General features: G+C 32.3%; 51 protein-coding genes, 1 tRNA gene and 1 riboswitch (2 of these 53 cut by a window edge). Of the genes, 30 read left to right on the top strand and 22 right to left on the bottom strand.

The features are described from left to right. The 5 genes from FJOH_RS07575 to rodA all read left to right on the top strand — a co-directional run. A protein-coding gene (locus tag FJOH_RS07575) for a rod shape-determining protein (protein ID WP_008466528.1) crosses the window boundary here: on the top strand, window positions 1–452 show its final stretch. Its footprint begins 577 nt before the window's first position; 452 of the gene's 1,029 nt are visible here — the last part of the coding sequence; its start codon lies beyond the left edge, outside the window; it ends in the stop codon at window positions 450–452. 111 nt (window positions 453–563) lie between these two features. Then, window positions 564–1,394: a rod shape-determining protein MreC gene (gene mreC / locus FJOH_RS07570; protein WP_012023536.1), complete on the top strand. Its 831-nt coding sequence runs from the start codon at window positions 564–566 to the stop codon at window positions 1,392–1,394. After that, on the top strand, window positions 1,387–1,893 hold the full coding sequence (locus tag FJOH_RS07565) for a hypothetical protein (RefSeq protein ID WP_012023535.1): 507 nt from the start codon (window positions 1,387–1,389) through the stop codon (window positions 1,891–1,893). The genes mreC and FJOH_RS07565 overlap by 8 nt, the downstream gene beginning before the upstream one ends. Then, a complete protein-coding gene (gene mrdA / locus FJOH_RS07560) occupies window positions 1,890–3,863 on the top strand; it encodes a penicillin-binding protein 2 (protein WP_012023534.1) in 1,974 nt (657 codons plus the stop codon). The genes FJOH_RS07565 and mrdA overlap by 4 nt, the downstream gene beginning before the upstream one ends. 15 nt (window positions 3,864–3,878) lie before the next feature. Then, a complete protein-coding gene (gene rodA, locus FJOH_RS07555) occupies window positions 3,879–5,114 on the top strand; it encodes a rod shape-determining protein RodA (RefSeq protein WP_012023533.1) in 1,236 nt (411 codons plus the stop codon). Between the two features lie 246 nt (window positions 5,115–5,360). On the opposite strand, the gene FJOH_RS07550 is transcribed toward rodA, so the two are convergent. The 6 genes from FJOH_RS07550 to xrtF form a co-directional block, all read right to left on the bottom strand. After that, on the bottom strand, window positions 5,361–6,041 hold the full coding sequence (locus FJOH_RS07550) for a DedA family protein (RefSeq protein WP_012023532.1): 681 nt from the start codon (window positions 6,039–6,041) through the stop codon (window positions 5,361–5,363). A 128-nt stretch (window positions 6,042–6,169) separates the two neighbouring features. Further along, window positions 6,170–6,514: a heavy-metal-associated domain-containing protein gene (locus FJOH_RS07545; protein ID WP_012023531.1), complete on the bottom strand. Its 345-nt coding sequence runs from the start codon at window positions 6,512–6,514 to the stop codon at window positions 6,170–6,172. An 87-nt stretch (window positions 6,515–6,601) separates the two neighbouring features. Continuing rightward, complete coding sequence (locus FJOH_RS07540; RefSeq protein WP_012023530.1) at window positions 6,602–8,608, bottom strand: TonB-dependent receptor plug domain-containing protein; 2,007 nt, start codon at window positions 8,606–8,608, stop codon at window positions 6,602–6,604. Between the two features lie 111 nt (window positions 8,609–8,719). Then, on the bottom strand, window positions 8,720–9,118 hold the full coding sequence (locus FJOH_RS07535; RefSeq protein WP_012023529.1) for an HYC_CC_PP family protein: 399 nt from the start codon (window positions 9,116–9,118) through the stop codon (window positions 8,720–8,722). Window positions 9,119–9,164: 46 nt separating this feature from the next. Then, window positions 9,165–9,611 (bottom strand): exosortase F system-associated membrane protein, encoded by a 447-nt coding sequence (locus tag FJOH_RS07530; protein ID WP_012023528.1) that lies wholly within the window; start codon window positions 9,609–9,611, stop codon window positions 9,165–9,167. Further along, window positions 9,601–10,137 (bottom strand): exosortase family protein XrtF, encoded by a 537-nt coding sequence (gene xrtF, locus FJOH_RS07525; protein WP_012023527.1) that lies wholly within the window; start codon window positions 10,135–10,137, stop codon window positions 9,601–9,603. The genes FJOH_RS07530 and xrtF overlap by 11 nt, the downstream gene beginning before the upstream one ends. 71 nt (window positions 10,138–10,208) lie before the next feature. Here xrtF and FJOH_RS07520 point away from each other — a divergent pair, with 71 nt between their 5' ends. From FJOH_RS07520 to rpe, 16 genes are all read left to right on the top strand, one after another. After that, window positions 10,209–10,664 carry a GAF domain-containing protein gene (locus FJOH_RS07520; RefSeq protein WP_012023526.1) on the top strand — a complete coding sequence of 152 codons (456 nt, stop codon included), beginning with the start codon at window positions 10,209–10,211 and terminating at the stop codon, window positions 10,662–10,664. Between the two features lie 34 nt (window positions 10,665–10,698). Beyond that, window positions 10,699–11,394, top strand: a complete 696-nt coding sequence (locus tag FJOH_RS07515; protein WP_012023525.1) for a toxin-antitoxin system YwqK family antitoxin — start codon at window positions 10,699–10,701, stop codon at window positions 11,392–11,394. A 185-nt stretch (window positions 11,395–11,579) separates the two neighbouring features. Next, window positions 11,580–11,846, top strand: a complete 267-nt coding sequence (gene rpsO, locus FJOH_RS07510; protein ID WP_012023524.1) for a 30S ribosomal protein S15 — start codon at window positions 11,580–11,582, stop codon at window positions 11,844–11,846. Between the two features lie 179 nt (window positions 11,847–12,025). Beyond that, window positions 12,026–14,170 carry a polyribonucleotide nucleotidyltransferase gene (locus FJOH_RS07505; RefSeq protein ID WP_012023523.1) on the top strand — a complete coding sequence of 715 codons (2,145 nt, stop codon included), beginning with the start codon at window positions 12,026–12,028 and terminating at the stop codon, window positions 14,168–14,170. A 225-nt stretch (window positions 14,171–14,395) separates the two neighbouring features. Further along, window positions 14,396–14,800, top strand: coding sequence for a hypothetical protein (locus FJOH_RS07500; protein ID WP_012023522.1), 405 nt, complete (start codon window positions 14,396–14,398; stop codon window positions 14,798–14,800). Between the two features lie 87 nt (window positions 14,801–14,887). Then, window positions 14,888–16,618, top strand: coding sequence for a tetratricopeptide repeat-containing sensor histidine kinase (locus tag FJOH_RS07495; protein WP_012023521.1), 1,731 nt, complete (start codon window positions 14,888–14,890; stop codon window positions 16,616–16,618). 1 nt (window position 16,619) lies between these two features. Then, a complete protein-coding gene (locus FJOH_RS07490) occupies window positions 16,620–17,366 on the top strand; it encodes a LytR/AlgR family response regulator transcription factor (protein WP_012023520.1) in 747 nt (248 codons plus the stop codon). 189 nt (window positions 17,367–17,555) lie between these two features. Then, a complete protein-coding gene (locus tag FJOH_RS07485; RefSeq protein WP_012023519.1) occupies window positions 17,556–17,807 on the top strand; it encodes a hypothetical protein in 252 nt (83 codons plus the stop codon). Between the two features lie 340 nt (window positions 17,808–18,147). Then, window positions 18,148–18,738 (top strand): hypothetical protein, encoded by a 591-nt coding sequence (locus FJOH_RS07480; RefSeq protein ID WP_235023005.1) that lies wholly within the window; start codon window positions 18,148–18,150, stop codon window positions 18,736–18,738. A 5-nt stretch (window positions 18,739–18,743) separates the two neighbouring features. Next, a complete protein-coding gene (locus FJOH_RS07475) occupies window positions 18,744–21,530 on the top strand; it encodes a TonB-dependent receptor (RefSeq protein ID WP_012023517.1) in 2,787 nt (928 codons plus the stop codon). A gap of 7 nt (window positions 21,531–21,537) precedes the next feature. Further along, window positions 21,538–22,728, top strand: coding sequence for a DUF4249 domain-containing protein (locus FJOH_RS07470; RefSeq protein WP_012023516.1), 1,191 nt, complete (start codon window positions 21,538–21,540; stop codon window positions 22,726–22,728). A gap of 57 nt (window positions 22,729–22,785) precedes the next feature. Beyond that, window positions 22,786–23,979 carry a DUF4249 domain-containing protein gene (locus FJOH_RS07465; protein WP_012023515.1) on the top strand — a complete coding sequence of 398 codons (1,194 nt, stop codon included), beginning with the start codon at window positions 22,786–22,788 and terminating at the stop codon, window positions 23,977–23,979. Window positions 23,980–24,049: 70 nt separating this feature from the next. Then, window positions 24,050–25,225: a DUF4249 domain-containing protein gene (locus tag FJOH_RS07460; protein ID WP_012023514.1), complete on the top strand. Its 1,176-nt coding sequence runs from the start codon at window positions 24,050–24,052 to the stop codon at window positions 25,223–25,225. A 14-nt stretch (window positions 25,226–25,239) separates the two neighbouring features. Then, on the top strand, window positions 25,240–26,940 hold the full coding sequence (locus FJOH_RS07455) for a hypothetical protein (protein ID WP_235023004.1): 1,701 nt from the start codon (window positions 25,240–25,242) through the stop codon (window positions 26,938–26,940). A 163-nt stretch (window positions 26,941–27,103) separates the two neighbouring features. Then, the gene (locus tag FJOH_RS07450; RefSeq protein WP_007804760.1) at window positions 27,104–27,967 is read left to right on the top strand and encodes a sigma-70 family RNA polymerase sigma factor; all 864 of its coding nucleotides are present in this window, start codon (window positions 27,104–27,106) and stop codon (window positions 27,965–27,967) included. Between the two features lie 367 nt (window positions 27,968–28,334). Continuing rightward, window positions 28,335–28,997 (top strand): ribulose-phosphate 3-epimerase, encoded by a 663-nt coding sequence (gene rpe, locus FJOH_RS07445; RefSeq protein ID WP_012023512.1) that lies wholly within the window; start codon window positions 28,335–28,337, stop codon window positions 28,995–28,997. On the opposite strand, the gene FJOH_RS07440 is transcribed toward rpe, so the two are convergent. Together FJOH_RS07440 and FJOH_RS07435 are read right to left on the bottom strand one after the other, a co-directional pair. Next, window positions 28,974–29,771, bottom strand: a complete 798-nt coding sequence (locus FJOH_RS07440; RefSeq protein ID WP_012023511.1) for a DNA/RNA non-specific endonuclease — start codon at window positions 29,769–29,771, stop codon at window positions 28,974–28,976. The genes rpe and FJOH_RS07440 overlap by 24 nt on opposite strands. 84 nt (window positions 29,772–29,855) lie before the next feature. Next, window positions 29,856–32,039 carry a carboxy terminal-processing peptidase gene (locus FJOH_RS07435; protein ID WP_012023510.1) on the bottom strand — a complete coding sequence of 728 codons (2,184 nt, stop codon included), beginning with the start codon at window positions 32,037–32,039 and terminating at the stop codon, window positions 29,856–29,858. A gap of 212 nt (window positions 32,040–32,251) precedes the next feature. Here FJOH_RS07435 and surE point away from each other — a divergent pair, with 212 nt between their 5' ends. The 5 genes from surE to FJOH_RS07410 are packed head-to-tail and all read left to right on the top strand — an operon-like array spanning window position 32,252 to window position 37,047. Continuing rightward, window positions 32,252–33,031, top strand: a complete 780-nt coding sequence (gene surE / locus FJOH_RS07430; protein WP_012023509.1) for a 5'/3'-nucleotidase SurE — start codon at window positions 32,252–32,254, stop codon at window positions 33,029–33,031. Further along, window positions 33,024–33,296, top strand: coding sequence for a hypothetical protein (locus FJOH_RS07425; RefSeq protein ID WP_012023508.1), 273 nt, complete (start codon window positions 33,024–33,026; stop codon window positions 33,294–33,296). Before surE ends, FJOH_RS07425 begins: the two co-directional genes overlap by 8 nt. A gap of 35 nt (window positions 33,297–33,331) precedes the next feature. Next, the gene (lpxB, locus tag FJOH_RS07420; protein WP_012023507.1) at window positions 33,332–34,447 is read left to right on the top strand and encodes a lipid-A-disaccharide synthase; all 1,116 of its coding nucleotides are present in this window, start codon (window positions 33,332–33,334) and stop codon (window positions 34,445–34,447) included. Between the two features lie 11 nt (window positions 34,448–34,458). Next, window positions 34,459–34,956, top strand: coding sequence for a C40 family peptidase (locus tag FJOH_RS07415; protein WP_012023506.1), 498 nt, complete (start codon window positions 34,459–34,461; stop codon window positions 34,954–34,956). A gap of 54 nt (window positions 34,957–35,010) precedes the next feature. Next, window positions 35,011–37,047 carry a ComEC/Rec2 family competence protein gene (locus tag FJOH_RS07410; protein WP_012023505.1) on the top strand — a complete coding sequence of 679 codons (2,037 nt, stop codon included), beginning with the start codon at window positions 35,011–35,013 and terminating at the stop codon, window positions 37,045–37,047. Window positions 37,048–37,054: 7 nt separating this feature from the next. Here the strand turns inward: FJOH_RS07410 and FJOH_RS07405 are convergent, their stop codons facing one another. From FJOH_RS07405 to FJOH_RS07380, 6 genes are all read right to left on the bottom strand, one after another. After that, on the bottom strand, window positions 37,055–37,504 hold the full coding sequence (locus tag FJOH_RS07405; RefSeq protein ID WP_012023504.1) for a thioredoxin domain-containing protein: 450 nt from the start codon (window positions 37,502–37,504) through the stop codon (window positions 37,055–37,057). Window positions 37,505–37,771: 267 nt separating this feature from the next. Then, on the bottom strand, window positions 37,772–38,224 hold the full coding sequence (locus FJOH_RS07400) for a thioredoxin domain-containing protein (protein ID WP_012023503.1): 453 nt from the start codon (window positions 38,222–38,224) through the stop codon (window positions 37,772–37,774). A 225-nt stretch (window positions 38,225–38,449) separates the two neighbouring features. Beyond that, a complete protein-coding gene (locus FJOH_RS07395) occupies window positions 38,450–38,917 on the bottom strand; it encodes a thioredoxin family protein (RefSeq protein ID WP_012023502.1) in 468 nt (155 codons plus the stop codon). A 56-nt stretch (window positions 38,918–38,973) separates the two neighbouring features. Then, window positions 38,974–40,458, bottom strand: coding sequence for a peptide MFS transporter (locus FJOH_RS07390; RefSeq protein ID WP_012023501.1), 1,485 nt, complete (start codon window positions 40,456–40,458; stop codon window positions 38,974–38,976). Window positions 40,459–40,466: 8 nt separating this feature from the next. Beyond that, window positions 40,467–42,143, bottom strand: coding sequence for a peptide MFS transporter (locus tag FJOH_RS07385; protein ID WP_012023500.1), 1,677 nt, complete (start codon window positions 42,141–42,143; stop codon window positions 40,467–40,469). 37 nt (window positions 42,144–42,180) lie between these two features. Further along, window positions 42,181–44,352: a S9 family peptidase gene (locus FJOH_RS07380; RefSeq protein WP_012023499.1), complete on the bottom strand. Its 2,172-nt coding sequence runs from the start codon at window positions 44,350–44,352 to the stop codon at window positions 42,181–42,183. A gap of 180 nt (window positions 44,353–44,532) precedes the next feature. Between FJOH_RS07380 and FJOH_RS07375 the strand changes: the two genes are divergently transcribed. Next, window positions 44,533–45,846, top strand: a complete 1,314-nt coding sequence (locus tag FJOH_RS07375) for a hydroxymethylglutaryl-CoA reductase, degradative (protein ID WP_012023498.1) — start codon at window positions 44,533–44,535, stop codon at window positions 45,844–45,846. Between the two features lie 92 nt (window positions 45,847–45,938). Further along, window positions 45,939–46,853 (top strand): GYDIA family GHMP kinase, encoded by a 915-nt coding sequence (locus FJOH_RS07370; RefSeq protein WP_012023497.1) that lies wholly within the window; start codon window positions 45,939–45,941, stop codon window positions 46,851–46,853. Window positions 46,854–46,875: 22 nt separating this feature from the next. Here the strand turns inward: FJOH_RS07370 and FJOH_RS07365 are convergent, their stop codons facing one another. The 7 genes from FJOH_RS07365 to FJOH_RS07335 form a co-directional block, all read right to left on the bottom strand. Beyond that, window positions 46,876–47,322 carry a hypothetical protein gene (locus FJOH_RS07365; RefSeq protein WP_012023496.1) on the bottom strand — a complete coding sequence of 149 codons (447 nt, stop codon included), beginning with the start codon at window positions 47,320–47,322 and terminating at the stop codon, window positions 46,876–46,878. Between the two features lie 289 nt (window positions 47,323–47,611). Then, complete coding sequence (locus FJOH_RS07360) at window positions 47,612–49,711, bottom strand: peptidylprolyl isomerase (protein WP_012023495.1); 2,100 nt, start codon at window positions 49,709–49,711, stop codon at window positions 47,612–47,614. Window positions 49,712–49,819: 108 nt separating this feature from the next. Continuing rightward, window positions 49,820–51,079: a hemolysin family protein gene (locus tag FJOH_RS07355; protein WP_012023494.1), complete on the bottom strand. Its 1,260-nt coding sequence runs from the start codon at window positions 51,077–51,079 to the stop codon at window positions 49,820–49,822. A 2-nt stretch (window positions 51,080–51,081) separates the two neighbouring features. Further along, complete coding sequence (locus FJOH_RS07350) at window positions 51,082–51,276, bottom strand: hypothetical protein (protein WP_044047564.1); 195 nt, start codon at window positions 51,274–51,276, stop codon at window positions 51,082–51,084. A 2-nt stretch (window positions 51,277–51,278) separates the two neighbouring features. Beyond that, window positions 51,279–51,836: an LPS export ABC transporter periplasmic protein LptC gene (lptC, locus tag FJOH_RS07345; protein ID WP_012023493.1), complete on the bottom strand. Its 558-nt coding sequence runs from the start codon at window positions 51,834–51,836 to the stop codon at window positions 51,279–51,281. Window positions 51,837–51,888: 52 nt separating this feature from the next. Continuing rightward, on the bottom strand, window positions 51,889–53,118 hold the full coding sequence (locus FJOH_RS07340; RefSeq protein ID WP_012023492.1) for a hypothetical protein: 1,230 nt from the start codon (window positions 53,116–53,118) through the stop codon (window positions 51,889–51,891). Further along, window positions 53,111–53,845: a type III pantothenate kinase gene (locus FJOH_RS07335; protein WP_012023491.1), complete on the bottom strand. Its 735-nt coding sequence runs from the start codon at window positions 53,843–53,845 to the stop codon at window positions 53,111–53,113. Before FJOH_RS07335 ends, FJOH_RS07340 begins: the two co-directional genes overlap by 8 nt. Before the next feature lie 103 nt (window positions 53,846–53,948). Between FJOH_RS07335 and FJOH_RS07330 the strand changes: the two genes are divergently transcribed. Next, window positions 53,949–54,024 (top strand) — tRNA-Phe (locus FJOH_RS07330). 238 nt (window positions 54,025–54,262) lie between these two features. Here the strand turns inward: FJOH_RS07330 and FJOH_RS07325 are convergent. After that, window positions 54,263–55,582: a DUF5074 domain-containing protein gene (locus FJOH_RS07325; RefSeq protein WP_012023490.1), complete on the bottom strand. Its 1,320-nt coding sequence runs from the start codon at window positions 55,580–55,582 to the stop codon at window positions 54,263–54,265. 283 nt (window positions 55,583–55,865) lie between these two features. Next, window positions 55,866–56,057, bottom strand: a riboswitch (cobalamin riboswitch). A 241-nt stretch (window positions 56,058–56,298) separates the two neighbouring features. Here FJOH_RS07325 and FJOH_RS07320 point away from each other — a divergent pair. Then, window positions 56,299–57,671 carry the 5' portion of an MFS transporter gene (locus tag FJOH_RS07320; RefSeq protein ID WP_012023489.1) on the top strand. 124 nt of this gene lie beyond the right edge of the window, so the window shows 1,373 of its 1,497 coding nt (coding positions 1–1,373); its start codon is at window positions 56,299–56,301; the stop codon falls past the right edge of the window.

The following is a 57,671-nucleotide window of genomic DNA, read 5'->3' as shown; positions in this document are numbered from 1 at the left end:
TCGTTTATTATATGCGTACACAACACAACCTTTTTGTGGGAGAAAGTACTGCTGAAAAAATTAAAATTCAAATTGGAGCGGCTATCGAAGATTTAGACGGACCGCCGGAAGATATGTCAGTTCAAGGTAGAGATTTGCTTACAGGTAAACCAAAACAAGTAGATGTTTCTTACCGTGAGATTGCAAAAGCTTTAGACAAATCTATCCAGCGTATCGAAGATGCTGTAATGGAAACATTATCGCAGACTCCGCCTGAATTAGCTGCAGATATTTACAACACTGGTATTTATTTAGCTGGTGGTGGATCTATGTTAAGAGGTCTTGACAAACGTATTTCACAAAAAACAGATTTACCTGTTTACATTGCCGAAGATCCTTTAAGAGCAGTTGTACGTGGTACAGGAATGGCCCTTAAAAACATTGCAAAATTTAAAAGTATCTTAATCAAATAAGATCAAAAAATAACAACCAATATACTTTTATTAGAGTCAAATTTTTAATATTTGACTCTAATAATTCTGAAACCTTAAAGCATATCCTGAAACAAAATAACCAGACAAGAAATGCAGCAAATTTTTAATTTCATTATAAGAAACAGTAATCGGTTACTGTTTTTGCTGCTTTTAGGTATTTCGTTGACTCTTACAATTCAATCGCATTCCTATCACAGAAGCAGAGTAATCAGTTCGGCTAATTTTTTAAGCGGAGGTGTTTATGAGAGAATCAATCGTGTAAACGAATATTTGAATTTAAGAGCTGAAAATGACGAGCTTGTACTTGAAAACGCAAGGTTAAAAAGTCTTTTATTTAATAAAGAAGACACCACAAAGGCACCTTTTCCAGACAGCATTAGAGGAGTTAAACCTGCCGATATCATAGTTTCAAAAGTAATTCACAACTCTTACAATACACACGAAAACTTTATCACACTTAACTCAGGAAAAAAGGAAGGAGTTAAACAAGATATGGGAGTTATAAATAGTTTAGGTATTATTGGAGTTGTAGATAATACTTCGGCAAATTACTCAACTGTGGTAAGTATTTTGAATATGAAATCACAGATCAATGCTAAAATAAAAAAATCAAATCACTTTGGTTCTTTAACCTGGGATGGAAAAAGCACAGGATTTGTTCAATTAGAAGATGTTCCTAGATTAGCTTCAATTAGAAAAGGCGACACTATTGTTACCGGAGGACAATCTGTAATTTTCCCTGAAGGAATAAACATTGGAACTGTAGATAAAATTTACATTAAAAAGAACACAAGTTACTATGTCATAAACGTTAAGTTATTTAATGATATGACCAACTTAGGACACGTATATATTATTAAAAGTAAGGACAGAGAAGAACTTATTAATTTAGAAAAGAAAAGCAAAGAAAAAGATGAGTAGTGCTTTGTTGGTAAATATTTTTCGATTCATTATGCTGCTGGCAATTCAGGTTGTTATTTTTAACAACATGAATTTTTTAGGCTACATAAGTCCTTTCCCATATATCTTATATATTATTTTATATCCGGTAAACAGCAATCGAGCTGGACTCATTGTTTCGAGTTTTCTATTAGGATTAGTTATGGATATGTTTTGCAACTCAGGCGGAATTCACGCAACAGCCTGCGTTATATTAGCATATTACAGACCTTATTTCTTTAAATTTTCATTTGGATTAAGTTATGAATATCAAACTATCAAACTAAATGAATCTTTAACTCCTGAGCGGTTCTCATTTATATTAGTATCTGTCCTGCTGCATCACATCGTACTTTTTACGCTGGAAGCTTTTCAGTTTAAGTTCATAATAGATATTTTACTAAGAACTCTGTTTAGCACCATTTTTACAATAATCACTTCAATTATAATAATTTACATTATTAAGCCCAATAAACGATGAGAAAAGTTCTGCTGCCCTCTTTAATTATTATTGCAGCATCTTTGCTAGTGATTCGGATCTTTTATCTGCAGATTATTGACGATTCATTCAAATTGAAATCAGAAAATAATGCAATTAAAAAAGTCTATGACTATCCTGAACGTGGTTATATTTATGACCGAAATGGTAAATTATTAGTTGCCAATCAGGCTTCTTATGATATCATGGTTATTCCAAGAGAAATTGGAAAAGATATAAACATTGAAGAATTTTGCGCATTGTTAAATATCACTCGTGAAGAATATGACAAAAGAATTGCAAAGGCAAAAGTTTACAGCCCAAGACTCCCATCTGTTTTCTTATCGCAGTTAAACAAAAATGAATTTGCTGCTTTTCAGGAAAAAATCAGAAAGTATGAAGGTTTCTATTTCCAAAAACGTTCTCTTCGCGATTACGAGGTAGATTATGGCGCTAATATTTTTGGCTTTATTACTCAGGTAAACGAAAACTTAATTAAAAAAAATCCATATTATAACAGTGGAGATTTAATTGGGCAGCAAGGTGTAGAGCAAAGCTATGAAGAAATTTTACGCGGTGTAAAAGGTGTAAAATACATTCAAAAAGACAAATACAACCGAGAAATAGGTCCATATAAAGAAGGAAAATATGATACGATCGCCGTTGCCGGAGAAGATATCAACCTAACCATTGATGCCGAACTTCAAAAATATGGCGAGGAATTAATGATTAATAAACGAGGTGGAATTGTTGCTATCGAACCTAAAACGGGTGAAATTTTAGCATTAGTAACCGCTCCTTCTTATGATCCGGGTATTTTGGTTGGAAGACAAAAATCTAAAAACTACACGCTTTTATATCACGATTCGATTGCAAAACCTTTATACGACAGAGGACTTTTAGCTGAGTATCCTCCAGGTTCTCCATTTAAAATTTTGACTGGTCTTGTTGCTCTTCAAGAAGGAGTTATTAATGAACAGACTACTTTTATGTGTCACCACGGATTTAGTTATGGAGGCGGTCGTTTCATGAAATGCCACGGTTTTGGACCTCATCAATTGCATAACGGAATTTACAATTCTTGTAACACTTATTTCGGACAGGCATACATGCTGACTATCAATAAGTATAAAGATCCGGGACAAGCTGTAGATGTTTGGAGCAGCCACGTAAAAAGTTTCGGTTTAGGCCAATTTATGGGATATGATTTACCAATCGGTAGAAGAGGAAATATTCCAACATCAAAAACATACAAAAAAATCTATCCTAACGGAGGATGGAGAAGTTCAACCATTGTATCGAATGCAATTGGTCAGGGAGAGGTTTTAATGACCCCTATTCAATTAGCCAACATGATGGCAACAGTAGCTAATCAGGGTTATTACTATACACCTCACATCATTAAGAAAATTGAGGGCGAAAAAATTGATGAAAAATTCACTACAAAACACGTGACTACAATTGATCAAAAGTATTTCCCTCCGGTTATCAGCGGTTTATTTGATGTTTATAACAAAGGTACTGCTTACGCTCTTAGAGTAGAGGGAATTGATATTTGCGGAAAAACAGGAACTGCCGAAAATTATGCTAAAATAAATGGTAAAAGAGAAAAACTTAAAGACCACTCTATATTTGTTGCGTTCGCACCAAAAGACAATCCAAAAATTGCTATTGCGGTTATGATTGAAAATGGAGGTTTTGGAGCAACAGTTGCAGGCCCGATAGCCAGTTTAATGATCGAAAAATACTTGCGACACAAAATTACCAGAACAGATCTGGAAGTAAGAGTATTAAATAAAAGTTTAGTTTCTGAATATGCTAAGTTAGGCGGAATAAGCGAAGCTCTTAAAATTGAGTCTGTACCAAAAGATTCTGTTTTACAGGCAAAAATCATAAAACCAAAAGCACCCGTTACAACGGCACCAGCAACTGAAGTAAAAAAAACAGCGGTAGACACCACTAAGAAAAACTAACAAAGATTATTTCAAATGAAAAATCAAAGTGTAAAAAATAATATTGACTGGATAAGTGTCTTTATCTACATTTCGCTGGTAGTATTAGGGTGGCTGAATATTTACTCATCATCATTATTATCAACTGATGGAACCTATCAAAAACAATTAATTTTTATTGGATGTACAATTCCATTAATTTTTGTTGTGCTTTTTGTTGATGGAAAATTTTATGAAAAATATGCCAGTATAATTTTTGGTGTTGCTCTTTTATCTTTGGCCGGTTTGTTTTTATTTGGTAAAACAATTGCAGGTCAGCGATGCTGGTACGCAATTGGAAGTTTTACACTTCAGCCTTCTGAGTTTGCAAAAGCTGCTACTTCATTGGCGTTAGCCAAATATTTAAGTGATACACAAATTAACCTAAAAGAAACCAACAGGCAAATACAAGCACTAGCAATTGTCTTTCTGCCTGTAATGCTTATTTTACCGCAGCCCGATCCTGGAAGTGCTTTAATTTATAGTGTTTTCATTTTGGTTTTATTTAGAGAAGGACTGCCGTCATGGTATGTGTGGACTGGTTTTATTACTATTTTATTATTTGTATTAACCCTGATATTAGAACCTTATGTAGTAATCTTAATAGCACTTGGTGTATTAATTATTATACATTTTAAAGGCAGGGCTGTTGACAGAAATATTCTTTTAAGTGCCATTTTACTAGCACTTATTTCGGGATTTGTTCTTTCTGTAGATTATGTTTTTGACAACGTTTTTAAACAACACCACAGAGACCGTTTTAATATCCTTCTTGGAAAAACGGTTGATATGAAAGGTATTGGATACAATACGAATCAATCTGAAATTGCTATTGGATCTGGAGGATGGATTGGGAAAGGATTTTTAGAAGGAACACAAACCAAAGGAGGTTTCGTTCCTGAACAACATACCGATTATATCTTTACTACTGTTGGAGAAGAATGGGGATTTGCCGGTTCATTGGTTGTTATTTTACTTTTTACAGGTTTATTTTTAAGAGTAATTTATTTAGCTGAAAGGCAAAAAACCAAATTCAGCCGGGTTTACGGTTACTGTGTTGCCGGAATTTTATTTATACACTTCTTTGTAAATATTGCCATGGTAATTGGAATTTTCCCAACAATTGGAGTGCCTCTGCCCTTCTTTTCTTATGGAGGTTCCGGACTTTGGGGATTCACTATTTTGCTGTTTATCTTCTTAAAAATGGATGCTAATAAAGTAAATGAATGGTAAGGGACTTTAAATTCCTAATACAACTATATAAATAATTTTAAAAAAGCTTCAATTCAGATTTTTAAAAAACTGAATTGAAGCTTTTCTCTTTTTATTATTCTGCATTTCAAACTCAATGTATTTCATAAATATTGCCGGCAGTTGAAACCGTCGAGACATCTATTAAATCAAAATTCAAAAGACAACAATAGACATAAAAAAAGTCCGAAGTTTAGAACTTCGGACTTTTTAGCCTTGTATAGTAAATTATATTTTTTCAACTGGTTTCTTCTTTAAAAGTTTTAGAAGAACCGGGAAAGTTGATATAATAACAATTATAATAATGATATATTCTATGTGGTGTTTTAGATCAATTCCTTGTTTTAAGAACACTCCGTATAAATAATGTCCGGCAAAAATTAAGATAAATGACCACAAGAAAGAACTCAGGATATTGAAAAACATAAATTTCTTTTTGTCCATTGAAACAATCCCTGCAATAATTGGAGCGAAAGTTCTAAAGATTGGAAGGAAACGCGCGTATATAATTGCTTTTCCGCCATATTTTTCAAAGAAATCTTTTGACTGTAAAAGATATTTTTTCTTAAACCAGAATGTATCTTCTTTTTTAAATAAATAATAACCGCTTTTTGCTCCAAACCAGTAGCCTGTCATATTTCCTAAAACTCCCATAATAGCAACAGCAGTCGAAAGCAAAAACACATTTATAAAATCACCTGGGATATAAACTACATTTTGAATTAAATCGCGGCTGTAAATACCAGCTAAGAAAAGCAAACTATCTCCTGGTAGAAAAAAACCTGCAAAAAGTCCTGTTTCTGCAAAAACAATAAACAGAACAATAAACAGCCCAATTTCAAAACCTCCGATACTTAAAGTTATGTAAAATTCAGGGTTTATTAACTGGGTCCAATCAAACTTAGTCATAAATGTATTTGGTTTATTTATAAGTTCGTGAAATTAACAATAATTTGCTTTAACCACAATTAAAAGCCATATTTTAAAGATAAATTAACTATTAAAAAAGCCCGAGTTCGTAACTCGGGCTTAAAAAATTATTTTTCTCTTTCGTACTTACAGCAAGAATGCAAATTTTCATAATCGGCATCTGTTGCTTTAGCATCTTTAGTATCATGCCCTGCCTTTGCAATTGCCAGATTTAAATCTTTTGGCGAAGATTTCTCTTCATTTAAAATTACAGCCAATTGATGTGAGCTGATATCCCAAGATGCTGTTTTTACACCCGGAACACCATATGCAGCTTTCTCTATACGCTTTTTACATTGTTCACAGTTACCGTTTACTTCAGTAGTATATTTTAAATTTTTATTCTTTTTGGTTTGAGCCTGAGCCGAAAATCCTAAAAAAGTAATCATCGCGATTAAAATCAAATTTTTCATTTGTCTATTATTTAGTGTTATAAATTTATTATTGATATTGATATTGTTATTGATATTGTTATTGATATTGTTATTGATATTGATCCGTTATTTTATCTTAAATCGTAATCCCGCATAATACATCTGCCCAAAAATTGGCGCATATGCTACAGAGGCATCAAAATTTGGCCCAAAAGGATCATTTGCCCCAAGTATTGCTTTTTGCTGTTTATAATTTCCAATGTTTTCTCCGCCTGCATATACTTCAAAAACAGGTGAAAAAACTCTTGTAACCTGTGCATTCATAACAGCATAAGAAGGTGAAAAATCAGGGAACTGATCTTCTGCCGGATTCGAAGCTGTATAAGGCAATTGCTGTTTTCCCGACCAGTTAAAAGTATAATCAAACTTCCATTGTTTATCGTTTTTTAAAGTCGTTTCATATTCTAAATTTCCAAGAAAACGATGTTTTGCCTGAAGCGGACGCTGAAAAGTTCCTCTTAAATAATCAGTCTGGATGTCGTAATATTTATAAGCTGTTCTTAAATTTAAATTATGAATAAGTTCATAATTAAACTCAACCTGAAGACTGTTTGCGAAAGAACTTCCTTTTAAATTATAAAACAAAACATCCTGCGGACTCTGCATTATATCAACAATGGCCTGATTTTGAAAATCGGTTCTGTATAGATCAAATCCTGCTTCGGCATTTTTATTGAAAATTTTAAATTTCTGCGAAAAACTGATTCCGTAATTCCATGCAATTTCAGGATTTAAGCCGTAGATTTTTCCATTCTTATCCAAAATTGAGAACGTTCTAGAACTTGCAAAAAGCTGTTGGTTTTCTGCAAAAATATTAGCCGAACGTTTTCCTCTTCCGGCAGAAAAACGAAGTACTCCATTTTTCCATGGATTGTACCGCACATGTAAACGCGGTGTCGCAAAAAAGCCTAATCGGTTATGGTTATCGACTCTTCCGCCTAAAATAATACTGAAATTATCTGTATTGTCATAAGTATATTCAAAAAACGCACCAACCGAATTATCGATTCGGCTGTAATCATTAGCATTCACAAATTCCTGATATTGATCGTATGAAAAGTTCAAACCCGTTGTGAACTTATGCATTGTATTATTGATAATCGAATTGAAAATTAAATTAGAATAAAAACTATTCTGTTTAATATCATATAAATTCAGACCAAAATACGAATCTTGTTTATGACTGTTAAAAGCGTTTTGAAAGCCAATACTTTGATAAGGCATATCTTTAAAAACGTAACCAATTTTTGTTGAAACATCAAAACGCTCTGTATTAATTTCAGATCCCCAATGATTTGTTGTACCACGGTCACGGTCTTTATCAAAATCAACTTCTCCGGTTTGTTTTTTATCATTCATATATCTGAAATTGATAAAACTTACCAAACCACTTTCGGGATCATAATATTGATAACGGTTTAAAACGTTTATTTGTTTTCCCAGCGGATTATCCAAAAATCCATCATGGTTCATGTCATTTTTTGCCACACGCGCATTTCCATGTACAAACAAACTTGTTGCCCATTTATCAGACAGTTTTTTATTGAAATGGGTATTCAGCTCAAATCTGGAATCGGTAGAACTATAGGCATTTAGAAAAAATGGAATATCACTTAATGGTTTTAAAAGCTCGGTATTTATTTGTCCCGAAATACTTTCGTAGCCATTAATAACACTTCCGGCACCTTTTGTAATCTGTACACTTTCGATCCAGGTTCCAGGCGTAAAAGACAAACCATAAGCCTGAGATGCGCCACGAACCGAAGGAATATTTTCCTCGGTAATCATTAAATACGGACTTGTCAGCCCAAGCATTTTAATTTGCTTTGTTCCTGTTAAAGCATCAGAAAAATTAACATCAATTGATGGATTTGTTTCGAAGCTTTCTGCCAGATTACAACAAGCGGCTTTTAAAAGTTCTTTACTGGTAATTAGAGATGTATTTGAAGTAAGCGTATAAGATTTTTTAATTCCTTTTTGCTTTTTTGTGATTTTTACTTCCTCTAAATCTTCCTGAGAAAACACAGAAATCGAAAGCAAAAACACCACAAAAAGCATGATATTTTTTTGCATAAAAAAAGATTTTAATAGTATTTAGAAATGACATTTAAAGTTTCGAAACTTAGAAACTTTAAACAATAAATTGCAAGCCATACAAAGACAGCTTGATTCTAAATATTAAAATCAGGAATAAAAAATGTATTGATTGTATAATTTGAACAGCGGGGGCGCATTCGCATCAGAATAATACGAAATGATTTGATTGTTTTTGAAATTTGGAACAGACAAAAACGCAATTGGCTTGTATTCCTGAATTACAGCAGGAAAGGCTAATTGAAAAAAGAAAATCTTAAAAGTTGCATCATCTGATTTTTTTTCAAGGTGAACAACTTTGTCTTTACAACAAGATGATTTTCCTTCTTTATCGCCGCAGCATTTTTTTTCAGGAGATGCCGAGGCAGAAGTATTTAAAGAAACCGAGGCTATTTTTCCGCCGCAATAATGTACATCAAAAGCAAATCCTGTGTTGGAAACCAACAGGAGGAAAGCTAAAAATAGAAATGTACATTTCTTTATACTCATACGGCAAAAATACCTAAAATGGTTTGAATAAAAATCTAATAAAATGTTATTTTTTTAAATTTTGAAATTGATAATAAAATGCAGGAATAAATAAAAGCACAAATATAGGCTGGATTATAAAACGTCGGACATAAAAAAGAAGCCAGCTGTTTTCTGGAAAATATCTTAGAATTATAAAAAACATTATAAAAAGTATTAATCCAAAAAAGAGGTATAAAAAAGCACTGAAATTTAGAATTCCTTTGTCCTTAAAAAGTGTGTAAATTAAAACAAGTGACAGGATTGTGTTAAGCGCAAAACGAAACAGCAGATTATAAAAGAGCTTAAACAAATCAACATCCGGCAATGGCAGACCTTTGAAAGTAGATTCAAAATACACCAAAAAGGGATCATAAAACAATGATTTTTCAAAAGCTCTAATTAAGCCAAAACAGAAGATAATAATTATGGAGATAAAAATTTTCTTCTTTTGCTCTACTATTCTATTTAGCATATTTTGAAAATTTATTAACCCATAAAACCCATAAAATAAATACAGACCCGTAAATAATCAGCGGAAATAAAACCCCGTGTAAAAGATGTGATTTTTCAGGATAATGAAACAACAAAACAGTTAACAATGCTATACGAGCTACATTTAAAATGTATATAAACACTATTCCGAACAAAATATAAAGCAGCGTAACTTTTAACTTACCCGAAAAAGCGAGTACAAATGAAATAAATAAAATAATAACGCTTACGGCATTACAGCCTTCAACTATACGAACGCCATATTTATTATTAAACCAAACTTCTAACCACGGAGAAGCAAAACCCTGCTGAATTTTAATATCATAATTGAACATCAAAAGCAGCTGCTCTACATTATGACCAACCCAATTAGTTACCGCATCTACTTCATCTGGCCTAAGGCTGTTTAAATAAAATTTATATACAACCGTAAGGATTATATAAGCAGCAAAAAAAGTACCTATAAAAATTAAAAACGGCTTGAATTGAACTAGATATTTTCTCAACAGATTTTTTTTTCAAATTTATGTATTTTTTGAGTTTAGCTTTAAATACTTTTGTATAAAATTTTCAAATCATGACATTTCAAGAATTACAACCAAAAATAAGCGCTATAATATCTGACAATAATAAAGTTAGAGACGAAAAACTATTAGCTGTCTGCCAGCTTTTAAATGAAAATGTAGAATATTACAACTGGGTAGGATTTTATTTTGCCAACCTCGAAAACAAAACACTTCATTTAGGCCCTTATGTGGGTGCCGAAACTGATCATACTGTTATTCCATTCGGAAAAGGAATCTGTGGTCAGGTTGCAGAAAGCAATGCAAATTTTGTAGTGCCAGACGTAAAAGCTCAAGACAATTATATTGCATGCAGTTTAACCGTTAAATCTGAAATCGTTGTTCCTTTGTTTGTAAATGGAGTAAACATTGGGCAAATTGATATTGACAGCCATGTTATCGACCCTTTTACAGAAGCCGACGAAAGATTTTTAGAATTTGTGAATCAAGAAGTTGCTAAATTATTCTAGAAGAACTATTTTTAAGATAAAAAAATAGAACTGAATGAAAAGAAACATCTTTATCTTTTTGCTTCTGATACTTTCAGTTAATCTGTCTGCACAAATTAGCATGATGTCTAAAAAAATCTTTTTAGACTCATTGAATCGTGAATGCACACCCGATAATTACAGTTACACAAGAGTAATTACAAATTATTCTCAAAAAAGCATACGCTATGTTATAACAGATTTTTATAAAAACGGCCGAAAAAAAATGACAGGTGCTACTCTCGATCGTGATATTTTGAAGAAAGACGGCGAGTTTATTTGTTATTATAAAAACGGAGCAAAAGAATCTGTTATTAATTATACTGACGACCATAAAAACGGCAAAGAGATTACATGGTATGAAAATCAGAGTAAAAAGTGCGAAAAACAGAACATTTGGGATTCTAAAACAAAAAAGCAGCAAACCTTAATTCTTAATTGCTGGGATGAAAACAAAAACCAGACTGTAACTGATGGAAACGGTGAGTTTGAAGAAATAGATACATTCATAACACAAAAAGGCATTATTAAAGACGGATTGAAACAAGGTTCTTGGGAAGGAAGCGATAGTTTGAGAAAAATCACATTTGTTGACAATTACGATAAAGGAATTCTAATCTCTGGCGTAAGTACAGATGAAAACAACATACAATTGACTTATTCGTCTTTAAACGAGAAACAAAACGGGAAAAAAGCCCAAAAATTGAAGTAATTATATCAAAATCTGCTTTGTTTTTTATAGAAAAAGACACATCTAAATCATTAAAAAAGAATTTCTTAGGTCTTATTTTTAGATTCTTTTATTTTTTTTTGATTTTTCTGTTTTTTTAATCTAATTTTGCACCCGTCTTACAAAAGTTGTATGACATACATAAAAATCATTAAAACAATATTGGAATGTATTTAACTAAAGAAAAGAAAGAAGAAATCTTCGCACAACACGGTGATGCAAAAAACACTGGTAAAGCTGAAGGTCAAATCGCATTGTTCACTTACAGAATTTCTCACTTAACTGAACACTTGAAAAAAAATCGTCACGATTACAACACTGAGCGTTCTCTTGTACTATTAGTAGGTAAAAGAAGAGCTTTGTTGGACTACTTGAAAAAGAAAGATATCAACAGATATCGTGAGATTATCAAAGTATTGAATATCAGAAAATAATCAATATAGAAAAGAGGTGCGAAAGTGCCTCTTTTTGTTTTTACATTACAGCTGTTTATAACAAGCACTTTACAAGAAAAAAAGTTTGGTTTTTCATTGGGTTTTAGATAACAACAACTACACACAACAACAACTACAACACAACTAAAACCCATTGTATAATCAAAAAGGAAAAATTTATGATTCCACAAGTTTCACAAGAAATTATCGATTTAGGAGATGGAAGAAGCATCTCAATCGAGACTGGTAAATTAGCAAAACAAGCCGATGGTTCAGTTGTTGTACGTTTAGGAAACTGTATGCTTTTAGCAACTGCAGTTTCTGCAAGAACATCTAACCCAGGTGTTGACTTTTTACCATTAACGGTAGATTACCGTGAAAAATTTGCTGCTGCAGGACGTTTCCCAGGAGGATTTTTCAAAAGAGAAGCCAGACCTAGCGACAGCGAAGTATTAACGATGAGATTAGTTGACCGTGTTTTACGTCCGCTTTTCCCAGACGATTACCACGCCGAAACTCAGGTTATGATTCAATTAATGTCTCATGATGACAATGTTATGCCAGATGCATTAGCTGGTTTAGCAGCATCTGCAGCATTAGCAGTTTCAGATATTCCATTTTACAACTTAATCTCTGAAGTACGTGTTGCACGTATAGACGGAAAATTAGTAATCAACCCAAGCAGAACTGAATTAGAAAAATCTGACATCGATATGATGATCGGTGCTTCTCTGGATTCTGTTGCAATGGTTGAAGGTGAGATGAAAGAAATCTCAGAAGCTGAAATGATCGAGGCTATCAAATTTGCACATGAAGCTATTAAAGTTCAAATTCATGCTCAGCAAAAATTAAGAGCAAAACTTAGCTCTCAAGAATACAGAACTTATGAAGGTGAAGTTGAAGACGAAGCTGTTTATGCTAAAGTAAAAGCTGCTGCTTACGATAAATGTTATGCAATTGCACAAGAAGCTTCTGGAAAAGCAGAAAGAGGTGAAAAATTTGCAACTGTAAAAGAAGAAGCAAAAGCTTTGTTTACAGAAGAAGAATATGCTGAAAATGCAGATCTTGCAGGTTTAGTTGGAAAATATTTCTACAAGACAAACAAGGAAGCTGTTCGTAACGTAATTCTTGAAAAAGGAATTCGTTTAGATGGAAGAAAAACTACAGAAATCAGACCAATCTGGTGTGAAACTGATTACTTACCATCTGTACACGGTTCTTCTTTATTTACACGTGGAGAAACTCAGGCTTTGGCTACAGTAACTTTAGGAACTTCTAGAGAAGCTAACCAAATCGATTCTCCATCTGAACAAGGTGAAGAAAAATTCTACTTACACTATAACTTCCCTCCTTTTTCTACTGGTGAAGCAAAACCATTAAGAGGAACTTCAAGAAGAGAAGTTGGCCACGGTAACTTAGCTCAAAGAGCTTTAAAAAATATGATTCCTGCAGATTGTCCTTATACAATTCGTGTTGTTTCTGAGGTTTTAGAATCTAACGGTTCTTCTTCTATGGCAACAGTTTGTGCTGGAACAATGGCTTTGATGGATGCTGGAGTTCAAATGGTAAAACCAGTTTCTGGTATTGCTATGGGATTAATTACTGACGGTGAGAAATTTGCTGTATTGTCTGATATCTTAGGAGATGAAGATCACTTAGGAGATATGGACTTTAAAGTAACAGGAACTGCTGACGGTATCACAGCTTGTCAAATGGACATCAAAATTGATGGTTTACGTTATGACATCATGGAACAAGCTTTAGCTCAGGCTCGTGATGGACGTTTACACATTTTAGGTAAATTAACTGAAACTATCGCAGCGCCAAGAGCAGATGTTAAAGCTCATGCACCAAAAATTATTACCAGAACTATTCCTGGAAACTTTATTGGAGCATTAATTGGACCTGGAGGAAAAGTAATTCAGGAATTACAAAAAGCTACAGGAACTACTATCGTAATTAACGAAGTTGATGAGCAAGGTGTAGTTGAAATCTTAGGAACTGATCCAGAAGGTATCAAAACAGTATTAGCTAAAATTGATGCATTAACTTTCAAACCGCAGGTTGGAGAAGCTTACGAAGTAAAAGTAATTAAGATGCTTGATTTTGGAGCTGTTGTAGAATATACTGCTGCACCAGGAAACGAAGTATTGCTTCACGTATCTGAATTAGCTTGGGAACGTACAGAAAACGTTGCTGATGTAGTTAAAATGGGAGATGTCTTTGAAGTGAAATATTTAGGAGTTGACCCTAAAACTAAAAAAGAAAAAGTGTCTAAAAAAGCACTTGTTCCAAGACCTCCGCGTGAGGACAAAAAAGAGTAATCAGATCTTAGTTTACTAAAGGTTTATTCATAGAAAACCCCAGCTCATGTATTTGAGTTGGGGTTTTTCGTTTTCTAAACCATAGCGCAATCTTAATATTCTACATTCTTTCATAAAGAAAATGTAAAAATTATAAAAAAACAGGATGAAACTTACATTTTCTTAAAGAAATGAAATATCTTTAGACCTCCAAAAATAAAATTATTAACCCTAAAAACCTTATCTATGGACTTAACACGTTACAAAGTTATCCAAAACACAAAAATCAACTGTGAAGATTTTGTCTTCGTAGACCCTCAACATCTAAAACACCCTCTGCCTCCACTTGTTTCTGTAGAAAACTTCATCAGTGCAGGAGGAGTTCCTACATTAAAAATAAGAGCAACTTTGTACATAAACTCAGAGTTTACTCAAAACCCAATAGTTTCAGTACCTACACTAAAAGAGACATCTCTTGAAATTTACTTTGATTATGACTATACTGAAGATACACCTGAAACTTGTGATGTTTGGTATGTTGAGATAGATTATTATTCTACAGATGTAACTCAAATAAAAGAAGTTATCTCTTATTTAAGAAACGTTGATCCTGAAACTTCTAGAGGAACTAAAACTGGAGTGGGAGACTAATAGAATACAAAATAGAAAATTACAAAAACATCATTTACTTTAATTAGAAAATGATGTTTTTACTTAAACCATTAATATTTAAAAGTTATGTTTAAAATTAACTTTTCTATTTTACTACTTTTTCTTTTATGCCCTTTCTTTTTTTTCTCACAAAACAAAACCACCAATAAGATTTTCAATATTGAAAGCAAAAAAAAAGCGATTACATTTAAAAAAGAAATTCATTTTAATAAGGCACAATATTATTTCGAAGAAAACAATTGGGACTCGACTTTAGTATACTCCATGAAGCATTTAAGCAGCAGTGGTAATAAGGAATTAAACGACTATTGTCATTACTTTAGAGGTTTTAGTTTAAATGAAAAAAAATTATTTACAGAAGCAAAATCCGAGTTAAAATTAATATCGAAAGATTTTACTTTTTATCCATTAGTAAATAAAGTTCTAGGGGAAATTTCTCTGCAATTAAAAGAATTTGAAAAAGCAATTGAATATTTTAATGCAATAGAAAAATATCCTTATTCAAGTAAACAAGGATTTAAAGTAAGTACTATTTATCAAAATATTGGGGTTTGTTACTTACATCTTAACAAATTCAAAAAAGCAGAAGAATATCTTTTTAAAAGTAAAAAAATTGGAGAACAAGAAAAAGATAATGAGGCACTTATTTATATTTATATGAATATTGCAAATCTCTATTATTTACAATACCAAGATGCAAAAGCTATTCCTTATTTTGAAAAAGCATATTTGTATTCTAAAAAAACGAAAAATTTCGATAAAAAAGAATCCACGGCATTTAATATGGCGATGGTAGAAGAAAATAAAGGCGATTTAAAAAAAGCTTTAGAATATAGAAAAGAAGCTGAACAATGGAAAGATTCTGTACATAATCAAAATAAAATTTGGGCTGTTGCTGATTTTGAGAAAAAATTTGCGGTAGCACAAAAGCAAAAGGAAATCAAAGTATTACAGGTAGAAAACAAATTAAAAAACACCCAGCGTAATGCATTATTTTTCTCAGCAATTGCTCTTTTATTAATTTTAACCGGCGGTGTTTATTTATATGCACAAAGAGTGAAAAGCAGTAAAATTATTTTACGCCAGAAAAACAAACTTGACGAACTAAATGCCACTAAAGATCAATTATTTTCTATAGTAAGCCATGATTTACGTTCTTCAGTAAATGCTTTAAAATCCAGTAATTCAAAATTATCTGCCACTCTCGAAACCAAAAATTATGATGAATTAAATCAATTAATTGTTCAAAACAGCAGCATTGCAAACGGTACTTACAGCCTTTTAGATAATTTATTACATTGGGCATTACTACAGACTAAACAATTGTATTTTCATAAAGAATCGATTCATTTGCATTCTGTAATTCAACAAATTGCATACAATTATAAACCTTTATTACTGGAAAAAGCCATTACATTTGAAAATCTGGTTTCAAAAAGCATCTTTTTGTTTGTAGACCTTGATTCACTAAAAATTGTATTTAGAAATTTATTAGACAATGCGATAAAATTTTCGAAAGAAAATGGACAAATTACCTTTTCTGCAAATGAAATCGATTCTGATTATTGTCAGGTCATAATTCAGGATAAAGGAATTGGAATGAGCAGAAACACCATCGACGAATTGCTTCAGGAAGGCGAATTACTGGCTAAAAAAGGCAATTCAGAAATTATTGGAACCGGTTTGGGTTTACAGTTATGCAAGCAGATGATTAAGAAAAACAGCGGTACATTTGAAATAGAAAGTGAACTCAATAAAGGAACTAAAATGATATTAACTTTTCCAAAAACAAAATGAAATGGATAATATTAATGTTTTAATTATAGAAGATACTCCGGAGCAAAGTGATGCTCTTGTAAAAGTATTACTCGAAAACAATTATAATATAGCCGGAGTTGCTGTTAACTTTACAGATGCTTTAAAGTTATTTTATGAGACTGTTGTTGATGTAATAATTATAGATGTTTTTCTAGACGGAAAACCAGATGGAATAACGTTTGCTGAATCTATAAATATAATTCCGCAGGCATCAAAGCCTTTTGTGTTTTTAACTAGTTCTCAGGACAGACAGATTTTCGAAAGAGCAAAACTTACCAGACCATTTAGCTTTTTAATGAAGCCCTTTAACGAACTGGAAATATTATATGCCATAGAAATGGCTGTCGAAAAGTTTTATGAACAAACCAATGTATTCCTCAGCGAAGAACAAAACACTGTTATAAGTAATGATTCATTATTTATTAAAAAGAAAAATTCCTTAAAGAAAGTTGCCCTGGAAGATATTCTTTACATCGAAGTTGAAGAACGTTATTGCAACATCATCACTGAGAAAGAAAAATTTGTAATCTTAATTTCGCTGACAAAAATCAGTGAACTGCTGGATAAAAACAAATTCATAAAAACACATCGTAACACTATAGTAAATTCTGCTAAAATTGAAGAAATTTTCCTTACAGACAATCTTATTATATTAAAAGGAAACCATCGAATAAACCTAAGTGACACCTATAAGGATTTCATAAAAAATATGAACATCTTGTCATAATGCTAAAAAATGCACACAAAACTAAATCCTCTTTCTATAAGGGGATTTTTTTTGTTTTTGAAAGAAAAAGTTTAAGTGGCAGAGTCTTCAACATCTTTCATGACACAAAAAAGAGCTTTTATGACATTTTCATAACAATTTGCTTAGATCAAATTTACTTTTACCCTACCTAAATCAAAACAATGATAGATGAAAACAGCCACGATAAAACAACCAGAAATGAAAATTTTACCAATTCTCAAAAAAATAATAAACAATCCCTGGGTTGGCGTTGCAGTTTCATTAGCTATAATAATTCCGAGTTTATATAAAATTCTGGATGATGTTACTGTTTTAAGAATAGAATATGTTTTACTTGCCGTCTTTTTCCCTTTATACATAAAATCATTAAAGAAAATATTTGATCAAATTCTAGACAGTTCAGATGATTCTTTTGAGTAAGTATCCATAGAAACTCTTTTTGCCCAAAAACATTTCACCTAAAACCCTTGTTTCATACTAATGGAATAGGGGTTTTGTCACAAAAAATAAATTTTTTATTACATTTTAACAATTTTGCCCTTTGTTTATAATCTTTTTTTGATAATTTTAGAGCTTCCAAAACAATCATCAAAAACCATCGAATCCTTTGAAAAATTATCAAAAAAACTTCGTTTTCCTCATTTTATTTGGATTATTTTTAAACATTTATGTTATTCACAGCCAAACAAATAACGAAATAAATACTTACAATTGGTTTGACAAAACTGTTGGCAAGGGCAATTTGGATCTAAATAACGGCTTGCCACATACAAACCCTTTCAGACTAATTGATGACAGGCATCTTTATCTTGTTGACAAATATGACATAGGAAAAGTAACCTATGACGGACAAAATTATTACGATGTAAAACTAAAATACGACATCTATCGCGACCTCTTAGTTTTAAATCCTTACGGAGAATCTGAAAATATCGGGATAAATCTTAATAAGAGTAAAGTTGAGTCTTTTTCAATTGAAAATAAAAATTTTATCAAAATTGATAAAAAAAATGAGACTGTACCGGAATTTATACCAGGCTATTACGAAGAAACAAAAATTTCACCTGATTTTGTTTTCTATATAAAACATCATAAAGACCAGCAAAAGACTGCAACAGAGGCTGGTTTGTTTTATTTTTTCAAAGAAAACAATTCTTTTTTTATAGATCTTAAAAATAAGATTTATCCAATTAAAGGAAAAAGTGATATTATCAAACTTTTTCCTGATCAAAAAAAGCAGATCAATGGGTTTTATTTAATGAATAGAGAACTAAAAAAATCTGACTTAAATCAATTCATGCAAAATTTAATAAAATATATTTCTAATTCTCTTTCTATTCAAAATAAATAAGACAAATGAAAAAAATTTTACTTTCTTTAATTATTTTATTCTCATTTCAATTGTCTATTGCTCAGAATTCTAATGAGAAAATTACTATCACCTTTAAAGACGAAACTTTAGAAAATACAATAAAACGTATTGAGTCTGCCGCATCTTTAAAATTTTATTTTGATCCTATCTGGCTTAAGTCTAATAAAGATTTGATTTCGGGTACTTACTCCGATGCCAAAATTGATGATATTCTTAATTCCGTTTTAAGTAAAACCGATTTAAACTATATTGTTTTAAAAAACAAAGTAATTTTAACTCTTAACAGTACAATTCACGACAAATTACCATCAAATTATTTTACTGATGCACCTGTTGAAACCAATCAAAATACCGGAAATGATCATTCTGACAATCCTGTGTTTTATCAGCAGTATGATTCTCTAAATAGTTATAGTGTAACTAAAAAAGCTTCAATCGTCTTTATAGGTAAAGAGAATAAAGACAATATAAAAAGAAATTACACTATTACGGGTTCTGTTAAAAACGAAGAAACCGGAAAAGCAGAAGCAAACATTTTTATTAAAGTAAGAAACAAAAACATCAGCACATCAAGTGATCCTGATGGGAACTACACTTTACAGCTTCCTAGAGGAATAAACGTTATTGAGATTAAATCTTTAAGCCATAAAGAAGTCGTAAGGACTTTAATGGTTTACGACGACGGAACATTTGATATCAATGTTAACGAGAGATCGAATCAATTAGATGAAGTTGTAATCAAAAAGAAAGGACAAAAAACTACCGAAACGACTGTTTCTGGTTTAGTTTCTATTGATATAGAAGGAATTAAAAATGTTCCGTTAATTCTTGGAGAAAGAGACATTTTAAAAGTAGCCACAACATTTCCGGGTATTAAAACTACTGGTGAAGGATCGGCAGGATTTAACGTACGAGGAGGAAAAGACGATCAAAATCTTATTCTTTTAGACAACGCTGTTTTATACAATCCGCAGCACTTTTTAGGTTTCTTCTCGGCAATTAACCCATATACAGCAAAGAAAGCAGATATTTACAAAGGAAGTATTCCTGCAGATTTTGGAGGAAGATTATCTTCTGTATTTGATATTGCAACAAAAAATGGAAATCCAGAAAAGTTTTCAGGTGAAGGAGCTATAGGTCCAATCACCTCAAATCTTACTCTAAGCATGCCCATCCAAAAAAATAAATCAAGCATTATTTTTGGAGGCCGAGCCACATACTCTGACTGGATTTTAAAGTCTCTTGATGATGAAAATTTAAAAAACAGTCAGGCAGGCTTTTATGATGGTATTTTAAAGTATAACAACGCTATTAATGCGAATAACAATTTAGAGGCTACTGCTTACTACAGCCATGATCGTTTCAGTCTAAGCTCAGATTCTATCTACAAATACAGCAATAGACTTGCCTCTTTAAAATGGGATCATACTTTTAGCAAAAAGAGTAAAGGTGCCTTAATTTTTACAAATAGTGAGTATAAATTTAACATTGACTACGATTCTAATGATGTGAATTCATTTGATTTTGGATATAAAGTAAATGAATCACAGCTTCAGGCAAAATTAAACTATCAATTAACTCCAAAGCATAATTTATCTTATGGTTTAGCGAGTAAATTATATAACATTTCTCCAGGTTACCAACATCCTAAAGATCCTAACTCTCTATTAATACCAACAGATGTGGAAAAAGAAAGAGCATTAGAATCTGCTGTCTATTTAGCCGACAGTTATAAGGTAAATGACAAATTACTATTTGACCTAGGATTAAGATATTCGTTTTATGCCTCGTTAGGAGAAGCCAATGTAAACAGTTATCAGCCTGGGCTTCCTTTAAGTAATGAAACAATTACCGGAACAACTCATTATAACAAAAATGAAGTTGTAAAAACTTACGGAGGAATCGAACCTCGTTTAGCGGCACGTTATTTTCTAGCTGAAGATCTTTCTATTAAAGCAGGTTATGACATGACACGTCAATACATCCACTTATTATCAAGTAATGTAACCCAATCTCCAACAGATACATGGAAATTATCAGATTCAAATGTAAAACCTCAAACTGCGCAGCAAGTTTCTTTAGGCCTTTTTAAAACATTACAAGACGAAGAATACGAAATCAGTCTTGAAGGATATTACAAAAAATCGAAAAATATTCTAGATTACAAAGTTGGAGCACAGTTGCTGCTGAATCAAAATGTTGAAACAGAATTATTACAAGGCGAAGGAAAAGCGTATGGTGTTGAATTATTGTTAAAAAAATCAACAGGAAGATTAAACGGATGGATTGGTTACACCTATTCTCGCACTTTTATTAAACTTGACAGTCAGTTTAGTTCAGAAATAGTAAACAATGGAAACTTTTTCCCAGCAAACTTTGATAAACCACATGATTTAAGTGCAATTTTGAATTATAAATTCACAAAACGCTACAGTTTATCAACAAATTTTATGTATCAAACTGGAAGACCAATCACTTATCCTATTGGTACATTCCAATACGGAAACTCACAATACACATTGTACAGTGACAGAAATGCCTATAGAATTCCAGATTACATACGTTTAGATATTGGACTTAACATTGAAGGAAACCATAAAATTAAAAAATTAGCACATAGTTTCTGGAACATTTCAATTTACAATGTTCTTGGAAGAAACAATCCATATTCTATTTATTTCGTAACAGATCAAAATGGAAAAGTAAAAGGTTATAAAACATCTATCTTCTCAATACCAGTACCAAGTATTACCTATAATTTTAAATTTTAATACTAAAATGAAAAATTACAGCCAATATAAGACCGCTGTTTTACTTGTAATTGCTATTGCAGTTAATGGCTGTACGGAAACGTATCCATTAATAACCAATAGATTTGAAGATGTACTGATAGTTGAAGCTAACTTAACCAATGAACTAAAAAAACAGGAAGTAAAACTTACGAAATCTGCAAAATTTGAAGACGAAAGTTATCTCTCAGAAAGCGGAGCAGAAGTTTTCGTTACTGATGATGCAGGCAATAAGTTCAATTTTAGTGAGGATTCTGAAAAATATATTTCAAATATAGAATTTAAGGCCTCAGCTAATACCAAATATCAATTACACATTAATACCAAAGATGGCAGATCTTTTGAATCATCACCAGAGATACTTACAACGGCTACACCTATGCAGAGCGTAGTGGCTGCAGTTGAACAAAAAGATGATATTACTGGTATTGGCATTCGTGTAAATAGTTTCGACCCTACCAGTACATCAACTTATTACAGATTTGAATATGAGGAAACTTACAAGGTTATTGCTCCAAAATGGCTGCCAATAAAATTAGATTTGAGTAGTGGATCACCTGCGTTTGTATCGAATTCATCAGATACAAAAACCTGCTATGGCTCTAAAAAAAGTGTAGAACTAATGCTGCTCAATACAAACAATCTAAAAGAAGATCGGGTACAGTATCTAATTAGATTTATCAGTAATCAGGATTACATCATTACACACCGATACAGTATTTTGGTCAAACAATATGTAGAAAGTTTGCCTGCTTACAGTTATTACAATACACTTAACAAAACAGCAGAATCTGGAGGAACTATAACTTCTCCTACTCAGCCTGGCCTTTTGTTGGGAAATTTAAGATCAATTAATGGTAATAGTAAAATAGCTGGATATTTTGATGTTTGCTCAGTATCTACAGAACGAATTTATTTTAACTGGGAAGATTTATTCCCAGGTAAATTTCCGCCTCCTTATTATACAGACTGCACACAATTTTGTTATGCAGAAGAACCAAACAATCCTGTTCCCTGCACACATTGTTGTTCTTATATGCAGGATCTTCCTCTAGAAAAAATAACCTACTTTTCTGGAGACGGCATCAATAACCTCGAAACATTTTGGGTAGATGCACCATGTGGAGATTGTACAAAAATTGCGTCTAACATAAAACCTACGTTTTGGGTAGATAACTAAAAAACGATAATTTCTTAATAAAAATCAAAATCAGATTAAAAAGAACATATCAAGCCAATGAAGTTTTACATAATAAAAAATATAGCTCTCATATTACTTATTGCCATCCTTTTTAATGGTTGTACAGAAGCATATCCGTTAATTACCAACAGATATGAAGAAGTGTTAGTAGTTGAAGCCAACATAACCAACGAGCTTAAAAAGCAAGAAATAAAACTTACCAAATCTGCAAAATTTGAAGATGAAGTATATCTTTCAGAAAACGGAGCAGAAGTTTTTATTACAGATGATGCTGGCAACAAATATAACTTTACTGAAGATTCTGAAAAATATGTTTCTGATATAGAATTTCAGGCAATTCCTAATACTCAATATCAATTACACATTAATACCAAAAATGGCAGATCTTTTGAGTCATCACCAGAAACACTTACAACTATAACCCCTATGCAAAGTGTAGTGGCAGCAATTGAAGAAAAAGATGACGTAAATGGTGTTGGCATTCGTGTGCGCAGCTTTGATCCTGCTCACACATCAACCTATTACAGATATGAATATGAAGAAACCTATAAAGTTATTGCTCCAAAATGGAGACCAACAAAAATTGAATGGGTTTCTAGCACAAATACTCCTATTTTCACGCCAAATTCACCAGACACCAAGACTTGCTATGGCTCAAAAAAAAATATAGAATTAATGCTGCAAAGCACAAACAGCCTAAAAGAAGATCGGGTAGATTATCTAATCCGTTTTATTGACGACCAAAATTACATTATTACACACAGATACAGCATTTTAGTCAGACAATATGTAGAAAGTCAAGCAGCATATAATTATTACAACACCTTAAAAAAAACTGCAGCCTCAGGAGGCACTATTGTTTCTCCTACTCAACCAGGTTTTTTATTGGGGAATTTAAGAGCCGTTAATAACGATAGTAAAATAGCAGGATATTTTGATGTTTGCTCAGTATCAACAGAACGAATTTATTTTAACTATGAGGATTTATTTCCTGGAAAGTTCCCACCTCCTTATATTATAGAATGCAAAGAATTTTGCTATTCAACAGATGAAGCTTTGGTACCTGATCCTTGCTCGCATTGGGGCCACTATGCAGATGATTTATCTCTTGAAAAAATAACCTATTATTCAGGAACTGGAACTGGCGGTTTTACCTATTGGGTTGATTCACCGTGTGGAGATTGCACTACTATAGCTTCTAACATCAAACCGACATTTTGGACAGATTAAAAATATTTTTTCACTTTCAGGAAACGAAAACGCACTCTTATCTCAATTAAAAATGAAACTATTTTAAGTAATGAAAATTTATAAAATAAAAAATATAATTCTATTTATATTTCTTGCAATCGTTTTTAGCGGATGTACAGAAACATATCCCCTTTTAACAAACACTTACGAAGAAATAATTGTTGTTGAGGCCACTTTAACTAATGAACTGAAAAATCAAGAAATAAAAATAACTAAAACTTCAAAGTTTGAGGATGAAGGTGTTCAGGTTGAAACAGGTGCAAAAGTTACTATTAAAGACGATCAAAATAATGAATATTTATTTGTAGAAAATAATGGCATTTACAAATCTCAGTCTGTATTTCAAGCAGTTCCAGAAAGAAAATACACTTTAGAAATAGTTACTAAAGATGGGAAAATTTACCAATCTACTCCTCAAACCTTAACTACAGTAAATCCTATTGAAAGCGTTGTACCAGCACTTGCGACTAATAAAGATAACGAAACAGGAATCCAAATAATTGTAAACTCTTTTGACGCTGCAAAAACTTCAAAATATTACAGATACGAATACGAAGAAACATACAAAATTGTTGCACCAAGATGGAGTACTTTAAAAATTATCACAACTGGCCCGCAATCTGTTGAGTTAATTAATAATGATCCCAACACAAGGATTTGTTATTCAAATAAAAACTCAACTGATATCATTTTGGTAAATACCAATGACAAAACAGAAGATCGTGTAAACTTGCCAATACGATTTATTGAAGAAAGTAATTATATAATTGGTCATCGTTACAGTATAATAGTAAAACAGTATATAGAAAATTTAGAAGCTTATACTTTTCATAAAACATTGAGAGATGTAGCAAGTTCTTCTAGTATTTTATCTCCAAAACAGCCCGGTTTAATTTCTGGAAACATAAAATGTATTAATGATTCTAACACAAAAGTTATTGGTTTTTTTGATGTAGCTTCTTACTCAGAAAAAAGAATATTTTTTAATTATAGTGATTTTTTCCCTAACAAACCTATACCGTATTTTAATACCTGCGACGATATTCCTTTTAAATTTTGTTTTGGCGGAGAAGACTGTGAGGGAGAAACCATGATCTATAATATTAATAGAGAGCTCATGACCTATATTGGAAACAGCGGCATAATTTATACTTTAGTAGACTCCGTATGTGGAGACTGTACATCATTTTCATCTAACGTAAAACCTTCATTTTGGATAGACTAAAACACATAATTTTATTGTTTGTATTAATTAATACACAATTAAGCAGCGCACAACAAACTATTGCAATAGATGAAACTGTATTTGTTCATACTAATGCAACAACCCTTGTCTCAGGTGAAACTTTATTATATAAAATTTACTGTCTAAAATCATCTGATAAAACACCAAGTAACATTAGTAAAGTTGCTTATGTAGAATTAGTTGATGACAGCAAAAAATCAGTTTTTAAAACAAAAATTTCTCTTGAAAATGCTGTCGGACAGGGAGATTATTTCATTCCGACAACTTTAAAAACAGGTAGTTATAAACTAATTGGCTACACCAATTGGATGCTAAACAAACCCTTTTCTGAGTTATTCCAATTAAATATTAATATCGTTAATCCTTATAAAGTTGATGAAAAAACATCTGCCTTGAACATCTTAGCAAATGGCTCAAACACATCTAGTGAAAATTCGGCTAATGAAAATATTACATTTAAATTGAATAAAAAAATATTTACAAATCGAGAATTTGTTGATTTAAAAATTCAATCCTTAAATAATAGTTTTCGCGATGGAACATATTCGCTTTCTGTCAGAAAATTAGACAATATCCCAACTCAAAATCAAATTTCTGCAGTAAAATTTTCTTCTGCTGTTTCATATCCAATCGTAATAGATTTACAAAAACAAGATCAAAAAATAATACTGCCTGAACTTAGAGGTGAAATTATCTCCGGCAAAATTACGGCTAAAAATAATAGCGATAAAATTGAAAACCTTTCAATAGGATTGTCTATTCCTGGAAAATCATTTGCTTTTGAAGTAGTAAAAACAGATCGTGATGGTAATTTTATTTTTAACGTAAGTAAAACATTTTTTACATCAAACATTATTATTCAAATTATAGATGAAAAAGCAAACAACTATGATGTTGTAATAAATAATGCACCTGAAATTGATTACTCTCAAATATCTTTTGAAAAAGATTCTAAATTATCTTATACTTTCAAAGAAAGTCTTTTAGAAAGATCTATTTCAAGTCAGATTGAAAATGCTTATTACCATAAAAAAGTTGATAATATAGAGAAGGCTCCCACATCAGACGCATTTTATTATCCGCTGGCAAAAGAATATATTTTAGATGATTATACAAGATTTAAAACTTTAAAAGAGACAATAACCGAAGTTGTAGTAGAAGTTTATTCGAAACAAAAAGATGATAAAATTTATCTACACGTAAATGATCCAAGCATTTTTCCTCAGCTTCCAGAATCAGCACTTGTCTTGGTTGATGGATTATACTTAGAAAACCAAAATGATTTACTAACTTACAATATGAAAAATGTATACAAAATTGAAATTATTGTGGGAAGATATTATGTTGGCGCAAAGTCATTTAACGGGTTAATCAGTTTTACAACATTTGATAAAGATTTCAAAAGCACACAAACAGGCTCTTTTATTGCAAAACCAACTATTTTAAGACCACAGCCAAAAAAGATATACAACAAGGTTAAATATGAAAATACGGTTGACAACGAAAGAATCCCTGATTTTAGAAATCAGTTGTTTTGGAATCCTGATGTACAGCTAAATCAAGATTCAGAAACTTCATTTTATACTTCTGATCTTTCCGGAACTTTTGAAATAAGACTGGAAGGATTTACGAAAAGCGGAATCCCGGTTTCTATTAAAGAAAATATAGAAATTCAAAATACAAGCGCAAATTAATTTACAATTGTAAAAAACATAAATTACTAGAAACCTGTCTATAACTAGACAGGTTTTTTATTTTTTGAAAAAAAACAAAATTTTTTTGACCTAAATTGTAACTTTTTTGAAACCTCATACGTATAACTACTTGTACACTTAAAAAATTGAGGAGACAAATAAGATGAGACAACTTAAAATCACCAAGCAGGTAACCAATCGTGAAACTGCATCGTTAGATAAATATCTACAAGAAATCGGAAAAGTTGACCTAATTACCGCTGATGAAGAGGTAGAATTAGCACAAAGAATAAAGGCTGGTGATCAAAGAGCTTTAGAAAAATTAACAAAAGCCAACCTACGTTTCGTTGTATCGGTTGCTAAACAATATCAAAACCAAGGATTAACTCTTCCTGATTTAATTAATGAAGGAAACTTAGGGCTTATCAAAGCAGCACAGCGTTTTGATGAAACTCGTGGTTTTAAATTCATTTCTTATGCCGTATGGTGGATTCGTCAATCGATTCTTCAGGCTCTTGCAGAACAATCACGTATTGTACGTTTACCATTAAACAAAATTGGTTCTATCAATAAAATCAACAAAATGTATGCATTATTAGAGCAGTCTAATGAGCGTCCGCCTTCTGCTGAAGAAATTGCAAAAGAACTTGACATGACTGTAAATGACGTAAAAGAGTCTATGAAAAACTCTGGTCGTCACTTATCAATGGATGCACCTCTTGTTGAAGGTGAAGATTCTAACCTTTACGACGTATTACGTTCTGGAGAATCTCCAAACCCAGACAGAGAGTTAATTCACGAATCATTACGTACTGAAATCGAACGTTCATTAGAAACATTAACGCCAAGAGAGGCAGATGTTGTTCGTTTGTATTTTGGACTTGGCGATCAGCACCCAATGACTTTAGAAGAAATTGGAGAAACTTTCGACTTAACTCGTGAGCGTGTTCGTCAGATTAAAGAAAAAGCAATCCGTAGATTAAAACATACTTCTAGAAGTAAAATTCTTAAAACTTATCTTGGTTAATCACCAAAATTCCGACAAAAGAAATTACAAATTCCAATTACTTGGAGTTTAATTTAAAATTTCTTAATTTGGATATTAAAGCAAACAACAGTTTGATTGACTGTTCGTTTTTTGATTGATGATTGAAACTCCGGCTGATTACCGGAGTTTTTTATTTTGCATTTTGAAAATTTAACCGCAAAGCACGCTAAAATTTACGCAAGGTCCGCAAAGTTTTTTATTGTTTTTTTTAAGCACACAAAGCTTTGCGAACTTTGCGTTTTTTTTCACAGAACCTTACAAGCCAAAAATCTTTGCGTGCTTTGCGGTTAAATTACCACGCAGTACATAAAAAATTTATCTTTGTAAAAAAACAACACACACTACAATGAAAAATACATTTATTGCTCCTTCAGTTCTTGCTGCCGATTTTGGCAATTTACAGCGCGATGTCGAAATGATAAACAACAGTCAGGCTGATTGGTTTCATATCGATATTATGGACGGAGTTTTTGTTCCAAATATCTCTTTTGGAATGCCGGTTTTAGAAGCCATTTCAAAACATGCAAAAAAATATATCGATGTGCATTTAATGATTATTGATCCCGATCGATACATTAAAACTTTTGCCGATTTAGGAGCAAATGGATTAACAGTTCATTACGAAGCCTGTACACACTTACACAGAACTCTTCAGGCAATAAAAGCCGAAGGAATGAAAGCTGGTGTTGCCATAAATCCGCATACCAATATTGATCTTTTAGAAGATGTTATAAACGACATTGACTTGGTTTGTATCATGAGTGTAAACCCTGGTTTTGGCGGGCAGTCTTTTATCGAAAATACGTATGCAAAAGTTAAAAAACTAAAAGATTTAATTACACGCAAAAACGCATCCACTCTTATCGAAATTGACGGTGGTGTAACGAACAAAAATGCAAAACAATTAGTAGAAGCAGGAGCTGATGTTTTAGTTGCCGGAAGCTTTGTTTTTAAAGCAGAAAACCCAATTGAAACAATCGCAGATTTAAAAGTCCTTACTGTTTTTTAAATTTTTTAAATTCGGAAAGAAGTCAATTCCTGTCATTTTTTCTACCGTTTCAATAGGAACTACGAAATCATAAATAGACTTGTCGCTGTCTTTATTTGGAACTAAAAAAGCAATTGCTTTGTGTTCTTTTCCTGATTTTGCCAAAACAATTTTATAGAAATATTTAGGAACAGAAACCTTTTCTGTTCCTATTTTTTTATCTGTATCTTTCAAAACACCACCTGTAACAACATAAATATCATTGTATTTACCTGCCCAATAACGTGTTTTTTGTTCTATTCTATTCCAGATTCCGCTGTTGAAATCATGTTTTTGAGGAGAAATATTCGAAGTATAAAAAGTATCGTTGTATGCTTCTTCACTAAATTCCATATCGCCTGCCGGGCAAAGGTGGCCTTTATCGTAACCCGATTTTTTATAATTTCTCCAATCAGCAGAACCTGTTGTCACTTTTGGATCTTCGATAAAATAAGGACGTTTAAAATTTCCATTTTTCAAATATTCCTTTTTTAATTCGTAAGCAACCCATTCTGCCTGTTCAAATTTTTCATTATAAGAAAGTGTATAATATTTATGTTTAACGATTTGATTGGTTGTTGAAGTTGGTTCATAAGAAACAGAATACAATGAGCCTGTATTATTACTTTGATCAGAAACAAATGAACTTTGTTTCTGCCCTATCTCTTCTTTATCATCTGTATGTATTACATTATTTTCTTTTTTACAAGAAAAGGCCATAAATGCAGCCAAAAAACAAATTAAAGCATTCTTCATAAATACTATATTTTATCTAAAAAAAACGCTCCATAAATTACTATTTAAGAAGCGTTTTTCAATAACAAATTAAATTTTCTAAAATTAAGATTTTACTAATTTCTCCTTTTTCATTTTAGGTGAAACTGTAGTTTTTACATAAGAAGGAGACTGTAAATCGTCTAAAACATTTAATGCTTCCTCAACATATACATCTTTCGATAAAGCTTGGTGCCAAGCTTCTCTTTTCTCTTTCAATGTAGCATCATTGTTCATTTCCTGCACTTCATAAGGTAATGATTTAAAAACCAGATTATTTTTGTAATCAGAAATTGGTTTGTATTTTTTACCTTCATTTTCAACTTGTTCCTGAGTTTCTTTAAAACTCTTAATGTTCAGGCTGTATGTATTTTCTTTGTTCTTAACATCAATCCATTTTGCATTGTCTTCAATTAATTTAAACTGAGGATTTTCTGCAATTCTGGTTCTGCTTTTCTCAATAGCTTTACTAAAATTCTGGTTAGAAGTCCACGTACTGTAATCAGCAGGATCAATTTTATCCCAAGGCATTGCGTTGTCAATATCACGCTCACCCATTTTTAAATAAGCATAACGATCCGGCATTACAACATCACTGTGAACACCTTCTAATTGAGTAGAACCACCGTTAATTCTATAGAATTTTTGACCTGTAATTTTCAAAGCACCTAAATCTCCATAATTTGCATTACGAACAAATTGGTTTAAATCAAGTACATTTTGTACCGTTCCTTTACCATAAGTTTGTTTACTTCCAATGATAACGCCGCGTTTGTAATCCTGAATAGCTGCTGCTAAAATCTCAGAAGCCGAAGCAGAGAAACTGTTAACCATAATTACCAATGGTCCGTCCCACTCTATTTTTTTATCTTTATCGTATAAAACCTCTTTCTTTTTTCCAGCAGATTTTACCTGAACAATTGGTCCTTCTTCAATAAATAAACCTGCAATATCAACAACTGTAGAAAGAGATCCTCCTCCATCGTCACGAACATCAAGAACGATTCCGTTTATATTTTCTTTTTTCAGTCTTTCTACTTCAAGGGCAATATCTTTTCCGGCATCACGACCGTCTTTGTTTTCAAAATCGATATAAAATTTAGGAAGATAAATAACGCCGTATTTCAATCCATTTTTTTCAACAATACTAGATTTAGCGTAAGTTTCTTCAATTTCAACCACATCTCTTACAATTGAAATTACTTTAATACTTCCGTCAACTTTTTTAACCGTAAGTTTTACTACAGTTCCTTTATGTCCTTTGATTTTTTTAACAACATCGTCAAGACGCATTCCAACCACATCAACCGGTTCTTCATTACCTTGAGCCACTTTTAGAATTAAATCTCCTGCTTCAAGTTCTTTTCCTTTCCATGCTGGTCCGCCTGAAATTAACTCATCAATTTGAGTAAAGTCATTTTTCTTAGTTAATCTTGCTCCAATTCCTTCTAATTTACCACTGATATTTACATCAAAACGATCTTTTTCTTCTGGTGCAAAATAACTTGTATGCGGGTCAAAACGAGCCATTATAGAATTTAAATATACTGAAAACCAGTAATCTTTATTTAAATCTTTAATAACACTAAAATTGTCATCTAATGATTTTAAAGAACTTTCACGAGTTTCTTTTTCTAGAGTTTCAAATGATTTTTCTTTGTAAGCTGGATCTTTTTTCTTTTTCTCTTCTTCAATTTTCTGTTTTGTTACAAGTGAAGAAAGAGTCGAAAGTTTAATTTGTTTTCTCCATCTTTCATTAATTTCATTTAAATTCTTTGCATACGGAATTGTCTCATAATCTGCATTAAAAGTCTCATCTGTGCTATAATTAAAAGGCTGCGCTAAAATAGTTTTATAACGTTTTTTACTCTCTTCCATTCTTTTCATTAATCTTGTATAAGTTAAATTAAAGAATGTTAAGTCTTTGTTTAAAAACTGATCATCAAGCATTAATTCATATTGCTTGAACTCATCAATATCCGACTGCAGAAAGAACCTCTTTGAAGGGTCTAATGCATCGATATAATCCTTAAAAATACCTTTTGAAAAATCGTCATTTATTTCTGCCGGACTATAGTGTCCTTTTTCAATAACAAAAGCCAGTAATTCTAAAAGTGTCTTGTCTCTATTTGGATCCGGATCATCATTCTTGTCAGCATTTATCTTAAAAGCAAACAGGGTTAAAGACAAGCATAATACGGCTATAAGTATTTTATAATTTCTTTTCATAAACTTAATAATAGCATTCATCAAATTTTTTAATCTAAGTTACGGTAAAAACTATGCCAACATGCCAAGATCAGTATAATTTTTTGTTAAAGATATAAAAATGTTTATCGCTCAAAAGTGTTCCTGAATTTAGTTTACAATTTTTATTTATTTGTTAGTATTCTACCAAAATCTGTTACTACATTTGCTTTTACAAGCTTTAATTTTGAAAAATCAAAAATAGCAATCTTATCATGAAAGACGAAAAACCCTTAATATTAGTAACCAACGACGACGGAATTCTAGCTCCGGGAATTAGAGCTTTAATAAGCGTTATGGAAACTATTGGCGATGTTGTTGTAGTTGCTCCAGACAAACCTCAGAGCGCAATGGGTCATGCCATCACCATAAATAACACTTTATTTTTAGATAAAATTTCTAAAGATGATGACACAATTACAGAATACAGCTGTTCTGGAACTCCTGTTGATTGTGTAAAATTGGCAGTAAATGAAATTTTAAAAAGAAAACCAGATTTATGTGTTTCCGGAATTAACCACGGATCAAATTCTTCGATTAATGTTATTTATTCCGGAACTATGAGTGCAGCTGTCGAAGCAGGAATTGAAGGAATTCAGGCCATTGGTTTTTCACTTTTGGACTTTGACTGGAATGCCGATTTTGAACCGGCTAAAGCATTTGTGAAAAAAATAACTTTAGAAACACTTAAAAATAAACTGCCTCCCGGCGTTGTTTTGAATGTCAATTTCCCAAAATTGAGTGAAAAAGAAATTAAAGGAATAAAAGTCTGCCGTCAGGCTAAGGCTTATTATGCTCAAAAATTTGATAAAAGACAAACTCCTTTTGGCAAAGATTATTACTGGCTGACAGGCAAATTTACAAATGAAGACAATGGCGAAGATACAGACGAATGGGCTTTAGAAAACGGATATATTTCTGTCGTTCCGGTTCAGTTTGATTTAACGGCACATCATACTATGCAGCAACTTAATACATGGAAATTAAATGGATAAAAAAGAATTTATTATTGGGTTTCTTGTTGGAATCTTTACAGCTCTTTTGGGCAGTTATTTGTTTATCAAATTCTTTACAAATTTTGATATTTCTACCGGAATTCGAACTATAAAAGAAATGGGATATTTGGGAAAAATAATTACAATTGGAACCACTTTAGACCTTGCTGTTTTCTTAATTCTTTTAAACCGAAATAAAGAAATGATGGCCAGAGGCGTGATTTTAGCCGTGATTGTTCTGGCAGTTTCAACCATAATTATTTAAATCCTATCTTTGTGCTGCAATAAAAATTTGTTGATATGAAATACTACATAATAGCCGGCGAGGCTTCTGGAGATTTACACGGTTCAAATTTAATGAAAGCCTTATATGAGGAAGATCCTCAGGCCGAAATTAGATTTTGGGGTGGTGACTTAATGCAGAAAGCCGGCGGAACTTTGGTAAAACATTATCGCGATCTTGCATTTATGGGTTTTGTTGAAGTGCTTTTTAATTTAAAAACCATTTTAAACAATATAAAATTCTGCAAAAAAGATATCTCTGAATTTAAACCTGATGTTTTAATTTTTATTGATTATCCGGGCTTTAATATGCGTATTGCAAAATGGGCCAAAGAACTGAATTACAGAACTCATTATTATATTTCTCCTCAAATCTGGGCCTGGAAAGAAAATCGCATCAACGCCATAAAACAAGATGTTGACAGAATGTTTGTAATTCTGCCTTTTGAAAAAGGTTTTTATGAAGACAAACATCATTTCCCTGTAGATTTTGTTGGCCATCCGCTAATTGATGCTATTCAAAATCAGCCAGCTTTTAATGAAGCAGCTTTTAGAGAAGAAAATAAATTAGGAGAAAAACCTATTATTGCTGTTTTACCGGGAAGCCGTAAACAGGAAATTACCAAAATGCTGAGCGTAATGTTAAGTGTTGTTGACGATTTTCAGGATTATGAATTTGTTATTGCGGGCGCACCAAGTCAGGATTACGAATTTTACCAGCAGTTTATAAAAAACAAAAACATCGCATTTGTATCGAATAAAACGTATGATTTACTGCGTTCTTCAACTGCAGCTTTAGTTACTTCTGGAACAGCAACTTTAGAAACAGCACTTTTTAAAGTTCCCGAAGTGGTTTGTTACAAAGGAAGCGCTATTTCATATCAAATTGCCAAACGAATTATTACTTTAAAATATATTTCGCTTGTTAATTTAATTATGGACCAGGAAGTTGTAACTGAATTAATTCAGGGCGAATGCAATACAAAACGCATCAAAGAAGAATTAAACAAACTGCTTGAACCTTCTCACCGTGAAAAACTGCTAAAAAACTATGATATTTTAGAACAAAAACTTGGTGGTGTAGGCGCAAGTAAAAAAACTGCAAAACTTATTGTTGCCGATTTAAAATCTTAAATATTTCTGTTTTGAAAAAAATATTCGTTTTCCTTCTTCTATCGATCGTATTCGTTTCTTGTAAATCGACTTCAACTGTTGCAGGCAAAAGCACGAGCAAAAACGAATCTAAAAAAGAAAACAGATCTCTGGTAAAGAATTTAATCGATACTGCAACAGATAATATTGGTGTAAAATACAAGGCCGGAGGAACTACAAAAAGCGGTTTTGACTGCTCTGGATTAGTTTACACTACTTTTGAATCTGAAAATATAAAACTGCCTAGAAGTTCTTTTGAACAGGCAAAAATTGGAAAAGTAATTCCGCTTAATGATGCAAAAAAAGGAGATTTAATTTTCTTCAAAACGAACAAAAGCAGACAGATTAATCACGTTGGACTTATCACGGAAGTAAATTCAGACGAAATAAAATTTGTACATTCTTCAACTTCAAAAGGGGTTATAATATCTTCTACAAAAGAACCTTATTATAAAAATTCGTTTGAACAAGTAAACAGGGTTTTAGAATAATCACATCTAAAAAAATATATTTATTTTCTTACAAATATTTAATACTTTTACCTGATGAAAGTATTAGATTTTCCTTTAGTTAAAATAACAATTCCCTTTATATTTGGACTTTTAGTTTCCTATTATTGCCAGCCGCCACTAAAAGCATCTCTCATTTTTCTTGGTTTTTCAACAATCTTGTTTTGTGCTTCGTATTTTATTTCAAAAAGAAATAAAAGAGCAAAAACATTTTTTAGCATCAACAGTTTTCTCATATCCTTTTTTGTTGGGATATGCGTTTTGCTTTTCCACACTGATACTTTTGACAAATCTAATTATACATACTCAAAAACTGTTTTTGAAAACCAGCAGTTCATCACTTTTACTTTAAGAGAAAAACTCAAAAGCAATGATTATAATGACCGATATATTGGCCTTATAAACAGCATTGGTGACAAAGTTTATTCAGGCAGAATTATTGTCAATATTCAAAAAGACAGTTTAAAAAATCCTCTTATTATTGGAAATACAATTAGAGTTGAAACTACTTTACAAAGAACCGTTTCGAGCAAAAATCCAAATCAGTTTGATTATGCAAAGTATTTATCAGACAAACAGATTTACGCACAGTTATATTGCAAAAAGTCAGAAATAAAAGTCAGCAGGACAATTACAAAAGATATTTGGTATTATTCCGGACGTTTGCATTCTACTATTCTCAAAAATTTAGAAAGCGCTCATTTTAATAAAGACGAAATGAATGTTGCACTGGCTCTCATTTTAGGACAGCAGCAGGAAATTTCAGCAGATATAATCAAAGATTATCAATATTCGGGAGCTACACATGTACTTTCTGTTTCGGGACTGCATGTTGGCTTTATAATGCTTTTTATAATATTTGTTTTAAAACCAATTCCAAATACCCGGAAAGGTTCTGCAATTAAATTAGTTACTATTTTAATTTCTCTGGCCGGTTTTGCTGTTATTTCTGGTTTATCGCCTTCTGTATTACGTTCTGTTGTGATGTTCTCATTTGTAGCCATTGGAAATCATTTACGTCGAAGCGGTAATATTTATCACACTTTATTAGTTTCCCTTTTATTGATATTGCTTTTTGAACCGTACTTTTTATTTGATGTTGGATTTCAGCTGAGTTATTTAGCTTTGTTTTTTATTGTTTGGCTTCAGCCGGAATTAAACAAAATCTGGAAACCAAAAAATAAATTTATTCTATATATATGGAACGCACTAACGGTTTCTTTTGCAGCACAAATTGGCACATTGCCCTTGTGCCTGTATTATTTTCATCAATTTCCGGGATTATTTTTTGTAACCAATATTATAATTCTGCCGGTTTTGTCTTTTATAATGATTGCAGGAATTATCGTTATGATATTTGCCATTTTCAAAAGTCCCCCCGAAATATTGGTTTATATTTTTGAAAAAAGCATTTTCATTCTAAATCAACTAATTCATTATGTAGCTTCATTTGAATCATTTGTCATTCAAGGTATCAGCTTTAATTTTTATTACTTGATAACGCTGTATCTTGTAATAATAAGCGCCACAATCTGGTCTCAAAAACCAAGTTACAATAAACTCATTGCAGTATTTATATCAATAATTTTATTTCAATCTGCACTGATTTATACTAAAAGAGAAATTTCAAATCAAAAGGAATTAATCGTTTATAATGTGAAGAAAAATACTTTGATTTCTTCAAGAAATGGAAATACTATTACGCTTTTTGCGAGCGATACAACGAGTAACAAAAGTTCAAAAAGCAATATTTTTAACTCTTACTTAGTTGGTAATTTTAGCGTTTTAAATAAATCTCAAAAACTTAAAAACGTATTATTTTTCAAAGGGCATAAAATTTCTATAATTGACAGTACCGGAATTTATGCAAACAGTATATCTCCTGAAATTTTAATTTTAACTCAATCTCCCAAAATAAATCTAGATCGCGTTTTAACACAGCTGCAACCCAAAATTATTATTGCAGATGGTTCTAATTCATATACACTTCAAAGAATTTGGCAGATAAGCTGTGAGAAAAAAAATATCCCTTTTCATGCCACAGCCGAAAAGGGATTTTATCGATTAAATTAAATCTTTTTTATTCTGGGTTTAAAATTAGATCTGAATTTGTGATCCATGTTTTGACACCACCTGAACTATACGTAAGTTTTCCTAATGTATTAAAGTTGGTTTTTTCTTTTCTAATAGTGGCACTTGCATAACAAACTTCGGGAACATTTTCAACTCCAAAAGCGTTCTTTAATCTTATGTTTTGTTCTCGAACCTCGCTGGCAATATTTGGATCAGACAAATCAAGTCTCACTAAAATCACATTTTTTCTAGACCATTTTTCAAAATCTATAGTTTTAAACACTTCATTTTGCAATGCATCAGAAGCACCTGCCGATGTAAATAAAATCAACATTGGTTTTCTTTGTTCATTGCTGAGATTGATTGCTTCTGTCATGTCGGTTTTCCATTCCAGATTTTGCGATTCTGCTATACAGGCAGTTAAAAATAAAAATAGGGTAAGTAGTTTTCGGCTCATATATATTGGTTTTGGTTTGGGTTAAAGGAACTAAATTAACATAAAACCAACATGAAACAAGAGTCTTTAAAACAAATAGTTAGAAAAAAATACATTAAAATGAAATTCTCTTTTTAAGGTTTAATATTTGAAAAAATCGGAAAAAATACCCTGTTAAAATATTAAATGTATAATATACATTTAAAACTGTTTAAAAAAAATATCCCTTTTCAACATACATTGAAAAGGGATTCTACAAATTAAACTAAGAAACTTAATTTAAATTTATTACTCACTCGGATGCAGGATGTTATTTGATTCTGCAATCCACGATTTTGCCCCTCCTGGCTTATAAGAGATTTTTCCAAGAGCGCTGAAGGTCGTTTTATTTTTTCTTACCGAAGCAATAGCATAGCACACTTCTGGCAGATCCTGAACTCCAAAGGCATTTTTTAATCTAACATTTTGCTCTTTATCTCCATCTGAAGCCGTTTCATCTGATAAGTCTAATTTTACCAGTACAACATTGTCGCGCGACCATACAGCAAAGTCTGGAGTTTTAAAGATTTCGTTTTGAAGATTTTCTGGTACACCTGAGGCAGTGAATAGGATTAACATTGGTTTTTTTTGTTCATTACTAATGGCTATTGCATCAGTCATATTAGTTCTCCACGCAAGAGTTTGTGCCTGAACGAAAAATGAACCTAAAAAAAACAGTAGGATAAGTAGTTTTTTAGTCATATTATATTGGTTTTGGTTAGTATAGCATGACGAAATTAACACAATATTTTAATTATCCAAATTATATCACATTAAAAAATACATTATATGTTTTTTTATACATAAATAAATATATAAATAATAATTTCAAAAACATTATATGAAAACCTTTTCTTACTAAACAAAAAAACTCCTTACATTGCTGTAAGGAGTTTATATATGAATTTATAGTTTTAAATATCTTTTTTAAGATTTTTTAGGATGAACAATACCTTCTGCAACTGTTAACCATGCAGATGGCCCGCCGGCAACATATCCTGTTTTTCCAAGGCCTTTAAAGTTAATCTTTCCGTCTTTTGCTTCAGCACTTGTAAAGAATACTGTTGGAAATCCCTGGATTCCAAAAGCCTGCTGTAATTCATTATTTTGACTCTTTAATTCGGGAGTCTGAGGCACGCCTCTTGGATAATCTAACTCTACAAGAACAACATTATCAGCAGCCCATTTTTTGAATTCTGCCGTTTTCAAAACTTCATTTTGCAAACGAATGCACCATCCGCACCAATCACTTCCGGTAAAGAACATTAACATTGGTTTTTGTTCTTTATTACTTATTGTGATTGCTTCTTTAACATCAGTATACCACTTTAGTTCCTGGGCTTGTCCAGCAAATGCTCCAACTACAAAAAAGGCTATTAATAATATTCTTTTCATAATGTATTATTTTTCGCAAATTTAAACAAAAAATGTATTGAAAAAACAGTTTCTGCTTATTTTACTTCCTGCATTAATCTTCTAATTAACGGCGTTGTAATAATTAAGACAACACCCGCAATTAAAGAATATAATGCTAATTGATAATATCCGTCTGTATAAGCAATAAGTTTAGACATTAACGTAGTTCCTGTATTGGCATCAGACATTTCAGCGCCTAATTTTCCTGCTGCAAACTGCCCGAACGCACTCGATAAAAACCATAATCCCATCATCATTCCAAACAAACGTTTAGGAGACAATTTTGTAATTACAGACATCCCGATTGGTCCAATACATAATTCCCCAAGTGTATACAAAAGATACCCTAAAGCAAATACATCAAGAGAGCTCAACCCATTTGCATCAACAAAAAATCTGGCACTGTAAAAAATGAAGAAACCAGCCGCAAGCAAGATAAATGACAAACCAAATTTAATAACAGTATTTGGTTCAATTTTTCGCTTGTAAAGGAAAATCCACAACAATCCTACTAATGGGCTGAAAATAATAACATAAAGCGAGTTTATACTATTATTTACCACGTTTGGATCAATATTGAAGAATAACAATTTATTTGTTAAGTTATCTTTAGCAAACAACGATAATGACCCTCCAGACTGCTCTGAGATTGCCATAAACATAAAGTATCCAAAAATAAATACAAATGCCGCTAAAAGTTTGCGTTGTTGTTTAGAGTCTTTTATTTGTATCAATTCAAATAGAAAATATCCTACTGCCGCTGCTCCAATTGTATACATGAAATACTCCGTAAAATCAGAGTTGATTACCATTATATAAACTAATGGAATAACAATAAAAGAACCTACATATACCGCGATCTCATAAAGATTACGTTTTTTAGGCGTATGATTTTCTAATGGAGAATTCCCAATTGGCGCTAAATGCTTTTTTGTTAAAAGAAAAGTTATAACACCAATAATCATTACAATTGCTGCAGAAAGAAAACAAAGACTCCAAGAATAGTTCTTTCCTAAATAAATAGGAATCGCTCCTCCAAGCATTCCTCCTATATTAATTCCTGCATAAAATAATCCGTAACCAGCATCACGGCGGCCATCATTTTCATGATACAACTCACCTACCATTGAAGAAACATTCGGCTTAAAAAAACCTGTCCCAATAATAGAAAGTGTTATTCCGTAATAAAAGAAATCATGCGGCGAAGCTGCAATAAGCAAGTTCCCCAAAATCATGACGATACCTCCAAAAAGAAGCGATTTCTTAAAGCCTAGTATTTTATCAGCAAAAATTCCACCGATAAAAGTAAATGCATATACAAAAGCCTGAATTGCTCCATATTGCAAATTTGCTTTTCCTTCCACCAGACCTAATTGGTCTACCATAAAGAAAGCTAAAACACCACGCATTCCGTAGAAACAAAAACGTTCCCACATTTCAACCAAAAACAAGTACCACAATTGTTTTGGGTACTTGCCTTTAAAATTTTGAATTTCTTCTAAAGTAATATTGTTTTCCATTTTATATTTTATCTAACACCGTGCATTAATTTTTTCAATAGTGGTGTTAAAGCAAATAATAAAATTGCCGCAATACCTGTCAGAACAACAAAAACCATAAAGAACTCATATAAATTATGGATTTCAAATCCTGCAAAAATTGGGTTTTGAGCACTAATTTGATGATGATCTAATAAAGACAACTGATCTGCTGTCAATGTGATTTTTTTATCTAAAACTGCCTGAAGATCTATTCCAAGTTCTTTTGCTTTTGCAAATTTATCTCCGGTTGCAGGCAAGATAGAACCTAAAGTTCCTCCTAAAGCATAACCTGATGCATTAGACAAAAAGAATACTCCGTATAACAATGATGCAAAACGTTTTGGTGACAATTTACCCACCAACGACAAACCAATTGGAGACAAACATAACTCAGCACATGTATTTAGGAAATATAATAAGATAAGCCATTTTACTAATAAAAGTCCTGAAGTTCCGATATAAGAAACCTGAGTCGCAATCATAAAGAAACTCACAGAAATTATCACTAACCCAGCAGCTAATTTTACAGGTGAGATTGGCTCTTTGCCTTTAGCTCTTAAAGTATCCCAAAGAACACTAAATGGAACTGCTAAAAACACAACAAACATACCGTTAAAAATTTGAACCATCGATGGCGGCATTGCCCAGCCAAAGAAATGTCTGTCTGTTTGGTTATCAGCAATAAAAGTCAAAGATGAACCTGCCTGCTCAAACGCCGCCCAGAAGAAGATAATAAAGAACGATACAATGTAAATTACAATAATTCTGTCTCTTTCTACTTTAGTCAAAGAAGTATCAGAAATAATCAATCCTGCCAATGCAAGACCACTTGAGTAAATCAAAGTATAAATTAAGTTTTGACCTACCACATAGTGAAAAAAGAACCCTAAAGCAATAAATGCTACTCCTGCCATAGCAAGAGCTTTATTAGAAAAGTTTGCTTTTTGTGATTCTCCTTCTTCAAAATCTGAAGCATCATTTTTTGAAGGAAGTCCTCCTAGCGGTTTTCCTTCTGGAGAAACTACATATTTATTTTTTAAGAAGTAAAAAAGAATTGTACCTAACAACATTGCTGCAGAAGCCGCCATGAATCCCCATCTAAAAGCGTGGATATCTCTAATACCGCCTGCATCTTTAACATCTCCTAATAAAGGACAAATAGACTGACCTAAGAATGCCCCAATGTTAATCCCCATATAGAAAATAGTGAAAGCACTATCTAATTTTGTTTTTTCTTGTTTTGGATACAAACTTCCAACCATACTAGAAATGTTTGGTTTAAAGAATCCGTTTCCAAAAACAATTACTCCTAATGCAGAGTACATAATGATTTTTGCCAGATCTAAATTTGACTCAAAAACGCTTCCGCTGGTAAACAAAAGCATTTGTCCTATTGCCATTAATAATCCGCCTAATAGAATACAATTTCTGTTTCCTAAATAACGGTCAGCAACAAAACCACCCAGCATTGGTGTTAAATAACAAAGTCCAAGGAAACCTCCATAAATTAGAGACGCTTCTTCTTCCTTCATCAATAATGAATTCACAAGAAATAAAGTTAATAAAGCGCGCATTCCATAAAAATTGAATCGCTCCCACATCTCCGTTCCGAATAGTACCCAAAGACCTTTTGGATGCGCAGTTTTTACTTGAGTTTCTCCCATATTTTCATTATTATTTTTAGGTTAATATTGTTTTAGATTATAAATTTTCTTTGATAAAATTGGTCATTTTATTGTAAAGCTGAACTCTCGTTTTTCCGCCATAAATACCATGATCTTTATCTGGATAGATTTGAGAATCAAATTGTTTATTTGCCTGAATTAATGCTTCCATCATCTGCATTGTGTTTTGAACGTGAACATTGTCATCGCCAGAACCATGAATCAATAAGAACTTTCCTTTCAATTTATCAACGTGATTTATAGGAGAGTTTTGATCGTATCCGCTTGCATTTTCTTGTGGAGTCTGCATGTATCTTTCTGTGTAAACACTATCATAGAATCTCCAGTTTGTTACAGGAGCAACAGCAATTGCCATTTTAAATACATCATTTCCTTGGAAAATACAGTTAGATGCCATAAAACCACCATAACTCCATCCGAAAATTCCAATTCTTGAAGCATCAACATATGGATAAGCACCAATTACTTTTGCTGCATCGATTTGATCTTCAACTTCGTATTTTCCTAATTCTTTTTGAGTCACTTTTTTGAAATCAGCCCCTTTGTAACCTGTACCTCTTCCGTCAACGCAAGCCACAATATAACCTTGCTGCGTTAATGAAAGAAACCAATAATCATTAGAGTTATTCCATTGATTCGCCACCTGCTGCGATCCCGGACCTGAATATTGGAACATAAAAACTGGATATTTTTTTGAAGGGTCAAAATCTTTTGGTTTTAAAATCCATGCATTAAGTTCATTCCCTTTTGCAGTTTTTAAAACAAAGTATTCTTTTGAAGGAAGGTTATACGCTTTTAATTTATCAGCAAGAGCCTGATTATTTTCGATAACCTGAATTTCTTTTCCAGTTTTAGCCTCGTTTAAAGTATAAGTTGTAGGCTGTGTATTACTTGAGAAAGTTGTAATAAAGTATTGGAAATTTGGACTGAAAGTAGCCTCACTTGTTCCTGTTTTTGAAGACAAACGCACTTTATTTTTTCCGTCTAAACCAATTCTGTAAAGATCTCTGTTAATAGAACCATTTTCTGTAGACTGATAGAAAATCGTTTTTGTTTTTTCGTCAAAACCATAGTATGAAACTACTTCCCAGTTTCCTTTTGTAACTTGATTTTTAAGTTTTCCGTTTTTATCATACACATAGATATGATTAAAACCGTCTTTTTCACTGGTCCAGATAAAACTGTTGTCTTTTAAGAAAGTCAAATTATCAGTTACATCTACATAAGCTTTATCTTTTTCATTCAAAACTACTTTTGCTGTCGCTGTATTTCCGTCAACAAACAATAAATCTAAATTGTCTTGGTGACGGTTTAAAACCTGTACACAAAGTACATTTGCATCATTTGTCCACTGCATTCTTGCAATATAGAAATCATTGTAGTTACCTAAATTTACTTTTTTTGCAGTTCCTGCAGCTACATCATATATATGTAATGAAACTTCTGAGTTTTTTTCTCCAGCTTTAGGATATTTAAAAGTTTCAATTTTTGGATATAAATCTTTATGAAAAATTGACATTGAAAACTCAGGAACCTGGCTTTCGTCAAAACGAATGTAAGCTACTTTTTTACTGTCTTTGCTCCAGTCAAATGCACGCACAAAAGCAAATTCTTCTTCGTAAACCCAGTCAGTAATACCGTTAATTACAGCATTTTTCTTTCCGTCTGTAGTAATTGGTGTAGATTTTTTTGATGCTACATCATATACATATAAGTTATTTTTTTTTGCGTAAGCGATTTTAGTTCCGTCAGGTGAGAAAGTTGGCTCTTGAATTTGAAAATCAACAAGTTTAACCAGAGATTTTGCTGCGATATCGTAAAGGTAATAATCAGCAGTAAAAGAGTGACGGAAGATTTTAGTAGAATTACAAGCAATTAAGATTTTTTTTTCAGAAGCATCGAAGGTGTAGCTGTCAATTCCGTCGGCAAGTTCTTTATGGTTTTTAGTATCAACAAGATTCGATACTTTTTTGAGCGTAGCAAAATCGTATAAATCGATCTGCATACTTCTGCTCGCCTGGTCAACATTTAAAACAGTATATTGATTTGTATTTTTCAGCGATTGCAGTTCATCCATCCCTTTAGCCCGGAAAGTACCGCCAAAAACATTTTCGACAGTTATTTTTTGCTGTCCAAAAACGACCGCAGTTAAAAATAAAAGTACTGCAGTAAATTTACTTGTATTCATTAGAATTATTTTAAATATAAAAAGAGCCCAATTTTAATAAAAAAAATAAACATAATACACATTTTAAGTGTTAAATGTTAAAAAAAATAACGATTGCGTACTTTCATGTCTGAAATAGATTGCAATCAAAACTCTTAAAATAGTATCTTTGCGGCAACATTATTATTTAATATATTGAGAATGAACAACGCTGTTGCCGGATTTTCTAAATTATCCAAAAAAGAAAAAATTAACTGGATCGCCAATGAATATTTTTCGACTCCTGAAGAGGCCTTAAATATTATAAGAAATTACTGGAATTCAGACGAAAAGCTCCAACAGCTGCATGATGAATTTATTGAGAATACGATTACCAATTTATATATTCCGCTTGGGGTTGCTCCAAATTTTTTGATTAATGGGAAGTATAAAACGATACCAATGGCCATTGAAGAAAGTTCTGTTGTGGCCGCAGCCTCAAAAGCAGCCAAATTTTGGGCTTCACGCGGAGGCTTTAAAGCCACTATAATTGATACCGAAAAAATTGGTCAGGTTCATTTTAATTTTAATGGTGATGCCGAAAAATTACAATCGTTTTTCCAGCAGATAAAACCTAAGTTTTTTTCTGAAACACAAAGCATTACCAAAAACATGCAGGAACGCGGCGGCGGTATATTAGATATTCAATTAAAAGACAAACGAAATTTACTTGAGAATTACTATCAGCTTCATGCCACTTTTGAAACTAAAGACAGCATGGGCGCTAATTTTATCAATTCATGCTTAGAGCAGTTCGCATCTACTTTAAAAGAAGAATTTCAGCATTCTGATTTATTTTCTGAAGAGGATACATTAACTGTTATCATGAGTATTTTATCGAATTATGTACCTAACTGTTTAGTTAGAGCCGAAGTTTCATGTCCAATTGAAGATTTAGCCGAAAAACATATCCAAAATCCACAGGAATTTGCAGAACGCTTTGTTCAGGCTGTTCAAATTGCCGAAATTGAGCCTTTTAGAGCTGTAACACATAATAAAGGTATCATGAATGGTGTTGATGCTGTTGTACTGGCTACAGGAAATGACTTTCGAGCTGTAGAAGCCGGAGTTCATGCTTATGCTTCAAAAAACGGTCAATATGCAAGTTTATCACATGCAAAAATTGAGAACGGAATTTTTACATTCTGGCTTGAAATTCCTTTAGCACTAGGAACCGTTGGCGGCCTGACTTCACTGCATCCATTAGTAAAATTATGCATGGAAATGCTTGAAAAACCTTCTGCAAAAGAGTTAATGGAAATTACTGCCGTAGCAGGTTTAGCACAAAATTTTGCAGCATTGCGTTCTTTAACCACAACAGGAATTCAGGAAGGACACATGAAAATGCACTTAAATAATATCATCAACCAGTTTGAAGCTACAGACGAAGAACGTCATTTGATAAAAGCACATTTTAAGAAAACTGCTGTTTCACATAGTGCCGTAGTTGAATTCATTGAAAGTTTAAGAAAATAATTAGAAGCTGATCCCGCTATTCGCTGCAATCTTTTCCTTTTTAAAGAAAAAAGCAAAAGGATTTCCACTTCTATCGGGGCTAAAAAATACGTATGTCAACAACCTTTTACAGTAACGGAAAATTATTCATCTCTGGAGAATATTTAGTATTAGATGGCGCAGATGCATTTGCACTGCCAACAAAATTTGGTCAGGATTTAGTTGTAACAAAAGGAGAAAACCAAATAATAGAATGGAAAAGTTATGACTACGACAAACAGCTTTGGTTTGAAAATGTAATTTCATTTGATGAAGTTATAAACAATATAGATTCTGAAGTTGAAACTGTAAAAACCACTTTAATTAATATCCTGCACGAAGCTTATCTTTTAAATCCTGAATTTATTAAGCAGTCAAAAGGATACAGAATAACAACGAATCTTACTTTTCCAAGAAATTGGGGATTGGGAACATCTTCGACCTTGATTAATAATATTGCGCAGTGGACCAAAATTAATGCTTTTACACTGCTTAAAAACAGCTTTGGAGGCAGCGGTTATGACATAGCCTGCGCGCAGAACAATACTCCTATTTTATATAGAATAGAAAATAATTTTGTTGAACCGGTTATTTTCAATCCGGACTTTACAGAAAACATTCACTTTGTTTATCTCAACAAAAAACAAAACAGTAAAACTGCTATACAAGCTTATAACAGACACAAAGACCAAAATCTAGCAAAGAGTGTTGCCGAAAACAATAAAATAACTAATGCTATCCTGAACGCTAAAACCTTAAAAGAATTTGCCTACGCAGTAGAAAAACATGAAATTCATTTAAGTAATATTATGGAGATAAAAACAATTAAAGAAATTGCGTTTCCTGATTTTAATGGTACTGTTAAAAGTCTAGGTGCTTGGGGAGGAGACTTTGTAATGGTGGTTTCAAAAGAAAATCCTAAGGATTATTTTACATCAAAAGGATATGATGTTATTCTCTCTTATGATGAAATGATTTTGCAGGAGTAGTTATCAATATCAATAAGCGTAATTAAAAATTTACTTTTTGATCATTTTCAACTGGTTCAGATTCTAAACGTCTTACTTTTTCATTTTCCTGCTCGTTAGACTCTATAAGTGTATTATGCAGACGTTCAGCCATTTTCTCAATACTGTTTGTAATAGAGTCGTATACCAGCTCCATTCTGCGGTGTTTTTCTTCTTTTACAGCTTTCAAAACATCTTCTACAAAAACCTTATCGTATTTTTCAGCTACAGAGTCACGGGTATTGGTTAGCCTGATAACGTAATCGTTACTTAAAATTGTTACCTTAAAGTGTTGTTCTTCGTTACTTAAATAATATTTACCACCCAATTCATCAACATTGATGTCGGTAGTGCTAACTTTTAAAAGCTCCGTAATTATTCCAAAAATGTGATTTTCAATTTTAGAATATACCTTTGGTTTTCTTCTTAAAAATTTAAACTTATAAAACATTAAATGTTTGATTATTAAAGTATTTGTTTATAATTCTCTCAGAACTTGCATTAACAAATGTTTGTTAAAATTTAGATTTGTTAGAACAAAAATTCCGACAAATTAACTGTAATATTTTTATAATCACAAATTTTTAAGGTTATATTTCCATAATTCCCATATAGTTAAGTAAATTACATAAAACATTTACTACAAAATCATTTTGCTAAAACATTATATACAGAAAAACCCGAAACATTCAGCTGAACGTTTCGGGTTTTTCTTTTATTTATTTTACTAAAACTTTCGGTTAGTAATTAAATTGCAATCTGTTATCTTCAATTTTAGCATTGTTTTTCAACGCTGGTAAAATTCTTCCTGCATCAGATGCGCTTTGAGCTTTTACTTTAGCAACATATTCTGCATGGTTTGTAAGGGCTGGAGCTTTTACAGTTTTGATATTTTTCACTACATAAACTCCTGTATTTCCTTCAATTGGAGCAGAAAGTTTGTTAGCGGCTAAAGCAAATGCAGTACCTACAACTTGTGGCTCTTGTCCAACTCCGCCTGGTAAAACAGGGTTTTCTAAAGTAACATCTGCAGCTTGTTGTACAGCTACACCAGCACTTTTAGCAACAGCTTCGATGCTTGAACCTGTCATTTTAGCTTTTAAGATTTCAGCTTTTTTCTTGTTTTTCAAGATTGGTTCAACATAAGGTCTAGCCATAGTAACAGAAACTAAACCAGATTTGTTTTCTCCTTTGTATTGAGCAATAACGTGTCCGATATTAGCTAATTCAAAACGTTTAACGTCACCTTTATCAGTTTCTTTATCAAATGCCCATCTAACGATGTTTCTTTGAGCTCCTAATGGTCCAAACTGCTCGTCCATAGCTTTTGCAGAAACCGGGCCTTCAACTTTTAAACCTAATTCTTTTGCAGTAGCAGCGAAATCTTTATCAGCTGCTTCCATTTCGAATTTAGTAGCTAATGTAAATACTTTATCAGAAGTAGCTTCAGAAGGCTCGATTTTTTGAGCAATTGTAGCTAAACGAATTCCGTCTTGTTTGTCAGTAATTTTAATAACGTGGAAACCGAATGGAGTTTCTACTAAACCAACTTTTCCAATTCCGTTGTTGAATACAAAATCATTGAATGGTTTTACCATTTGGCCTTGACCAAAATATCCTAAATCACCACCTTGCTGAGCAGATGAATCATCAGAACTTGTAAAAGCAAGCATCATGAAGCTGTCAGGGTTTGACTGAACTTGTGCTAAAATTTCTTCAGCTTTAGCTTTAGCTTCTTCTTTAGTTCTTTTTTCTTTTTGGTTTGGTGTTTGAGAACCTTCATAACCAATTAAGATATGACTTGCTTTAGCGTTAACACCAGCTTTAAATCCTAAAGATTTAGAAATTGCATAGTATTTTCCGTAAACATAAGGACCGTAAATTGCACCAGCAGGTAAGCTGAATAATTTATCAGCATCTACAGCTGGAAGAGCATTTTTAGGAACATAAGTAGAATCGTAAGGAACATCAGAATTTGCATTTACAAATTCAGCAATGTTTGTTGCGTTTCTAAATCCTGGTAATGTATCGTTTTTACCTGTTTTTGCATTGTAAACAACACTTCCAGATAATAAGGCAGTAATTTTAGCTTTAATATCAGCCTCATCTTGTTTTGATGCTTTATCTTCAACTAAAACGTATTGAATTTCACGAGTTTCATCAGCTTTGAATTTCTTCTCGTTTTTCTTCATATAATCTACGATATCTGAATCAGAAATTTTTACTTCACTATCTTTAATAGAAGAGTATAACGCTCCAGCGTAAGCAAAGTTTACTTTGTTAGCTTCCATTTCATACTTTAACTTTCCTTCACTAGCAGTTGTGTAAAGTCCAGATTTTACTAAAGTATTATAGATTTGAAATTTTGCGTTTAATTCAGCATCTTTTTCTTTATCAGAAATATATTGTGCTGCTTCAGGATTTGCTTTAAAGTAGTCTTTAAATTTAACTACATCAAAAACTCCTGCTGCGTTTAAAAACATAGGGTTTTTACCAATATTTGGGTCTGATTTTAAAACTTCAATTAAGTGTTTTTCACCAACTCTCAATCCTAATTTATCAAACTGAGCTGATAATAATGCGATTGAAACTTCTTGATCCCAAACTCTGTTTGCAGCTTCAGTGGAAGTAATTCCTTGACCACTTTTTTCAAGATTACTAACTTTAACTCTAAAGTCTTCAAATGAAATATCTTTTCCATCGATGCTTCCTACATCTTTTGAACTTTGACTAAATGTTCCTTTACCGATTAGATCTTGTATTATAAATGCAAATAATGCAAGTGCAATAACTCCTATCAATAAAGCGGAACGCTGTCTAATTTTTGCTAAAACTGCCATTTTTATTATCGTTAATTTTATATTCAGTTTGCGAAAATACAATTATCTAGTTAATAACAATACAACTAGCGTTTTATTTTACACAATTTTTTTTAATTATTTAAAAATTTACTCTTTTATTGTCATTTTGACCAATTCAATTTTCTTGTTTGAAGCCTGTTCTATCTTAAAATGGAACCTGTCAATCACAATTTTATCTCCTTTTTGTGGTATTTCTTTGGTAGAATTTACAATAAAGCCTCCTAATGTTCCATATGAATCTTCTTCGGGAATCATGAGTTTGTAGGTTTCATTTAGATATTCGACATCTAAGCGTGTAGAAAACAAATATTTACCTTCACCTAAATCCTGTTCTATCAATTCTTCATCTAAATCGTGCTCATCTTCAATTTCACCAAAAAGCTCTTCAACGATATCTTCAATTGTTACAATTCCGGAAGTTCCTCCATATTCATCTAAAACTACTGCAACGTTTTTTCGCTTTTTAATCAAAATATTTAAAGCGTCTTTTATTAAGATCGTTTCCGGAACAAATTCAACAGTCATTAAAACAGATTTTATGGTCTGCGGTTTTTTAAATAAATCGAATGAATGTACATAACCTACAATATCATCAAGGGAGTTTTGACTTACTACAATTTTTGAATATCCGGTTTCTATAAAAAGCTCTTTTAAATCTGTAACACTGTCAAATAAATCTATTGCTACAAGTTCTGTTCGAGGTGTCATAATATCACGCGCTTTTACTCCTGAAAACTCTAAGGCATTTTGAAAAATCTGAATCTCAGAATCGACTTCATCATCATCTTCAACTGAACTCATTTGTTCTGTAATATAATTACCAAGTTCAACTTTACTAAAATACAATTGTACCTGATCGCCTTCTGTTTTAAAAAACTTCCTTAAAATAAAATCAGATATCCAGATAAAGAACGTAGAGACGTAGTAAAACAGCCTGTAAAAAAGATAAGCCGGAACGGCAAAAATCTTAATTAAGGAATTGGCATAGATTTGAAAAAAAACTTTCGGAAAAAACTCTGCTGTAATCAGAACTATAAAAGTCGAAATTAAAGTTTGAACTAAAATAGTGGTTACGTCTGAAAAATGAAATCCAAGACCTGTTATCCATTTCAGGACAACATCTCCCATATAAAATCCATAAACTACAAGTGCTACATTGTTTCCAATAAGCATTGAAGCTATAAATTTTGAAGGATTTTCGGTAAGTTTTGTTAGAATTTGAGACAGAAAATTATCTTGTTTTTTTTCAATTCCAAGATAAATTTTATTTGAGGAAATAAAAGCTATTTCCATTCCTGAAAAAAATGCTGATAGTATTAAACACAATATTATAATACTAATTTCCATTTTTACTGTTTTTTATTTCGATCGTTATATTTATTAAGAAACCTTCTCCTGAAGAAAAACATAAAAACAGCCATTCCTGCAATAACAAAACTCAAAGGGTAGGCTTCGTTATTTTCGGTAAGCTTTATTACTCCATCATAGATAAAGTAAACTGCAAATAAGATGTAAACGTATTGTGTGTATTTTAAATATCCCATAATTATAATTCTTCGTCTGATTCAAATTCACCGCTTATTCGCTGCGAATTAATCACTTTAAAGTCTTTGCTAAAATCAATTCCCTGACCAAAAGAAACTCCTTTAGCATCTGTAAGTTTAAATTTTCTTTCTGTGTAAAACCACTCATTTTTTTGATCAAAAAACATTTGTTCTGTTTCCAAAACCTGTCCCGCTTCTGAGGTAATTTTAACTTTTCCCTGTAAATCTATTATACTTGTATTTTTATAGGATACAGCATAATTTGATCTAATAAAGGTACGCTTTTGTTTTTTGTCGTATAAAGTAACATCAATTCCTTTTGGAAATTCTGTAAAAGGGAATTCAAGATTAGAATAATCAAGCATTTTTGAGCTTATCAAAACTCCTGTTATTTTACCAGAATCTGTGTATTTGATATTCACAGTATCGGCATCACTTGCCGGAACAAACTCTGAGAAGTTAATTTTTTGAACTTCTTTAAAATTACTTTCGCATCCAAAAAACAGTGTCACAGCAATAACTGTGACAACGCTTGTAATATATCTCTTTGGTAAATTCATTTGCCAAATGTAATAAATTGTAATGAGCTTATAAAAACATATATTTTTATGTTTAGTTGAATTTGCTCTTCACAAACCATTTATCATTAAATGAGAATCCTACACTAAAGTTTACATAATTTTCCTGAACCAGGTTTGAAGAAACTGTTCCTTTTTTACCAAATTCAATTCCTATGTTTACATTAGAAAAATATCCCGGAATTGGAATTCCAGCTCCTAAAGTCATCCCTACATCTTTAATTGATTCGTTGTTAACAATTAAACCAATTTTCTCGTATTTCAAACCTGCACGATATGTAATTCTGCTTAAATAACTTGTAAAAGAGGTGTAATTTGGAATGTAGTAACCTCCAATTGCATATTTAGCATAATTCTCGTATCGAACGTTATCCATTGCATTGTAATAGTTTGTCAGCTGTCCTTCTCCCTGAAAAGCCAATGTAGTACCTACTAACCATTTTCTTGACTCACCAATACCTGCTCCAATAATTACTCGGCTCGGAAGTTTTAATTTAGTAGTTGATGCAGGATATGCATAAGGGTCCGGATCGCCGCTTACATTAATTTCTCGTACATTTTCAGAATTTAAATTACTTGAAAATGTATAACTCAAACTTGTAAACAGGTTTACTTTTTTATAAATCTTTGTCTGGTACATTGTACCTAAATCAAAATTAGCTCCGGATAAAGTAGAAGCATTTGATTCTGATGTACCATTTTGAACACCGGTTACCTGCTCTATACTTGTTGTTGTAATTTTTCCAAAGTTATATTGAACATCAGCTCCAATAGTCCAGTGCGGTTTAATTTTATAACCTACACCAAAATATACTTTATTAATACCGCCTTTTCCGCTTAACTGAGAACTTACAGCTCCTTCTGTCGCAGTATTATCATCTAAAATTTTATATCCAACAGATGATAATGGAATTAAACCAAACGATACTCCAAATTTTCCAACTGGAATTCCAACAGCTAAATAATCAAAAGTTGTTCTTTGTGCTTTTGCAGATCCAGTATTCGATTTTAATGTCGAAGTTCCAAAAGTTCCTCCTACTGTAAAAGTAGTCTGCATTAAACTGGCATAACTTGCTGGATTTTCAATATTCAAGTGAATACTATCCTGCTCAACAGCAACGCCCGCCATAGATCTGTACTCTAAAGTTCCTTTAAACTTGATATCTCCAATTCCATAAAAAGAATATGGCGATGCAGTACCTTGCTGAGCAAATGAAACGAACGATATAAGCAAACAAGCACTTATTATAATTTTTTTAATCATTGTCGATTTTATATTGATATGTTTGGCTCAAACTCTCCAGAAGGAAATTTGAATTGGCAAATATGGTATTTTTTAATCGTTTAGCCAAAAATTCTGCATCGCCTCCCGTTAAAATTATTATAAAATTTGAAAAGTTCGAGCGATATTCATCGATAAAACCGTCAATCTCATAGACGAAACCATTCACAACACCAGAATGAATCGCCTGTGCGGTTGAATCTCCAATGTAAGAATGGGGCTGATCTAAAGTAAGCAAAGGGAGTCTGGCTGTGTAATTGTGTAAGGTTTCGTAACGCAAACGAAGCCCTGGAGAGATTGCACCGCCCAGATAATTATCGTTTTCGTCGATAAAATCGTAGGTAATGCAGGTTCCGGCATCTATAACTAATCGATTTTGTTTCGGAAACTGCAGTGTTGCTCCGGCAGCCAAAATCATTCTGTCGATTCCTAAAGTTTTTGGTGTTGCATATTTATTATGAAACGGGAAAATATCTTCGTGTGTAAAAAAATGAACATTTAACTGTTTTTCAAAACTCAAAAAAGATTGTTTTTCGACATCTCCAACCGAGGCAACAACCAAATCTGAGCAGTTTGGAAATTTTTCTAAAATTTTTTCAATTCTTTTTTCAAGCTCATTTTTTTCAAAAACGAAATACTCCAAAACACTACTCCCTTCAAAGACAGCAGCTTTAATTCTGGTATTTCCAACATCGACAGTTAAAATCATTTTTCTTTTTTGTTTTTGCGAAGATACGAATTGATTTTTTTTCTAAAATGTTTTGGATAAACGGAAAATGATTCTATCTTTGCACCCGCATTGAGCACAAGACGGTACCTTAGCTCAGATGGTAGAGCAATGGACTGAAAATCCATGTGTCCCTGGTTCGATCCCTGGAGGTACCACCAAAACCCGAATAGCAATATTCGGGTTTTTTGTTTTTATTATTTTCGGAAAAATTTAAACCGAAAAGTAAAAAACAATAGCCCACAGATAACACAGATTATACAGGTTTTTAAAAATCATTTTAATCTGTATAATCTGTGGCTAAAAAAAAGTTCGCAAAGCTTTATATTGATAAAGCTTTGCGAACTTTGCGTTTTTACCTTGCGGTCTTTGCGGTTAAAAAACCTAGTCTAAAAAATCTTATTGATGGAACACAGAAACCGCCGGGAAATAATATCCTGAAAAACTTACTGTTCCTGTTTTAGCTCCAGAATCTCCATTGAATAAATAAAGGTTATTGATCGCAAAATTTGCTCCATATCCTTCGTTTACTGTATTAATTACTAAAGTGTTTTTCTTTTTATCATATCCAATTCCCGCTCCATATAATATATTAGAATCTGTTAATGTAACAAAAGGCGAAGCTAATGAAGAAACATCTCCGTTATATTTATAAATTTCTTTACCACCGCTCCAGCTTCCATTTTTGGCAATGAAAACAGCATTTTTTGCAGCTGTAATAGATCCCGGATGCCAGGCTCCCCAGCTTCCGTAAGCCTGAAAACCTAATGCGATTTCTTTTACCTCAAGAGTATTAGAGTCTATATTGATAAGTTTTGTTCCGCCTGCGGCCCATACTTTTTTATCATCAGTAACAGCAAATCCCAGAACCATTCCTGAAATTGTTTTTTCGACTGCTAATGTTGTAGCATTAATTACAATAACCCCTTTTGATGCCGACAATGCAAAAATGAATCCGTTAACTTTTACAATGTCTCCTACCTGACCTGTAATTCCTTCAACTTGTCCGTTTAATTCCATTGTATTCAAATTAAGTTTGAATATTCCTTTTCCAGAAGTAAGCAAAGCCTGATTTTCATCAATTCCAACTATCGCACGCCAGTCGTTTCCACCCTGAGCCGGAATTCTTTTTTCTTCTTTAAGCGAATAAGCATCTGCAACTACAACCGGTCCGCCGACTTTAGACACCAAGAATAGCTTTTTATTAAAGACAGTTCCAAACTCTAAAGTTGACGATTCTGGTTTTAAATCTTTATCTGGATTTACTTTTACAAAAACACTGTCTTCTATTGCTTTTGTATCGTATCTGTAAAACCCAACTGTTCCTGTTCCATGCCCAAACCATCCTTCATTAATCATAAAGAATCCGTTTTCATAAGCTCCAAATGTGTGAATATCGTAAGTTAGAGATACGTTTCCGCCATTGTTTTTAGCAGTCATCGTAATTTTAAAATCTCCTCTTGTTTCTGGTTTAAAAGTATATGTCGAATCAGATCCTACAACATTTCCGTTTACTGCCCATTCAAATGAAACATTATTTCTGTCTTTTATTTTTGAACTCAGCTGAAGTGTTTTTCCAATTGTCAAAGTATCTTTTAACTGCTGTTCTCCCTTGATTACAGGCGCCGCCGTAAAATCATCATCATTATTACATGAAGTTACCAGCATCATTAAAGAAGCAATGGCGATTAATTGCTTAGAAAAAAAATTGTTTCTCATTATTAAATATTTAAAAAATTATATTACTTAAATGTTTAAATCCAGTGCACTAAAAACTATGTTTCTGGAGCAATGACATGTTTAATGATTTTTTTGATAGAGAAAAGGAAACGTCAAGAAGAAAAAAACACTCAAAAAGAAACTGTTTTTAAGATATCGCATTTGCAGAAAAAAAAACTCATAAACTTATTTAGCTTACGAGAATAGAATGATCAAACAATACTCATTATCACTTAGAGTGAAAAAGTATTATTCTTAATTCAAGCTTCAATCCCCGAAAGCTGTTATTACTATAAAAATGGCAGGTCTTCTGACTTGCTCCCTACACCCAGCCTTCCCTTTCGAATTGAAAAGTGACATATTAAAGGGTTTCAGTTAATGAGCTTACAGCTGCGGGACAGTTTTGGATTTGCACCAAATTCCCTTTTAATGTCATATTTAATCAAACATGACAACCATTTTCTGATTTAAATTTTGAGCTGCAAAACTAGTGTTTTCTTTTTTGAAATCCATGCATCCTTATACTATATAAGGGTTTAGGCACACCTGCATTCTATGATATATTTCTAATTATTAAGTATTGACTGATTAAAAATGTATTATTAACAATTAATTAGTTTTTGTTAAAAAAGTATCAACTAAATAAAAAAATATCTTATATATTCGTAAAATCGTATTTTATTTTTTTATTCATTATTAAATCAACAGAACGTTTTATGAGCAAAACTTCTACTAAAGGCATTTGGAAAGTAATTTCGGCCTCTTCTATGGGAACAATGATTGAATGGTACGATTTCTATATTTTTGGGAGTTTGGCCGTTGTAATTTCAACTAAATTCTTTCCGAGTGATAATCCAACAGCAGCGTTTTTATCTACATTAGCCACGTTTGCCGCCGGATTTGTTGTCAGACCTTTTGGCGCTTTATTTTTTGGACGATTGGGAGATATTATCGGCCGAAAATATACTTTCATGGCTACTTTATTATTAATGGGAGGTTCTACTTTTTTAATAGGCTGTATTCCAAGTTATGAAACCATTGGTTTTCTCGCGCCTCTGTTAGTTTTGATTCTGCGTTTATTGCAAGGTTTGGCTCTTGGCGGAGAATATGGCGGCGCAGCGACTTATGTTGCCGAACATGCTCCGGCTGGGCAAAAAGGATATTGGACATCGTGGATCCAGACTACTGCAACGGTTGGTTTATTTATTTCTTTGATGGTTATTCTGGCTACCAAAAATGTACTTTCGGCCGAAGCTTTTGATTCATGGGGATGGCGTGTTCCTTTTTGGGTTTCTATTGCAATGGTGGGAGTTTCATATTTAATTAGAAAAAATATGGACGAATCACCGGTTTTTGCAAAAGCTAAAAAGGAAGGAACAACAAGTACAAATCCTTTAAAGGAAAGTTTTGGAAACCGATACAATTTAAAGTTTGTTCTCTTGGCATTATTTGGCGCAACAATGGGACAGGGTGTTGTTTGGTATACTGGACAATTCTATGCTATGAGTTTTATGAAAACGGTTATGAATGTAGATTCTTCACAAGTTGACAGTTTACTTGGAATTGCATTATTGATAGGAACACCTTTTTTTATTGTTTTTGGATGGCTGAGTGACAAAGTTGGCCGTAAATACATTATGATGTTCGGTATGTTACTGGCTATTTTATTCTACAGACCTATATATAAAATGATGTACAACACAACTGATGTGAGTTACAAAACCGAAATTGTAGAACAAACCTCTCAAAAGATCGAAAAAGCAAAAAATAATGATGTAATTACCACGATTTCAAAAACCTATACTGATGGAACTACGTATATCGAAAAGAAAACAGATTTTGCTGATAAGAAAAAATCTCAAAGCAGTGTTACTATAAATATCAATTCTGGCGATGAATGGACTTTAATTTTTTTAGTTTTCATTCAGGTTTTATTTGTTACAATGGTTTATGGTCCAATTGCAGCGTTTTTAGTTGAAATGTTTCCAACTAAAATCAGATATACTTCTATGTCACTTCCTTATCATGTAGGAAATGGAATTTTTGGAGGTCTGCTGCCGGCAATTTCGACTTATTTTGTAACTCATGC

This window comes from Flavobacterium johnsoniae UW101, assembly GCF_000016645.1.
GTDB classification, from domain to species: domain Bacteria; phylum Bacteroidota; class Bacteroidia; order Flavobacteriales; family Flavobacteriaceae; genus Flavobacterium; species Flavobacterium johnsoniae.
This window is presented reverse-complemented; position numbering and strand designations above follow the sequence as displayed.

Bases quoted from the DNA above. Each gene is read 5' to 3' on its own strand.
- mreC (WP_012023536.1), top strand. From the start codon at position 564: ATGCAGCAAATTTTTAATTTCATTATAAGAAACAGTAATCGGTTACTG.
- FJOH_RS07565 (WP_012023535.1), top strand. From the start codon at position 1,387: ATGAGTAGTGCTTTGTTGGTAAATATTTTTCGATTCATTATGCTGCTG.
- mrdA (WP_012023534.1), top strand. From the start codon at position 1,890: ATGAGAAAAGTTCTGCTGCCCTCTTTAATTATTATTGCAGCATCTTTG.
- rodA (WP_012023533.1), top strand. From the start codon at position 3,879: ATGAAAAATCAAAGTGTAAAAAATAATATTGACTGGATAAGTGTCTTT.
- FJOH_RS07550 (WP_012023532.1), bottom strand. From the start codon at position 6,041: ATGACTAAGTTTGATTGGACCCAGTTAATAAACCCTGAATTTTACATA.
- FJOH_RS07545 (WP_012023531.1), bottom strand. From the start codon at position 6,514: ATGAAAAATTTGATTTTAATCGCGATGATTACTTTTTTAGGATTTTCG.
- FJOH_RS07540 (WP_012023530.1), bottom strand. From the start codon at position 8,608: ATGCAAAAAAATATCATGCTTTTTGTGGTGTTTTTGCTTTCGATTTCT.
- FJOH_RS07535 (WP_012023529.1), bottom strand. From the start codon at position 9,118: ATGAGTATAAAGAAATGTACATTTCTATTTTTAGCTTTCCTCCTGTTG.
- FJOH_RS07530 (WP_012023528.1), bottom strand. From the start codon at position 9,611: ATGCTAAATAGAATAGTAGAGCAAAAGAAGAAAATTTTTATCTCCATA.
- FJOH_RS07520 (WP_012023526.1), top strand. From the start codon at position 10,209: ATGACATTTCAAGAATTACAACCAAAAATAAGCGCTATAATATCTGAC.
- FJOH_RS07515 (WP_012023525.1), top strand. From the start codon at position 10,699: ATGAAAAGAAACATCTTTATCTTTTTGCTTCTGATACTTTCAGTTAAT.
- rpsO (WP_012023524.1), top strand. From the start codon at position 11,580: ATGTATTTAACTAAAGAAAAGAAAGAAGAAATCTTCGCACAACACGGT.
- FJOH_RS07505 (WP_012023523.1), top strand. From the start codon at position 12,026: ATGATTCCACAAGTTTCACAAGAAATTATCGATTTAGGAGATGGAAGA.
- FJOH_RS07500 (WP_012023522.1), top strand. From the start codon at position 14,396: ATGGACTTAACACGTTACAAAGTTATCCAAAACACAAAAATCAACTGT.
- FJOH_RS07495 (WP_012023521.1), top strand. From the start codon at position 14,888: ATGTTTAAAATTAACTTTTCTATTTTACTACTTTTTCTTTTATGCCCT.
- FJOH_RS07490 (WP_012023520.1), top strand. From the start codon at position 16,620: ATGGATAATATTAATGTTTTAATTATAGAAGATACTCCGGAGCAAAGT.
- FJOH_RS07485 (WP_012023519.1), top strand. From the start codon at position 17,556: ATGAAAACAGCCACGATAAAACAACCAGAAATGAAAATTTTACCAATT.
- FJOH_RS07475 (WP_012023517.1), top strand. From the start codon at position 18,744: ATGAAAAAAATTTTACTTTCTTTAATTATTTTATTCTCATTTCAATTG.
- FJOH_RS07470 (WP_012023516.1), top strand. From the start codon at position 21,538: ATGAAAAATTACAGCCAATATAAGACCGCTGTTTTACTTGTAATTGCT.
- FJOH_RS07465 (WP_012023515.1), top strand. From the start codon at position 22,786: ATGAAGTTTTACATAATAAAAAATATAGCTCTCATATTACTTATTGCC.
- FJOH_RS07460 (WP_012023514.1), top strand. From the start codon at position 24,050: ATGAAAATTTATAAAATAAAAAATATAATTCTATTTATATTTCTTGCA.
- FJOH_RS07450 (WP_007804760.1), top strand. From the start codon at position 27,104: ATGAGACAACTTAAAATCACCAAGCAGGTAACCAATCGTGAAACTGCA.
- rpe (WP_012023512.1), top strand. From the start codon at position 28,335: ATGAAAAATACATTTATTGCTCCTTCAGTTCTTGCTGCCGATTTTGGC.
- FJOH_RS07440 (WP_012023511.1), bottom strand. From the start codon at position 29,771: ATGAAGAATGCTTTAATTTGTTTTTTGGCTGCATTTATGGCCTTTTCT.
- FJOH_RS07435 (WP_012023510.1), bottom strand. From the start codon at position 32,039: ATGAATGCTATTATTAAGTTTATGAAAAGAAATTATAAAATACTTATA.
- surE (WP_012023509.1), top strand. From the start codon at position 32,252: ATGAAAGACGAAAAACCCTTAATATTAGTAACCAACGACGACGGAATT.
- FJOH_RS07425 (WP_012023508.1), top strand. From the start codon at position 33,024: ATGGATAAAAAAGAATTTATTATTGGGTTTCTTGTTGGAATCTTTACA.
- lpxB (WP_012023507.1), top strand. From the start codon at position 33,332: ATGAAATACTACATAATAGCCGGCGAGGCTTCTGGAGATTTACACGGT.
- FJOH_RS07410 (WP_012023505.1), top strand. From the start codon at position 35,011: ATGAAAGTATTAGATTTTCCTTTAGTTAAAATAACAATTCCCTTTATA.
- FJOH_RS07405 (WP_012023504.1), bottom strand. From the start codon at position 37,504: ATGAGCCGAAAACTACTTACCCTATTTTTATTTTTAACTGCCTGTATA.
- FJOH_RS07400 (WP_012023503.1), bottom strand. From the start codon at position 38,224: ATGACTAAAAAACTACTTATCCTACTGTTTTTTTTAGGTTCATTTTTC.
- FJOH_RS07395 (WP_012023502.1), bottom strand. From the start codon at position 38,917: ATGAAAAGAATATTATTAATAGCCTTTTTTGTAGTTGGAGCATTTGCT.
- FJOH_RS07390 (WP_012023501.1), bottom strand. From the start codon at position 40,458: ATGGAAAACAATATTACTTTAGAAGAAATTCAAAATTTTAAAGGCAAG.
- FJOH_RS07385 (WP_012023500.1), bottom strand. From the start codon at position 42,143: ATGGGAGAAACTCAAGTAAAAACTGCGCATCCAAAAGGTCTTTGGGTA.
- FJOH_RS07380 (WP_012023499.1), bottom strand. From the start codon at position 44,352: ATGAATACAAGTAAATTTACTGCAGTACTTTTATTTTTAACTGCGGTC.
- FJOH_RS07375 (WP_012023498.1), top strand. From the start codon at position 44,533: ATGAACAACGCTGTTGCCGGATTTTCTAAATTATCCAAAAAAGAAAAA.
- FJOH_RS07370 (WP_012023497.1), top strand. From the start codon at position 45,939: ATGTCAACAACCTTTTACAGTAACGGAAAATTATTCATCTCTGGAGAA.
- FJOH_RS07365 (WP_012023496.1), bottom strand. From the start codon at position 47,322: ATGTTTTATAAGTTTAAATTTTTAAGAAGAAAACCAAAGGTATATTCT.
- FJOH_RS07360 (WP_012023495.1), bottom strand. From the start codon at position 49,711: ATGGCAGTTTTAGCAAAAATTAGACAGCGTTCCGCTTTATTGATAGGA.
- FJOH_RS07355 (WP_012023494.1), bottom strand. From the start codon at position 51,079: ATGGAAATTAGTATTATAATATTGTGTTTAATACTATCAGCATTTTTT.
- FJOH_RS07350 (WP_044047564.1), bottom strand. From the start codon at position 51,276: ATGGGATATTTAAAATACACACAATACGTTTACATCTTATTTGCAGTT.
- lptC (WP_012023493.1), bottom strand. From the start codon at position 51,836: ATGAATTTACCAAAGAGATATATTACAAGCGTTGTCACAGTTATTGCT.
- FJOH_RS07340 (WP_012023492.1), bottom strand. From the start codon at position 53,118: ATGATTAAAAAAATTATAATAAGTGCTTGTTTGCTTATATCGTTCGTT.
- FJOH_RS07335 (WP_012023491.1), bottom strand. From the start codon at position 53,845: ATGATTTTAACTGTCGATGTTGGAAATACCAGAATTAAAGCTGCTGTC.
- FJOH_RS07325 (WP_012023490.1), bottom strand. From the start codon at position 55,582: ATGAGAAACAATTTTTTTTCTAAGCAATTAATCGCCATTGCTTCTTTA.